At 67.0% G+C, this 45,899-nt stretch carries 48 protein-coding genes; 23 read left to right on the forward strand and 25 right to left on the reverse strand.

All coding sequences use genetic code 11. The features are described 5' to 3' along the window. Window positions 1-1,290, reverse strand: a 1,290-nt coding sequence (locus NA11_RS15140) for an amidohydrolase (RefSeq protein ID WP_069162526.1), incomplete at its 3' end; no start/stop codon positions are given. 43 nt (window positions 1,291-1,333) lie between these two features. Next, on the reverse strand, window positions 1,334-1,576 hold the full coding sequence (locus NA11_RS15145; RefSeq protein WP_069162527.1) for a ribbon-helix-helix protein, CopG family: 243 nt from the start codon (window positions 1,574-1,576) through the stop codon (window positions 1,334-1,336). Window positions 1,577-1,769: 193 nt separating this feature from the next. Between NA11_RS15145 and NA11_RS15150 the strand changes: the two genes are divergently transcribed. Continuing rightward, window positions 1,770-3,209 carry an RNA-guided endonuclease TnpB family protein gene (locus NA11_RS15150; protein ID WP_069162528.1) on the forward strand — a complete coding sequence of 480 codons (1,440 nt, stop codon included), beginning with the start codon at window positions 1,770-1,772 and terminating at the stop codon, window positions 3,207-3,209. Between the two features lie 57 nt (window positions 3,210-3,266). Here NA11_RS15150 and NA11_RS15155 read toward each other — a convergent pair whose 3' ends face one another. The 4 genes from NA11_RS15155 to NA11_RS15170 form a co-directional block, all read right to left on the reverse strand. Continuing rightward, the gene (locus NA11_RS15155) at window positions 3,267-3,749 is read right to left on the reverse strand and encodes an FxsA family protein (RefSeq protein ID WP_069162529.1); all 483 of its coding nucleotides are present in this window, start codon (window positions 3,747-3,749) and stop codon (window positions 3,267-3,269) included. An 87-nt stretch (window positions 3,750-3,836) separates the two neighbouring features. Beyond that, window positions 3,837-4,970 (reverse strand): FAD-dependent oxidoreductase, encoded by a 1,134-nt coding sequence (locus NA11_RS15160; RefSeq protein WP_069162530.1) that lies wholly within the window; start codon window positions 4,968-4,970, stop codon window positions 3,837-3,839. A 44-nt stretch (window positions 4,971-5,014) separates the two neighbouring features. After that, window positions 5,015-5,674, reverse strand: coding sequence for a response regulator (locus NA11_RS15165; protein WP_069162531.1), 660 nt, complete (start codon window positions 5,672-5,674; stop codon window positions 5,015-5,017). Window positions 5,675-5,716: 42 nt separating this feature from the next. Beyond that, window positions 5,717-6,892 carry a sensor histidine kinase gene (locus NA11_RS15170; protein WP_069162532.1) on the reverse strand — a complete coding sequence of 392 codons (1,176 nt, stop codon included), beginning with the start codon at window positions 6,890-6,892 and terminating at the stop codon, window positions 5,717-5,719. A gap of 114 nt (window positions 6,893-7,006) precedes the next feature. On the opposite strand from NA11_RS15170, the gene NA11_RS15175 reads away from it, so the two are divergent. Further along, entirely contained in the window at window positions 7,007-7,774 is a 768-nt protein-coding gene (locus NA11_RS15175) for a TSUP family transporter (protein WP_069162533.1), read from the forward strand. Here NA11_RS15175 and NA11_RS15180 read toward each other — a convergent pair whose 3' ends face one another. Next, window positions 7,775-8,416, reverse strand: coding sequence for a TetR/AcrR family transcriptional regulator (locus NA11_RS15180; protein ID WP_245745889.1), 642 nt, complete (start codon window positions 8,414-8,416; stop codon window positions 7,775-7,777). 212 nt (window positions 8,417-8,628) lie between these two features. Here NA11_RS15180 and NA11_RS15185 point away from each other — a divergent pair, with 212 nt between their 5' ends. Beyond that, window positions 8,629-10,158 (forward strand): TldD/PmbA family protein, encoded by a 1,530-nt coding sequence (locus tag NA11_RS15185; RefSeq protein ID WP_069162534.1) that lies wholly within the window; start codon window positions 8,629-8,631, stop codon window positions 10,156-10,158. A gap of 14 nt (window positions 10,159-10,172) precedes the next feature. Then, window positions 10,173-11,546, forward strand: a complete 1,374-nt coding sequence (locus NA11_RS15190) for a metallopeptidase TldD-related protein (protein WP_069162535.1) — start codon at window positions 10,173-10,175, stop codon at window positions 11,544-11,546. Window positions 11,547-11,834: 288 nt separating this feature from the next. On the opposite strand, the gene NA11_RS15195 is transcribed toward NA11_RS15190, so the two are convergent. Together NA11_RS15195 and NA11_RS15200 are read right to left on the reverse strand one after the other, a co-directional pair. Further along, window positions 11,835-12,215 carry a PPOX class F420-dependent oxidoreductase gene (locus tag NA11_RS15195; RefSeq protein ID WP_069162536.1) on the reverse strand — a complete coding sequence of 127 codons (381 nt, stop codon included), beginning with the start codon at window positions 12,213-12,215 and terminating at the stop codon, window positions 11,835-11,837. Between the two features lie 22 nt (window positions 12,216-12,237). Next, the gene (locus NA11_RS15200; RefSeq protein ID WP_069162537.1) at window positions 12,238-12,789 is read right to left on the reverse strand and encodes a PadR family transcriptional regulator; all 552 of its coding nucleotides are present in this window, start codon (window positions 12,787-12,789) and stop codon (window positions 12,238-12,240) included. A 115-nt stretch (window positions 12,790-12,904) separates the two neighbouring features. On the opposite strand from NA11_RS15200, the gene NA11_RS15205 reads away from it, so the two are divergent. Continuing rightward, window positions 12,905-13,624, forward strand: a complete 720-nt coding sequence (locus NA11_RS15205) for a DUF8817 family protein (RefSeq protein ID WP_069162538.1) — start codon at window positions 12,905-12,907, stop codon at window positions 13,622-13,624. 153 nt (window positions 13,625-13,777) lie between these two features. Here the strand turns inward: NA11_RS15205 and map are convergent, their stop codons facing one another. Further along, window positions 13,778-14,566, reverse strand: a complete 789-nt coding sequence (gene map / locus NA11_RS15210) for a type I methionyl aminopeptidase (RefSeq protein ID WP_069162566.1) — start codon at window positions 14,564-14,566, stop codon at window positions 13,778-13,780. A gap of 96 nt (window positions 14,567-14,662) precedes the next feature. Between map and NA11_RS15215 the strand changes: the two genes are divergently transcribed. Continuing rightward, on the forward strand, window positions 14,663-14,926 hold the full coding sequence (locus NA11_RS15215) for a helix-turn-helix transcriptional regulator (protein ID WP_069162539.1): 264 nt from the start codon (window positions 14,663-14,665) through the stop codon (window positions 14,924-14,926). A gap of 10 nt (window positions 14,927-14,936) precedes the next feature. Here NA11_RS15215 and NA11_RS15220 read toward each other — a convergent pair whose 3' ends face one another. From NA11_RS15220 to NA11_RS15230, 3 genes are all read right to left on the reverse strand, one after another. After that, the gene (locus NA11_RS15220; RefSeq protein ID WP_069162540.1) at window positions 14,937-15,326 is read right to left on the reverse strand and encodes a PPOX class F420-dependent oxidoreductase; all 390 of its coding nucleotides are present in this window, start codon (window positions 15,324-15,326) and stop codon (window positions 14,937-14,939) included. Between the two features lie 112 nt (window positions 15,327-15,438). Further along, window positions 15,439-16,602 (reverse strand): epoxide hydrolase family protein, encoded by a 1,164-nt coding sequence (locus tag NA11_RS15225; protein ID WP_069162567.1) that lies wholly within the window; start codon window positions 16,600-16,602, stop codon window positions 15,439-15,441. A 205-nt stretch (window positions 16,603-16,807) separates the two neighbouring features. Then, a complete protein-coding gene (locus NA11_RS15230; RefSeq protein ID WP_167837646.1) occupies window positions 16,808-17,269 on the reverse strand; it encodes a VOC family protein in 462 nt (153 codons plus the stop codon). A 344-nt stretch (window positions 17,270-17,613) separates the two neighbouring features. Here NA11_RS15230 and NA11_RS15235 point away from each other — a divergent pair, with 344 nt between their 5' ends. The 4 genes from NA11_RS15235 (at window position 17,614) to NA11_RS15250 (ending at window position 19,944) form a co-directional block, all read left to right on the forward strand. Then, window positions 17,614-17,970 carry a nuclear transport factor 2 family protein gene (locus NA11_RS15235; protein ID WP_069162542.1) on the forward strand — a complete coding sequence of 119 codons (357 nt, stop codon included), beginning with the start codon at window positions 17,614-17,616 and terminating at the stop codon, window positions 17,968-17,970. Between the two features lie 47 nt (window positions 17,971-18,017). Beyond that, window positions 18,018-18,314 carry an HNH endonuclease gene (locus NA11_RS15240; protein ID WP_069162568.1) on the forward strand — a complete coding sequence of 99 codons (297 nt, stop codon included), beginning with the start codon at window positions 18,018-18,020 and terminating at the stop codon, window positions 18,312-18,314. Between the two features lie 205 nt (window positions 18,315-18,519). Then, window positions 18,520-19,179 (forward strand): hypothetical protein, encoded by a 660-nt coding sequence (locus tag NA11_RS15245; RefSeq protein ID WP_069162569.1) that lies wholly within the window; start codon window positions 18,520-18,522, stop codon window positions 19,177-19,179. Between the two features lie 237 nt (window positions 19,180-19,416). Then, on the forward strand, window positions 19,417-19,944 hold the full coding sequence (locus NA11_RS15250) for a nitroreductase/quinone reductase family protein (RefSeq protein ID WP_069162543.1): 528 nt from the start codon (window positions 19,417-19,419) through the stop codon (window positions 19,942-19,944). Between the two features lie 226 nt (window positions 19,945-20,170). Here NA11_RS15250 and NA11_RS15255 read toward each other — a convergent pair whose 3' ends face one another. The 3 genes from NA11_RS15255 to NA11_RS15265 form a co-directional block, all read right to left on the reverse strand. Continuing rightward, window positions 20,171-21,241, reverse strand: a complete 1,071-nt coding sequence (locus tag NA11_RS15255; RefSeq protein WP_167837647.1) for a serine hydrolase domain-containing protein — start codon at window positions 21,239-21,241, stop codon at window positions 20,171-20,173. Between the two features lie 806 nt (window positions 21,242-22,047). After that, window positions 22,048-22,524, reverse strand: a complete 477-nt coding sequence (locus NA11_RS15260) for a hypothetical protein (protein WP_069162545.1) — start codon at window positions 22,522-22,524, stop codon at window positions 22,048-22,050. 70 nt (window positions 22,525-22,594) lie between these two features. Further along, window positions 22,595-23,398, reverse strand: a complete 804-nt coding sequence (locus tag NA11_RS15265; RefSeq protein WP_069162546.1) for an NAD(P)-binding domain-containing protein — start codon at window positions 23,396-23,398, stop codon at window positions 22,595-22,597. 273 nt (window positions 23,399-23,671) lie between these two features. On the opposite strand from NA11_RS15265, the gene NA11_RS45635 reads away from it, so the two are divergent. From NA11_RS45635 to NA11_RS15290, 5 genes are all read left to right on the forward strand, one after another. Continuing rightward, the gene (locus NA11_RS45635) at window positions 23,672-24,151 is read left to right on the forward strand and encodes a GNAT family N-acetyltransferase (protein WP_069162570.1); all 480 of its coding nucleotides are present in this window, start codon (window positions 23,672-23,674) and stop codon (window positions 24,149-24,151) included. Window positions 24,152-24,686: 535 nt separating this feature from the next. Then, the gene (locus NA11_RS15275) at window positions 24,687-25,214 is read left to right on the forward strand and encodes a GtrA family protein (protein WP_069162547.1); all 528 of its coding nucleotides are present in this window, start codon (window positions 24,687-24,689) and stop codon (window positions 25,212-25,214) included. 2 nt (window positions 25,215-25,216) lie between these two features. Continuing rightward, window positions 25,217-25,861, forward strand: a complete 645-nt coding sequence (locus NA11_RS15280; protein WP_069162548.1) for a formylglycine-generating enzyme family protein — start codon at window positions 25,217-25,219, stop codon at window positions 25,859-25,861. A gap of 171 nt (window positions 25,862-26,032) precedes the next feature. Beyond that, complete coding sequence (locus tag NA11_RS15285; protein WP_069162571.1) at window positions 26,033-26,311, forward strand: hypothetical protein; 279 nt, start codon at window positions 26,033-26,035, stop codon at window positions 26,309-26,311. Window positions 26,312-26,362: 51 nt separating this feature from the next. Then, window positions 26,363-27,322 (forward strand): helix-turn-helix transcriptional regulator, encoded by a 960-nt coding sequence (locus NA11_RS15290; RefSeq protein WP_069162549.1) that lies wholly within the window; start codon window positions 26,363-26,365, stop codon window positions 27,320-27,322. A 110-nt stretch (window positions 27,323-27,432) separates the two neighbouring features. On the opposite strand, the gene NA11_RS15295 is transcribed toward NA11_RS15290, so the two are convergent. The 3 genes from NA11_RS15295 to NA11_RS15305 all read right to left on the reverse strand — a co-directional run bounded on the left by NA11_RS15295 (window position 27,433) and on the right by NA11_RS15305 (window position 32,447). Next, entirely contained in the window at window positions 27,433-27,960 is a 528-nt protein-coding gene (locus tag NA11_RS15295; RefSeq protein ID WP_069162550.1) for a DUF8020 domain-containing protein, read from the reverse strand. A 173-nt stretch (window positions 27,961-28,133) separates the two neighbouring features. Further along, a complete protein-coding gene (cobN, locus tag NA11_RS15300) occupies window positions 28,134-31,805 on the reverse strand; it encodes a cobaltochelatase subunit CobN (RefSeq protein WP_069162551.1) in 3,672 nt (1,223 codons plus the stop codon). A 219-nt stretch (window positions 31,806-32,024) separates the two neighbouring features. Continuing rightward, a complete protein-coding gene (locus NA11_RS15305) occupies window positions 32,025-32,447 on the reverse strand; it encodes a nuclear transport factor 2 family protein (protein WP_245745890.1) in 423 nt (140 codons plus the stop codon). Window positions 32,448-32,843: 396 nt separating this feature from the next. Here NA11_RS15305 and NA11_RS15310 point away from each other — a divergent pair, with 396 nt between their 5' ends. Then, entirely contained in the window at window positions 32,844-34,169 is a 1,326-nt protein-coding gene (locus NA11_RS15310; protein ID WP_084654637.1) for a ferredoxin-like domain-containing protein, read from the forward strand. Window positions 34,170-34,257: 88 nt separating this feature from the next. Here the strand turns inward: NA11_RS15310 and ddaH are convergent, their stop codons facing one another. Then, on the reverse strand, window positions 34,258-35,097 hold the full coding sequence (gene ddaH / locus NA11_RS15315; protein ID WP_245745891.1) for a dimethylargininase: 840 nt from the start codon (window positions 35,095-35,097) through the stop codon (window positions 34,258-34,260). Window positions 35,098-35,235: 138 nt separating this feature from the next. Between ddaH and NA11_RS15320 the strand changes: the two genes are divergently transcribed. The 5 genes from NA11_RS15320 (at window position 35,236) to NA11_RS15340 (ending at window position 38,872) form a co-directional block, all read left to right on the forward strand. Continuing rightward, window positions 35,236-35,673, forward strand: a complete 438-nt coding sequence (locus NA11_RS15320) for an Lrp/AsnC family transcriptional regulator (protein WP_069162554.1) — start codon at window positions 35,236-35,238, stop codon at window positions 35,671-35,673. A 78-nt stretch (window positions 35,674-35,751) separates the two neighbouring features. Beyond that, on the forward strand, window positions 35,752-36,387 hold the full coding sequence (locus tag NA11_RS15325; protein WP_069162555.1) for a precorrin-8X methylmutase: 636 nt from the start codon (window positions 35,752-35,754) through the stop codon (window positions 36,385-36,387). After that, window positions 36,384-37,964 (forward strand): precorrin-2 C(20)-methyltransferase, encoded by a 1,581-nt coding sequence (locus NA11_RS15330; RefSeq protein ID WP_069162556.1) that lies wholly within the window; start codon window positions 36,384-36,386, stop codon window positions 37,962-37,964. Before NA11_RS15325 ends, NA11_RS15330 begins: the two co-directional genes overlap by 4 nt. A gap of 32 nt (window positions 37,965-37,996) precedes the next feature. Next, window positions 37,997-38,266, forward strand: coding sequence for a hypothetical protein (locus NA11_RS15335; RefSeq protein WP_069162557.1), 270 nt, complete (start codon window positions 37,997-37,999; stop codon window positions 38,264-38,266). A gap of 75 nt (window positions 38,267-38,341) precedes the next feature. Continuing rightward, window positions 38,342-38,872 (forward strand): PadR family transcriptional regulator, encoded by a 531-nt coding sequence (locus NA11_RS15340; protein WP_069162558.1) that lies wholly within the window; start codon window positions 38,342-38,344, stop codon window positions 38,870-38,872. Between the two features lie 98 nt (window positions 38,873-38,970). On the opposite strand, the gene NA11_RS15345 is transcribed toward NA11_RS15340, so the two are convergent. The 4 genes from NA11_RS15345 to dprE2 all read right to left on the reverse strand — a co-directional run bounded on the left by NA11_RS15345 (window position 38,971) and on the right by dprE2 (window position 42,433). Continuing rightward, window positions 38,971-39,720 carry a cobalt-precorrin-6A reductase gene (locus NA11_RS15345; RefSeq protein WP_069162573.1) on the reverse strand — a complete coding sequence of 250 codons (750 nt, stop codon included), beginning with the start codon at window positions 39,718-39,720 and terminating at the stop codon, window positions 38,971-38,973. Beyond that, window positions 39,717-40,340 carry a DUF8020 domain-containing protein gene (locus tag NA11_RS46620; protein WP_069162559.1) on the reverse strand — a complete coding sequence of 208 codons (624 nt, stop codon included), beginning with the start codon at window positions 40,338-40,340 and terminating at the stop codon, window positions 39,717-39,719. Before NA11_RS46620 ends, NA11_RS15345 begins: the two co-directional genes overlap by 4 nt. 78 nt (window positions 40,341-40,418) lie before the next feature. Then, window positions 40,419-41,681, reverse strand: coding sequence for a precorrin-6y C5,15-methyltransferase (decarboxylating) subunit CbiE (gene cbiE / locus NA11_RS15355; RefSeq protein WP_245745892.1), 1,263 nt, complete (start codon window positions 41,679-41,681; stop codon window positions 40,419-40,421). Then, on the reverse strand, window positions 41,678-42,433 hold the full coding sequence (gene dprE2 / locus NA11_RS15360) for a decaprenylphospho-beta-D-erythro-pentofuranosid-2-ulose 2-reductase (RefSeq protein ID WP_069162561.1): 756 nt from the start codon (window positions 42,431-42,433) through the stop codon (window positions 41,678-41,680). Before dprE2 ends, cbiE begins: the two co-directional genes overlap by 4 nt. A 43-nt stretch (window positions 42,434-42,476) precedes the next feature. On the opposite strand from dprE2, the gene NA11_RS15365 reads away from it, so the two are divergent. Beyond that, window positions 42,477-42,908, forward strand: coding sequence for a PPOX class F420-dependent oxidoreductase (locus NA11_RS15365; RefSeq protein ID WP_069162562.1), 432 nt, complete (start codon window positions 42,477-42,479; stop codon window positions 42,906-42,908). Window positions 42,909-43,144: 236 nt separating this feature from the next. On the opposite strand, the gene NA11_RS15370 is transcribed toward NA11_RS15365, so the two are convergent. Then, window positions 43,145-44,272 (reverse strand): M24 family metallopeptidase, encoded by a 1,128-nt coding sequence (locus NA11_RS15370; RefSeq protein ID WP_069162563.1) that lies wholly within the window; start codon window positions 44,270-44,272, stop codon window positions 43,145-43,147. A 100-nt stretch (window positions 44,273-44,372) separates the two neighbouring features. Between NA11_RS15370 and NA11_RS15375 the strand changes: the two genes are divergently transcribed. Beyond that, window positions 44,373-45,338, forward strand: a complete 966-nt coding sequence (locus NA11_RS15375; RefSeq protein WP_069162564.1) for a 5'-3' exonuclease — start codon at window positions 44,373-44,375, stop codon at window positions 45,336-45,338. Window positions 45,339-45,899: the final 561 nt, after the last annotated feature.

The raw sequence follows: 45,899 nt of genomic DNA on the forward strand, positions 1-45,899 counted from the left end.
GGCGGCGCGGACGGCGGCCCACGGATCGAGCGGGGTGACCGGCGCGTCCGAGCCGATGGCGAGGGAGATGCCCGCGGCGGCCATCGCGGCGAAGGGGTTCAGCGCGACGGCACGGTCCTTGCCGAGCCGTGCGGCATACATGCCGTCGGGTCCGCCCCATGCGGCGTCGAATCCTGGTTGCACGCTGGCGATTACGCCCCAGGCCGCGAGCTTGGCGATCTGGTCGGCGTCGAGCAGTTCGGCGTGTTCGACGCGGTGGCCGCGTGCGGCGACGGCGGGGCCACCGAATTCGGTGACGACACGGTCGAATCCGGCGATGATCGCGTCCATGCCCGCGTCGCCGATGACGTGGAAGCCTGCCTGGATGCCTGCTTCGGTGCAGGCGCGGACATGGGCGGCGACGGTGTCGGCGTCGAAATAGGCGCGCCCGGTGCCGGATTCGTCGGCATAGGGGTCGCGCAACCAGGCGGTGTGCGAGCCGAAGGATCCGTCGACGAACAGGTCGCCGCCGAGCGCGTGCACGCCGAGGTCGGCGACCAATGCCCGCGCCTCGTCCGCGCTGCGCACCGCTTCACCCCAGTAGGCGCGCACTTCGACACCGTGCCGGAATTCGAGCAGTTCACGAACGTCGGTGCGCCCGGAGATCTCCGGGCCTGCGCATTCGTGCACCGCGACGACGCCTTGCGCGGCCGCGTGGTCCAGTGCCGCGCCCCTGGCCCGATCCCGTTGTGCCCGATCCAGTTCCGCGAGCACGGCGGTGCGCACCAGGTGGTGGGCGTTCGCCCGGACCGGTTCACCTCGGGTGTAGCCGTCGGTGGCGGTCACCTGCGGCAGCGCGTCGAGCAGCGCGGACGAGACGACCGCGGAGTGCGCGTCGATCCTGGACAGGTAGACGTGCCGAGCGCCTGCCGCCTTGTCGATCTCCTCGACCGTCGGCGGCCTGCCCTCCGGCCAGGTGGTCTCGTCCCAGCCGTCGCCGACGATCGCACCGTCGGGCCTGGTCGCGGCGAAATCGCGCAACAGCGTGAGGCAGTGCTCGAGCGAACGGGCAGGCGACAGGTCGAGCCCGGTCAGCTTCAGTCCGAGCGCGGTGGTGTGCACGTGCGGATCAACGAACGCGGGTGCCACGAACGCACCGCCGAGGTCGATGACCTCGGCGTCCGGATGCAGTGCGCGACCAGGCTGTTCGGCACCCAGCCACACCACGGTCCCGTCGGTCACGGCCATCGCCGTCGCGTCGGGGGAACTCGAACTGTAGATGCGACCGCCGACCAGCAACTGGGTACTCACAACTGACCAGTCTGCCGTATGCCCGATTCGGGCAGCGGTCCGGTCAGCCGTGCAGCGCAGGCTCCGGCGTGACGTCTTCCGCGTGCGCGAGCAGCGTCATCACTTCGGCGAACCGCGGCGGCGCGGAGCCCGAACCTTGCGAGCACCCCGCCTCGACGGCGATCAGCTCCAGCCGCAGCGCGGCGGCCGTGAACCCGGAAATCGACTGTCCCGCAGCGGCGGCCGCTCGTTTGACGGCGGCTGCCAGCTCTTCGCTCACCGTAATGGTGAGTTGCTCGGTGGCCATCGCGCCACCATAGACCCTTTTCGCACGGATCCCTAGCGCGTCCGGAGTGGCTTTACTACTCGTTGGTAATAGACTTTACTTCTCATGGCAATCGACCGACTAACAGCGCATCTGGAAACGTCGGCTGTCGTAGCCGACATCGGTTACTGGAGTGGTCATTTGTTGTCGGTGGCTTATGTCACGCTCTGCGGTGATGAGCCGCCATACCGCCTTCCGGTACTGCCTCGACCCCACAGTCGAGCAGCAGCAGGTGCTCGCCCGGCATGCCGGGGCGGCGCGGTTCGCGTTCAACAAGTGCCTGGACTTGGTGAAAACCGCGCTCGATCAGCGCAAAGTCGACCCTGAGCAGCAGGTGCCGTGGACCGGGTTCAGCCTGATCAATGCCTTCAACGCGTGGAAGAAGACCGAGGCGGCGGGCCGGGTGATCGCCGTCGACCGGGGCGGGGTCGCCGAGATCGTGGTGACTGGTCTGGTGTGGCGTAACGAAGTGTGCCAGCAGGTGTTCGAGGAAGCTGCCGTCGACTGCGGCCGCGCCTTGGCTGCCTTCTCCGACTCCCGCACCGGCAAACGCCGAGGCAGGAAAGTCGGGTTTCCCCGTTTCAAGAAGAAGAACGCCACCACTGCCGTCTCGTTTCGGCTGCGCAACAAGACCGCCAAATCCGGGCGCACAGCGATCCGCGTCGGCGACAACGGGATCCCTCGATCCGTGACCCTGCCCGGTTTGGGAACCCTCCGGGTACGGGAGGACACTCGTCGGCTGCGGCGCCTGCTGGCGAACCGGCGCGCGAAAGTCCTCTACACCACCGTCACCCACCGGGCCGGTCGCTGGCAGATCAGCGTGACCACCCAGGCCGCCGACCTACATCCCGCTCGCCACCACACACCCCGTGTAGTCGGTGATGACGGTGGCTGGGTGGGGATCGACCGTGGGTTGTCGGCGTTTCTGGTCGCCGCCACCGCCGACGGCACCGAAGTCGCGCGGGTCGATAACCCGCCCAAACCCCTGGCTGTCGGGTTGCGCAAGCAGCGGCGGCTGGCGAAATCGTTGTCTCGCAAGCAGAAAGGATCCATCAACCGCAAGGATGCGGCCGCAGCGTTGGCGCGCCATCATCACCGTGTCGCCACTACTCGCCGCCACTTCCTGCACCAGGTCACCAATCAGCTGGTCAACACCCACGACCGGCTGGTCATCGAGGACCTGAATGTGGCAGGCCTGCTCGGCAACCGCTCTCTGGCACGCGCGATCAGCGATGCCGGATGGACCGAGTTCGCACGGCTGCTGCGTTACAAACAACAGTGGCGCAATGGCACGATCGTCACCGCCGACCGCTGGTACCCATCGAGCAAACGCTGCTCAGCGTGTACGGCCGTGAACTCCGGCCTGACTCTCGCGGATCGGATGTTCGCCTGCGGGTGCGGGTTTCGCGCCGACCGTGACCACAACGCAGCAATGAACCTCGCGGTGTGGCCGATGATCAAGCCCGAAGACTCTCCTCGATCCCCGGACCCCCAGGCAGGAGGCCGGGTTACCAATGCTCGCCGACGGGAAGGCGCTGACCGACACCCTGGCGGTGTCGGTGAAACCGGCCCGAACGACGCGAGAACCGACGTCCACGCCACGCAGGTGGCGTGAACCGACGACGCCCGAGAAGGGCGGTGTCTGAACCCATCAAGGGTATTCAGACACGCTTCAAGACTTGGTAATCGCACGTCGGGCGTTGCCCTGGCCGTCGTCGTACCACTGCTGCACGACCACGCCGTCGACCACCTGGTCGCCGTCGATCACCACGCCGCGGTAGGGCATGGCGGCGGCGAGCTTGCCGAACCGGCGGGCGGCGAACGCGGTGACCACCGGCCGCACCAGGAACCTGGTCGGCGGCAACAGCAACAGCAGGCCGAACAACGAGGTGACCAGTCCAGGCACGAACATCAGGAACCCGCCTGCGGCGACCAGTGCACCATCGGCGACCGCGGTGCCCGGCGGAATCTCGCCGCGCCCCGCGCGGCGGAACTGCTCGAACACCCGTCGACCCTGCGCACCGACCAGCAGCATGCCCGCCGCGGACCCGGCGATCAGCAGCAGGATGGCGGGAATCACGCCGAGCCACTGGCCGACGGCGACCAGCGCGGCGATCTCGGTGATCACGTAGAGGACGAAGACTAGGGCGGGCATGGCGTTCCTTTCGGACGGTCTACCTCTTGCAACGTCGGAACGCCGCGTTTTTCTCCCGGATCCGCCTGAGAGCCCCCTGAGATCGCCTCAGCCGACCGCTTCGCGGTGCCCGCTCATCATGTCGATCAGGCGATCCAGCCCGTCCTCGCCGAACATCATGGTCATGTTGGCTGCGGATTCGGCGGCGAGTGCGGCGCTGCGCGGGAAGAGCGCCATTTCGTAGGCGGCGAGCGCCTGCTCGATGTCGGAGTCGGCGACGAGGGCGGCGGCGAGTTCGGCGCCGTCGAGCATGGCGAGGTTGGCGCCCTCGCCCGCGAACGGCGACATGAGGTGGGCCGCGTCGCCGAGCAGCGTCACACCAGGCACCCGGTCCCAGCGGTGCCCGACCGGAAGCGTGTGGATCGGGCGGACGACGAGCGGATCTTCGGCATCGGCGATGAGCGCTCGCAGTCGCGCGTCCCAGTCGTGGAAGTGTTCCAGCACAGCCGCTTTCGCGCCCGCGGTGTCGGAGGTGTCGAGCTGGCTCGCCCAATCGACGGCCGCCGCGACGTAAGTGTGCACTGAGCCGTCGGTTTCGTGATGGGTGAGCAATCCCTTGCCATCCGCGAGGGCGAACATCGCGCCGTCGCCGGTCAATTCGGCGGTCGCGGGATGCTCGGCCGCCGCGTCGAGCAGGTCGCATTCGACGAACGAGATGCCGGAGTACTCGGGGGTCGCCGCCGAGACCAGCGGCCTGACCTTGGACCAGGCGCCGTCCGCGCCGACCAGCAGGTCGGTGGTGCAGGTGGTGCCGTCCGCACAGGTCACCTCGTGCCGCCCGGCGCCGAGCGCACGCACGCCGGTCACCTTGGCGCCCCACCGAATGGTGCTGTCGGGCAGCGAGTTCAGCAGCATCCTGCGCAGATCGTTGCGATCAATTTCGGGCCGATCACCGTCGCCACCGGAGTCGGTCACTCGGATGGCGCCGTGCTTGTCGACGATGTGCATCGCCTCGCCACCGGGATGCACCAGCGCACGGAACTCGTCGAACAACCCGGCGGCGCGCAGCGCGGCCTGACCCGATTCGACGTGGATATCGAGCATGCCGCCCTGGTTGCGGACGGTCGGCGACGTGTCGAGTTCGTAGACGGCCGTTGCTATTCCGTGCACATGCAGCACCCGGGCCAGCACCAGGCCACCGAGCCCGGCCCCGACGATGGCGATGCGATGGTGTTCCGACATGGCAGTACCCCTAACGATTCGCGATGGGTGACGGAAGGTAGAACCTATCCGCCTGGTCGAACCAGGCCCGTCTCGTAGGCCAGCACCACGGCCTGAACCCGGTCGCGCAGACCGAGTTTGGTGAGCACGCGACCCACGTGCGTCTTCACCGTGGCCTCCGAGAGGAACAACTGCTCGGCGATCTCCGCGTTCGAGCGGCCCGCGGCGATCTGCTCGAGCACCTCGCGTTCGCGCGCGGTGAGCACATCGAGCACCCCCGGGTCGCGCATCCTGGCCGGATCCTCGGCGATGAGCCGATCCAGCAGTCGCTTGGTCACTTTGGGCGACACCACCGCGTCACCGGCGGCGACGCTGCGGATGGCGGAGATGAGGTCTTCCGGCGGCGTGTCTTTCAGCAGAAACCCGCTCGCGCCTGCGCGCAACGCGCCGAGCGCGTGCTCGTCCAGGTCGAAGGTGGTCATGACCAGCACACGACAGCCGTGGCCCGCGTCGACGATCCGCGTTGTCGCGGTGACGCCGTCGACGACGGGCATCCGCACGTCCATCAACACCACGTCGGGCCGCAGTTCGGCCGCCCTGGTGACCGCGGCCGCCCCGTTGGCCGCCTCCCCGATCACTTCGATGTCGGGGTGTGCACCGAGCACCATCTTCAACCCCATGCGCATGAGTTCCTGGTCATCGACTACGAGAACGGTGATCGGCACGCACCTAATCTAACGTGCCGACGGCGCGACCCCGAAGGTCAACTACTCCGCGAAGCCTGGATCGAGCGGGATGGTCGCGTGCACTCGCCACGCTCCCTCCGGCGCGCGACCGGCGTCCAGGGTGCCGCCGAGCACCGCGATGCGTTCGCGCATGCCGACCAACCCCATACCGCCGCCTTTGATGCGGACCGCTGGCGCGTCGAGCGGGACGCCACCGCTGTCGGTGATGTCGATGGTGACGTCGTCGTCGCGGCGGCGCACCCGCACCCACGCTTTCGGATGCGGGCCCGCGTGACGCAGCGTGTTGGTCAGCGACTCCTGCACGATGCGGTGCACACCGAGGCTGACCTCGGGCGCGATGTCGTCGAGTTCGCCGGTCAATTCGAGGTCGACCGCGAGTCCGGCGCCGCGCATCATCTCGACTACCCGCGCGATGCCTGCCGTCCCGTGCTGCGGCAACGAGTCCGGGGCGTGTTCGGTACGCAGCAGCGCGACGGTCTTGCGCAGTTCGCGCAACGCTTCTCGCCCGGTGCCCGCGATGGTGGCGAGCGCCTGCTCGGCCGCGTCCGGGTCGCGGCGCAGTGCGTATTTCGCGCCGTCGGCCTGCACGATGATCACGCTCACCGCGTGCGCGACCACGTCGTGCAACTCGCGCGCGATGCGGGTGCGTTCGGTGGACACCGCGTCGTGCGCGCGACGTTCCTTGTCGTAGTCGGCGACCGCGAGCCGCGCCTCGACCTCGGTGTCGTAGGCGTGGCGCGCGCCGATGAACTCGGCCAAGGTCCAGCACAACGCGTAGAACATCGCGGTGAAAACGAGATCGGTGGTCGCGGTGCCCGCGATCGCGACATAAGAGAGGACGCTGTCGGCCACCAGTGCGGCCCCGAACCACACCCCTTCCCGGCGTCCGACATAGGCGACCAGCGTGTACAGCATGATGCCGAGGCTGAACAGCGTGATGTGCGAGGCTTCGCGCTCCCCGACCACGTATTGCACCGCGATCGCGGTGAACGACAGCAGCAGCGACACCACCGCGACCGCTCGCGGATAGACCCGCCGGAACACCAGCGGCAGCGGGATGAACACCCCGATCGCCAGGTAGGCGATCTTGTTCTCGGCGGCGGTGACGCCGAGAATCTCGACGACCAACAGGGCAAACGTCAGCATCGAATCTGCCACGATGGGCTTCCCGCGAAGCCACAGACTGAACCGACGCACGTCGAACAGCCTAAGGTGACCGGCTTCCCGGCAGCGCCCGCGCCACGACCGCGCACTGGACTGGTCACTGGTCCGCCGAACAGCTCGACGTCGCAGGTCTGCTTGGCTGAGCGCGTGCAGATCGGTGATTGGGTGGTGTTGTTAACGGCCGCGACGGCCGCGGGCTGGGTCGACGCGGTGGTCGGGGGTGGCGGGTTGATCATCCTGCCGACGTTGTTCCTGGTGGCGCCGACCATCGCACCGCAGACCGCGCTCGGCACCAACAAGCTCGCCGCGGTCGCAGGCACCGGCGCGTCGGTGCTGACCTTCGCCAGGAAGGTGCCGATGCGCTGGCGGGTGCTGCTGCCCGCGGCGGCCATCGCGGCGATCACCTCGGGAATCGGTGCGGCCGCAGTCTCTTTGATCGACCGCGAGCTGTTCATTCCGATCGTGATGGTGGTGCTCGTCGGCGTCGCGGTGTTCGTCACGCTGCGACCGTCGATCGGGGTCACGCTGGCCACGCACGCGCCGACGCGGCGCAAGGTCATCCTCACCGTCGCGCTCGCCGCCGGCCTGGTCGGCTTCTACGACGGCCTACTCGGGCCCGGCACCGGGACCTTCCTCATCATCACCTTCGCCACCCTGCTCGGCACCGAGTTCGTCCGCGCCGCCGCGATGGCGAAGGTGATCAACTGCGGGTCCAACGTCGGCGCGCTGATCTTCTTCGGCGCGACCGGGAACATTCTGTGGGCGCTCGGCGCGGCCATGGCGGTCGGCAACGTGATCGGCGCGATCATCGGATCGCGGATGGCGTTGGCCAACGGCGCGAAGTTCGTGCGCGTGGTGTTGCTCGTTGTCGTGATCGGGATGGTGATCCGGTTGGGCTGGCAGCAGTTCGGCTGATCAGCCGACCGTCTCGACCTGGGCGAGCCAGGGCTTCAGCACCCGCGAGGTCGTCTCGTGGATGCGCCGGTGCAGGCGTTCGCCGTCTTCGGCGCCGTTCAACGGCTGCTGGAACAGCACGGTCAGCGCACCGGACACCGCGCCGACCACGGCACCGACCAGTGCCGCGGCGCCGACCTCGTCCAGTTCGGCGGGGAAAGCCACATGCAATTGACGGGCGATCTCGCGCTGCGCGACCAATTGCGCGTGCGCGGCCCGGCCGCTCACCGACGGCACGGTGCGCGACACCTGCGCGCGCAGCGCGGCGATCCGCGCGCTGAGGTCGTCGACGAGATGCTCGCCGGGGTTGTCCCCCGCCGCCCGTAACGCCCGCAACAACACCTCGACCGGACGCTCACCGGGACGCCGACTGCCGATCGCGGCCACCGCGGCCCGCACCCGCTCGTCCGTCTCGGGGAAGAGCAGTTCTTCCTTGCTGGCGAAGTAGTTGAAGAAGGTCCGCGTACCCACCTCGGCCGCCGCAGCGATGTCGGCCACCGTCGTTTCGTCGTAGCCTCTTGTCTCGAAAAGCTCGACGGCTGCCTCGAGCAAGGCGCGGCGGGTACGTTCACGTTTGCGGTCACGGAGGGCGGATGGCGGCACGCGGGCACAGTACGGCATTTCGCGAGGCAGACTCGGTATCCGCGGGTTTCGCGCGTGCCGTGCGGTGATCGATTGGCGCGGTCCCGACCGCCTCGTTATTCATGCTGTGCCACTGTGCATTTCATGCGTGTTTGCAGTCGATGCACGATGGCAGCGCGTGCAATCCGGGGAGCCGCAGCCACACTCGGCCGCGAACGACTACGTTGGTGCGGGTGAGCATCGCGACTTCCAAGGATGTGGACGCCGAGTTCCTCGACCTGCCACTGGCCGCGCTCGCCGGCGCCGCGTTGACCGCGGCGACGGCGGCGGGCGCCGAACACGCCGACCTCAGGGTGCATCGACTGGTGACCCAATCGATCCGATTGCGCGATGGCCGCGTCGAGGCGATCACGGACAGCATCGAGCTCGGCATCGCGGTCCGGGTGATCGTCGACGGCACGTGGGGCTTCGCCTCGCACGCCGCACTGACCCCGGACACGGCCGCCGAGGTGGCCCGCCGCGCGGTGACAGTGGCGACGACGCTGCGGGCGTTGAACCGTGAGCGGGTGCAGCTGGCCGACGAGCCGATCTACGACGACGTGCACTGGGTCTCGGCCTACGACCTCGACCCGTTCACCGTGTCGACCTCGGACAAGGTCGACCTGCTGCTCGACTATTCGGGTCGACTCTCCAGCTCCGACGGCGTCGATCACGTGACCGCGTCGGTGCTGCAGGTCAAGGAGCAGACCTTCTACGCCGACACCGCAGGCTCCCGCATCACGCAGCAGCGGGTGCGGTTGCATCCGGAGTTCGAAGCGACCACGGTCGACTCCTCGGCGGGTGTCTTCGAGACGATGCGCACGGTGGCGCCGCCGGTCGGCCGCGGCTGGGAGTACGTCACCGGCGCCGACGGCACCTGGGACTGGCAGAGCGAACTCGCGCAGATCCCGGAATGGCTCGCCGAGAAGGTGAAGGCGCCCACCGTGCAGGCGGGGCCGACCGATCTCGTCATCGACCCGACCAACCTGTGGTTGACCATCCACGAGTCCATCGGCCACGCCACCGAATACGACCGGGCCATCGGCTACGAATCCGCCTATGCGGGAACCTCGTTCGCGACGCCCGACAAGCTCGGCACGCTCCAGTACGGCACGCCGATCATGCACGTCACCGGCGACCGCACCGAGACGCACGGCCTGGCCAGCGTCGGCTACGACGACGAGGGTGTCGCAGGCCAGCGCTGGGATCTGGTGCGCGACGGGGTGCTCGTCGGGTACCAGCTCGACCGGGTCTTCGCGCCGCGTCTCGGCCTCGAACGCTCCAACGGCTGCTCCTACGCCGACTCCGCGCACCACGTGCCGATCCAGCGGATGGCGAACGTCTCGCTGCAGCCCGATCCCGAACGCGATACCAGCACAGCGGATCTCATCTCGCGGGTGGAGAACGGCATCTACATCGTCGGCGACAAGTCGTGGTCGATCGACATGCAGCGCTACAACTTCCAGTTCACCGGGCAGCGGTTCTTCCGCATCCGCAACGGCAAGCTGCACGGTCAACTGCGCGACGTCGCCTACCAGGCGACCACCACCGATTTCTGGGGTGCGATGGAAGCGGTCGGCGGACCGTCCACCTGGCGGCTCGGCGGTGCGTTCAATTGCGGCAAGGCGCAACCCGGTCAGGTCGCGGCGGTCAGTCATGGCTGCCCGTCGGTTCTGGTGCGCGGCATCAATATTCTCAACACCCGGACGGAGGCCGGCCAGTGACGGAGCAGACTCTTATGCCTGCGGGCGAGGTTGTCGAGCGGGCGCTCGCGCTGTCCAAGGCCGACGAGGCGATGGTGATCGTCACCGACGCCTACGACGCGTCGCTGCGGTGGGCCGGGAATTCGATGACCACCAACGGATCGTCGGTGTCGCGTGGCTGGTCGGTCATCTCGATCTTCCGCGAGGGACCGAATGCCGCACGGGTCGGCACCATCGGCTCGACCAGCGTCGACCCTGCCGAGATCGAAGCGGTGGTGCGCAAGAGCGAAGAGGCGGCCCGCACCGCGGAGCCCGCCCGCGATGCGATGCCGCTGCTGGAACCCGAAGGGCCATCGCAGGATTGGGCCGCCGAACCCGGTAGCACCGGGATCGAGGTGTTCACCGGTCTCGCCAGCGACCTGTCCGCGGGCTTCGACGGCAGCGACCGGCTCTACGGCTTCGCCCATCACACGATGAACACCACGTGGCTCGGCACCTCGACCGGCGTGCGGCGGCGCTTCGTGCAGCCGACCGGTTCGGTGGAGATCAACGGAAAGCGTGGCGAGGGCAGCGATCTCGCCAGCGCGTGGGTCGGTGTCGGCACCGCCGACTTCACCGATGTCGACGTGCCTGGCATGCTCACCGAGCTGTCGCGGCGGCTGGACTGGGCAAAGCGGAAGGTCGACCTGCCTGCGGGCCGGTACGAGACGTTGATGCCGCCCTCGACCGTGGCAGACCTGATGATCGCCATGGCCTGGGAGATGGAGGGCCGCGGTGCTCAGGAAGGGCACACCGCGTTCTCGCGTGCGGGTGGCACGCGAATCGGCGAGCGGCTCACCGATATTCCGCTCACGCTCTACTCCGACCCGAACGCGAGCGGGCTCGAATATCAACCGTTCGTCGCGACTTCCGCGTCGTCGCAAGCGTCGTCGGTGTTCGACAACGGCCTGTCGACGGGACGGGTCGACTGGATACGCGACGGCGTCATCGAATCACTCGTCTACCCGCGCGCCGCTGCCGCCGAATTCGATGCTCCCACTACGGTTCCCGGCGACAACCTGCTGCTCACCGGCGGGTCCGACGCGTCGATCGACGACATGATCGCCCGCACCGAGCGCGGCCTGCTGCTGACCACGCTCTGGTACATCCGTGAGGTCGACCCGGCCAGCCTGCTGCTCACCGGCCTCACCAGGGACGGGGTGTACCTCGTCGAGAACGGCGCAGTCACCGCAGCAGTCAACAACTTCCGGTTCAACGAGAGTCCACTCGACCTGCTGCGCCGGGCCACCGAGGCAGGTGCCACCCAGATCACCCTCCCCCGCGAATGGAAAGACTGGTTCACCCGAACCGCCATGCCGCCCTTGCGAATCCCCGACTTCCACATGTCGTCGGTCAGCCAGGCAACCTGAGCCAACCCCCTGTCCCATTCGGTCAGCTGGACTCCCGCGACTGGGACATGGTGGAGGCGACACGCCGTAAACGCCTCCACCATGTCCCTCTCGCGAACCTCTACCCACGCGAACGGGACACGGCTGCACCAACTCTCGCGCCGGAACCCCTCTGAGGCGGCAAGCCTCGCATCGACGCGAGAGAAACGGCTGCCGAGCCTCGTATACCGAGATCCGCACCCCCTCTGGCGATCCGCCCCGTTCTGGGGTGCTGGAAGGGGTGCGGATTCACAGAACGGGTGCGGGAGTTCAGGTGAGGGTGATCTCGATGCCGATGGTGCCCTTCTTGCCGCGACGAATGTTGCTGCCGATGATGGTGATCGGGCCGGTGAGCCAGTACTTCTTCATGAGCAGCTTGCGGACCCGGTCGGTGTCGTCGGCGTCGAGGATGCGGCCGGTGCCCTCGACGATCTCGCCGCGCGTCTTGCCCGCCACATTGCACGGCTGCAGGGTGACGGCCGGGTTGCGCCGCAGCCGCTTCACCTTCCAGCTGTCGGTGACCGTCCACACGTAGAGCTTGTCGCCGTCGGCGACTGCCCACACCGCGGTGCCGACGGCGGTGCCGTCCTTGCGGAACGTGGTCAGTAGCACGTAGTCGGCTTTGCCGATGGCGCCAAGCGTGTTCGTCATGCACGCAGCGTAACGGGGCGCGCTATTCCGACATCCGGTACTCGCCGGACTCCAGCCGTTCGAGCAGGCCATCCGTCCACCCGGCGAGATTGCCGAAGACGCCGCTCCACAGTTCCAGCAGGTCTGTCGTGTGCGGCGGCTCGTAGCGGCCGCCGGTGAAGGTCGGGACCATCTCGAGCAGGCTGGCACGGACCTCCTCGCTGCGGCGGCGCTGCTCGCGCAACTTCTCGATGACGTGCGCGCGCGGCAGCGCGTCCATGAACGCGATGCCTGCCCCGAGTTCCTCCATGTCGACGCTCACCAGCGCCTCGTCCATCAGCTTCCGGAATTCGGCCTCGCCGGCATCGGTCAGCTGGAACAGCGTGCGGCCTGGGCCTTCGGTGCTGCCCTCGGTGCCGAAGGCGGTCAACTTTCCTTCTTGCGCCAGCTGTTTCAGCGCGTGATAGATCGAGCCCGGTTTGACGTTGGTCCAGGTCTCCGCGCGCCACGACAGCAGTTCGCGGCGCACGGCGTAGCCGTAGGTGGGCTGCTGCAGCCGCATCACCCCAAGGACCAGCAGGCGCACCGCCGCCATGGACAACCTCCTCGCACATAGAAAATCTCCATAGTAATCAAGTTTGACTTCCAGGTCGGCGGCTGGTTAACCTTCTACTAGTCAAAATTGATTACCGCAGGTAAGGGGAGTTTTCATGGATGGCACGGCAGTACCGGTGATGTGGGCCGGGGACTTGGCCGAGGTCTTGGACTTCTATCGGACGCTCGGATACAAGGTGACCCACGAGCAGGCCAGCCCGTACATGTACGGCGCGGTGGCGGGCAACGGGTACGACCTGAACCTCTTCCGAGCCCTCGATGACAAGCGCCCCGCGGAGGAGCGCGACGCGGGATGCTTGGTGTTCCTCGACGAGGTCGAGGATCTGCACCGGGATTTCAGCGCGGCCCTCAAGGAACGCTTCGGCCGCGTTCCCGCGCGCGGGATCCCGCGCATCACCCGATTCCGGACCGGCCAGGGCAGATTCACAGTGGTGGACCCGGCCGGAAACAGCGTCACCTATCTCAAACGCGACGCACCCGACGTCGAGTACGGCGGATCACGCAAACTCAAAGGGCTGCAACGCATTATCGACAACGCGAGCATTCTGCGTTTCTCGAAACAAGACGACGAGGCGGCACGCAAGACCCTGGAGTCCGGACTGCGGCGGTTCGCGGCGACGGCCACACCGTTGGACAAGGCGCACGCGATGGCGGAACTCGTCGAACTCGCGGTGGCGATGGAGGATCCGGCGCGGGCGGCCGAATGGCGCAGCAAGATAACGGCACTCGACCTTTCGGCGGAAGATCGCGCCGAGATCGCCAAGCACCTACAGATCGCCTCGGACCTCCAGGAGTGGCTGGCCGACTCGGAGTAGTCCAGCACAGGATTAATGCCGAGAGGGTACTGGTGCATGTGGCCTCTCGGGCGATGCTTGCACCAGTACCTCGTGATCAGTCGACCGACTCGACAAGCGGTGCGGATATACAAGAAGGTGCCGATTTTGGGGCATCACAGGTGCGCAAGTGCGTTACGCGGGGGTGTTGGCGGCGACGGTAGCGAGGGTCAAGATTTGGGGGCCGTCGTCGGTGACCGCGATGGTGTGCTCGGAGTGGGCAGTGCGGGAACCGTCGGCGGAGCGGAGGGTCCAGCCGTCCGGGTCGGTGACGATGCGGTGGGTGGTGCGCGCGAACCACGGTTCGATGGCGATGGTCAGGCCGGGGCGCAGCCGGTAGCCGCGGCCGGGGCGGCCGACGTTGGAAACGTGCGGATCCTCGTGCATGGTGCGGCCGAGGCCGTGGCCGCCGAACTCGTTGTTCACCGGGTAGCCGTAGTCGAGCGCGACGGCGGAGATGGCGGCGGAGATATCGCCGATGTGGTTGCCGGGCACCGCGACCGCGATGCCCGCGGCCAGGGCATCTTCGGTCGCCCGGATCAGGCGGAGGTCCGCCTCGGCCGCGGTGCCGACCACGATGGTTTTCGCCGAGTCCGCCACCCAGCCGTCGATGCTGACGGCCAGATCCATGGTCAGCACATCGCCGTCGCGCAGCGCGTAATCGAACGGAAGCCCGTGCAGCACAGCGTCGTTGACCGACAAGCAGATGGTGTTGCGGAACGGGCCCCGACCGAAGGACGGCGCGTAATCCCAGTAGCAGGATTGCGCGCCGCGCTGCCGAATCCGTTCGCGCACATGGGCTTCCAGCTCCAGCAGGTTCACCCCCACCTGCGCGAGCCCGCCGAGCTCGCCGAGCATCTCGGCAACGAACTGCCCGGTGACCCGCATCCGCGCGATCTCCGCGGGCGTTTTCAGCTCAACCACGAACAACTCCCATCTCGGTATTTTAATACCACCGTAGCTCAGCCGGTATTTTAATACCAACTTGCGGTATTAAAATACCGGCTCTACGCTGATCGGATGGTTCGCCTCCCCCTGACCCCGGCACAGATCGACGCGGGCCGACGCCTCGGCGGAGCGTTGCGTGCCGCCCGCGCCGACCGCGATCTCGCTGAAGTCGCAGGTGCGGCGGGTATCTCGCCGGAGACCCTCCGCAAGATCGAGACCGGGCGGCTGCCGTCCCCCGCGTTCGGCACCGTGGTCGCGCTGAGCTTCGCGCTCGACCTTCCGCTGCAGGACCTCGCCGATATCTGGCGGGCCGCAGGGCTGGCGCAGTCCGCCTGAACGGCGACAGTTACTCGCCGCGGACCTGCTGGGTGATGGTGAGCCCAACGGATCCGTCCGCACCGCGAAACAGCTTGTGCAGCTTGATGAGCAGCGCGCCGATGATGCCGTACTTGCGCGAGACCAGGTCGCGCACCCGCTGAGTGCCCTCCGCATCGAGGATCGCGGCACTGCCCAGGTATATCTCGTCGCCCTTCGGGCGGCCGCGGGCATCGGACGGCTGCAGCGTCACGTCGGGATTGCGCCGGATTCGCTTGACCTTCCAGGTCGTCGGATTGGTCCATACGACGATCCGATCCCCGTCCGGCGCCACCCAGACAGGCGTTCCCACCGGCGTGCCGTCCTTCTGGTAGGTGGTCAGCAACGCGAACTTGCTCGTGCCCAACTCGTTCCATGTCATAGCGAAAACGGTAGGCGGCCGCGGCCCGCCGAACATCCGTCAGCGGACACAGATCCGCTGTACGTGCCCTGACGTAGCCGCGGCCCCTACCGCGTGCCGAAGCAGGCTCAGCTCACCCGCGATATCCACGGAAGAACGTGCGCACGTCCTCGAGGAACAGCTGCGGCTGCTCCACGGCGGCGAAGTGCCCGCCCTCGGCGTACTCGGTGAAATGCTCCAGGTATCCGCCCGGATTCATCACCCGCCGCATCAGCGGACTGGTGTTGAACACGGCCCACCCCTGCGGCACGCCGGAGGGTGCTGCCCACGCCATCCCGGAATGCGCGGTCTCCCAAAGGAACTGGGCGGCGGACGCACCGCTGCGGGTAAACCAATAGATGCTGATGTTGGTCAGCAACAGATCACGGTCCACCGCTTCACCTTTCGGCCGGGCCGGGTCAGTCCAGGTTTGGAACTTCTCGGCGATCCACGCCAACTGCGCGATCGGCGAGTCGCTCAATGCTGCCGCGATCGCATTCGGCTGGGTCGACTGGAGCACCAGGTAGCCCTTCTGCTCCGCCCATTGCTCTTGTGCCGCAGTGATTTCCGCCAGCTCCGCTTCGGTCAACCCCTCGGGCATCGGCAATTGCTCCCCCACCAACCCGAGCATCCCCTGATCGCTGTTCACGTGCGTCGCGATCACCCGCTCCGGGTACACCGCGGCCAACCGTGAGGTCACCCCCGCACCGACATCCCCGCCCTGCGCCACGAACTTCTCGTACCCGAGCCGCGTCATGACCTCGGCAAACGCGTCGGTTGTCCGCGCGAGCTCCCACCCGGTCGAGGCGAGCGGCGTGGAGAACCCGAACCCTGGCAGCGACGGAATCACCACATGAAACGCGTCTGCCGGGTCACCGCCGTACGCGACAGGATCGGTCAAAGGCCCGATCACATCAAGGAATTCGACCACCGACCCCGGATACCCGTGCGTGATCAGCAACGGCACCGCCCCTGCCTCCGCCGACCGCACATGGAAGAAATGAATCGTCTGCCCATCCACCTCGGTCGTGAACTGGTCGTACGCATTCAGCTTCGCCTCCTGCGCCCGCCAGTCGAACCGGTCCCGCCAGTACTCAGCCAACTCCGCCAGGTATGCGGGCGAAATCCCCCGCCGCCAATCATCTTCGGTCCCCGGCACCGCATGCGGCAGCCGAGCCTGCGCCAACCGCCGCTGCAACTCGTCGAGCTCGCCCTGCGCAATGTCGATACGGAATGGATGAATCGCTGTGTTCGTCATGAGCACCACTCTCCACCCCAATGCGGAAGACTTCCTTCCGCAATCCGAACCTTCTTCCAAATTCTTCGAGAGCAAGCCGAGCGGAGCACGAATCGGCTGCGCCGGTCCGCCTTGTGGTGATCGGCACCATGGTGTAACCGGCCGTCCCGACCTGGCTGCCGAATCTCTGATAGCCCTCGGCTATTGCGTGACAGCGGGTTTCAAATCACAGCTTGGGTGTGTCGTACAGCGTGAACGCGCCGGAGTCGTCCGCGTCGACGCCGACGAAACGCCCTGCGTGCAGGGGGTTGTTGGCCAGGAAGCGGAGCACTGTGCCGTCTGGATCCGTCACATCGAGGAACGCGCCGTATTCGCCCCGATCCACGACTTCGGAATGCAGGTAGTCCAATTCCGTTGCCCGTGCCGCCACCCGCTCGAGCTCCGCTACCGAATCCAGTTCGAAGGCAACGACATCGAAGCCGGTGAGATCCGGTTTGCTCGAACAGTATTCGCGTTCCCGCAGGGCGATTCCGAAGCCGGACGGGTGCATCAGCTGAGCGCCCCGTAACGAGCCCTCCTCGCAGAACTCGGCAGCCAACGCCAACTCCAACAGGTCGCGATACCAGCCGACACTGCGGGCAAGGTCGGTGACCGGAATTTTGACGTGCCGTATCCGAATTCCACCCACGATGACTCCCGTCCGGTCAGGCCATGCACCCGCCATTCGCGCGATCCCTGGGCCGGCGCCGCGTACGGCACCATAGCAAAATCCGCTTGTCCGGCGAGCGCGATTCCCGTTGCCGTAGCGGCGACCTCGGACCGCACGCCGTCGTTGTCCGCTGCCGCCTCCATTACGCCACGTTCGGCAGTCCCATCCCGCGCAGCACCTCGGCCGCGGTGCGGAGAATCTCGGCGTCCAGCTCGGCCATCCGATTCCCGTATCTGGCGGCGTGGTATTCCGCGAGCCGTTCTCGGCTGACGTAGTTTGTGGTAGCTCGCCGAGATTCAACCCGTCGAATCGAGAGGGTAGTAATGCTGAGCGAGGTCGAAATGAAAGCGGCCCTGCAGCGGTACCTGGACGCTTGGAACGCCGCAGACATTGATGGAGTCGTCGACATGTTCACCGACGACGCAGTGGTTCACGATCCGTATGGCCAGCAGCCGTACGAGGGCAAGGCGGCGTTCCAGGCGTTCTTCGCCGGCGTTATGGAACAACACCCGGTCTTTGTCCTCGACTCGCCGATCCGCGCCTCGTATGGCGACAGCGCCGCCATGGCAGTGACCGCCCGCGGCGCGCACCTAACCATCAGGTTCATCGACGTGATGCGTTTCGACGATGCGGGCAAGCTCGTCGAAATGATCTCCTACCGAGGCCAAACCGACCAGTGACTGGCGGTAGCAAACAGGTTCGCGCCGCGCGCAAGCGCAAGAAGCGGATGGCGCGCGTCACCCACGACCTCACCGACGCGCAGTGGGACGCGCTCACAACGTCCTGGGGCGGGTGCGCTTACTGCGGCTCCCCCGCCACCTCGCTGCAGAAGGACTGCGTGCAGGCCATCTCGCGCGGCGGCCGCTACACACTAGGCAACGTCGTGCCCGCGTGCGGGTCGTGCAACGCCAGCAAATGCAACACCGAGGTGACAAGTTGGCTCCGCCGCAAGAAGCTCGACGAACGCTCATTCCTCGTGCGCCACTACGAGATCTCGACTGAGCTCACGACACGGTTCGCCTAGAGAAAGCATGCTGTTCGGCACTTATCGCTTTCTGCTGCAACAGGATTCGCCCCTCCGCGAGCAGCTTCCTCTCTCGTGGCCGATCGGCATTTGTGTGCGTTGGGAAGACTTGTCCAGCAACAGATCTGGACTGCTGATCAACGCGCGTTCTGCTGCACGGGCGAGTGTTCGTGCCGAACCGTCGAGTCGTAGTACCGTCGGTCGCGTGGATTTGCAGCCCGTCATCGATTCGTTCGAGCCGCTCACGCGCCGCGCCGAGTGGTTTATTGCGGCGCGCTGTGTTCGCGTCGAATGCCCCCAGCTCGAGGAGTATCGGGACCCGTGGCTCGAAATCGGCCTTCCCGCAACGCAGGTCGACCGCGTTGTCGAGTTCCAGCGGCGGTGGGGTGGACTCGTCCTGCCGCCGTCTCTGGACTATGAGGGTGGACCCAAGATGCTGCGGGCCGATATGCCGGGCGGGGCGCTCCAGCGGATCGGATGGTTCGAGGCGGGGACACAGCGAGTGTCGATGGCCTGCGAGTTCATGATCGGTCCCGCAGGAGAATTCGGCATCGATGGCGATCGGTGGGTGCCACTGCACGCAAGCATCGAAGGATGGATCGAATCGCTTGCGCTGGCAGACCATGCGGCCTGCAATGCCAAGCAGATCAACACGATTCGCGGTGATGAGATCGACGAGCTGCCTGTGAGCGCCTTCGAACCCGTGACCGAGATTCGCGGCCTTGCCGACACCTGGTGGCGAGGACCGGACTCGCTCATCGCGATCTATACGGGCGAGGCCGAATGCTTCGGCGCACCGAGGCTCCGGGTCGCCCGCGTCTACGCCGGTCTCGACAAATGGGGACTTAGCGGATGGGGCCGGTGAAGGTGTCGCACGACCACCACCGCACATGAGTCCCGCATATCGACATAATGGCGCGTGCGATCGACATCGAATCACCCTCGGCTCGTTGATCTTCCGCAGGCTCGCGCTGGTCACTCAGGACCGCGCGGGTCGCGGCACGACAGGCGTGATCGCCTGTGCGAGTGTCGCGCGAATCTCGTCACGATCTCTCGTCGAGTTAGGACTCTAACTGTCCTATCCCTCCGACACACTCGAATCATGAGCCAAAGCGAATCGACAGCCGGACAGCAGGACCAGGCCGACATCACCGACATCACCGACTACAACGATCCGAACGCGCCGTGGAACCAGGCTTGGGACCAGGAGGGCGGCATCGCCAACTGGAACGATGACGTGATCAAGGAGTTCAGGGAGAACTCGGGCAAGGTGGGCGGCGCTTACGCGGGCGGGGACCTCATCCTGCTCACCACCACCGGAGCCAAGAGCGGCAAGCGGCACACCGTTCCCCTTGGCCCCCTGTACCGGGACAACACCATGTACGTGAGCTCGTTCATCGAGGACACGTACCCGGCCTGGTGGTACAACATCAAGGCAAATCCACAGGTCACCATCGAGCTCCGAGAGAAGAGCTACCAGGCGACCGGCAAGGCGCTCGAAGGCGCGGACTACGACGAGTTCGCGGCCTGGGTGCTGGCCAACAACCCACTGCTCGCGGACTTCCAGTCCAAGATCGACCGTCCCATCCCGCTGGTCGTACTGACCCTCGACGGCGTAACCGGCATCTGAGTGCGCTGCTGAGATGACCTCGGCCCGTTGATCGTTGGGCGTGCCGCGTGGCCGGCCGAACCGCGCGGCATGCAGCAACACCGCAGGTTTGGCAGACCTCGCCCGAGATACATTGCTGGACAGTTGATCACTGGGAACTGAGGTAAGTGGCCTCTCCGGCCGATGCCGCCACCAGTTCCCACTGATCACCCGACCAGTCGCGGTCGCCGCTCATGGCAGTGGACTATCAATTCTCGAATGCCGCCTCGAGTAGCCGGATGGTCACCGCAGGAGGAGGACCGGAATGGTCGGAGTTACTTGTGTCCACAACGACGGAGCGGGAGAAATCGCGGGTGGCGAAGGCGGCGCCGGTGTAGCCGAGATTGCTGCCGGACTTCCCCCAAATTGTGTGGCCACCCGGCAGGTCCACGCGCACCAGACCGGCGGAAAAGCAGGCCCAGCCGGGACGTGTCACCACAATGCAGTTGCGCTTGTCACGGTAGGGCACATCCGGGGTGGTGAACAGCTCGACCTGTTGCGCGGGGGCCAGCAGTTCTCCGCGGAACAGTGCGGCAAAGAAGCGCTGCACATCGCTCGGGGTAGAGGTGATGAAGTTCGGCTCTCCGCGCTGGACACTCACGTCCACCAGGTCACCCCGGCTATTGCGCGCGTAACCCACTAGGTGCGGCCATGGCATCCGCGCATCGCGCTCAGGTAGGAAGGTACGGTCCAAACGCAACGGCCGCAGTATCCGCGATTGGACTTCCTGAGCGAAAGAATGCCCCGTGACACGCTCGATCAGGGCTCCGATGAAGCGATAGTTGAGAGTGTTGTATTCCTGCTGGGTGCCCGGCGGGAATACCTCGCCCGGCCATGGCCGGTCCCGTGGGCGCAGGGTGTCGTTGATGATCTGGTCGAAATCCCGGTAGGCGAAGCGACCATCGATGAGTTCGTCCGGCGTGGCGGGCGGCAACCCCGCGTCGATTTCCGGTAGTCCGCTAGTCATGGTCAGCAGGTGGCGAACGGTGACCGGACCGAACCCCGACCGGCCATCGACCGAGTGGGGTGGCAGCGCGCCAGGTAGGTAGTCCTGCACCGGACGATCCAGCTCAATGCGGTGCTCGCCGGCCAGTTGCAGTACCACCACGGCCGAAAAGGTCTTGTCGACACTTCCGATCCGATAAGCCGAATCCGGCCAGATCGGTCCGCCGGTGTGCCGGTCGCCATCGCTACCCCACCAGTCCAGGCCCGGCTCGACAATGTGTGCGATCACCCCCGCCTGTGGCTCGCCCGGTTTGAGCTTGATCGCATCGGCCAACGCCTTTGCCCTCGGGTCGGTGACATCGGCCTGCGCGATACCCGTCGTGCCTATCAATGCGGCCATGCTCAATGCCATAGCCGCGGTCCATTTCCTCATACCGACCCCCATTACTTGACTGGCCACCGATCATTCCTGTCGCACAGGGCCAGACACATCGGGGAGAACCCGGAACTCAACCCCGGGGTCAGCCTTGATCCGCGGTATCGCCGATGAGCTCGTCAGCCCCCACCAAGGGACCGCACCCGGAAAGGTCAGTTTCTTACTGGCCAGTATCAGAACGGCGGTGCGTCTTCCGCGGAACTGCTGTTCTCTGCGAGCGGCCACGGGTCCCGCTCTGAAGGCTGTGGGGTTTTCCTGAACACGCCCGAAACCTCCGAATATCGCGGCACGATGGTTACAGCTCACCATCCGCGACGCCGTCCACTTCATAGTCTTCGAAGTGCCCGAGGTGTCGCACAGGAAGCGACCAACCACTCACCTCCATGAGAGCTGCCTCGTACACCAGCATTGCCAGGCACAACCGCTCTCCTTGTCGGACAACAGCAACCGGGTCGCCTGGGCTGTGCTCACACACTGCCGCATGGGCACGCAACTCCGTGCACACGTCTTCTACTGCACGGCTCAGAACCGAGTCCGTCACGGCTACCACTCTCCCCAACCGTTAACCGAAGCATGCAAACCCAGCATTCCAGCTCCCGCCGGGACCGCCAAATGCAATATCGCGGCATTCCGGTAACCGGCGTGGCCAGACCGTCCAGTTGCCCGAGCACCCAGCGCCGCAACCTCGTGCGCTGCTTCGACGATCAGGCACCGTCGCGGAGTTGGTACGACGTGCGGGAGACTTCGAATCCGTTGCCGCTGCCGTCATCTCGCGCGCAGAACACGGCCGGTGCCGCCGCGGTGCCGGTGACGGTGCAGCGGAACACGCCGATCTGCTCCGAGTGTCCCAACTGCCAACGCACGGCGTTGGGTCCGCCGAGCGGTCCCGTGCATCGCCAGCTCGCGGTGGCGGGCCCCGACCGCGCGAGTGTCAGAGTGACACGCGGCCCAGCGCACGTCGACGGCTTTTCGCCGGGCGCCGGGTAGGTGGGTTCGATGGGAAAGCACTGCACTGCGGTGATTCCCATGCGGCACACCACATCCGCAGGTGAACCCATACCTGGGTAGTCGCCGACGAAGACCACGAGATCCTCCGCATGTGCGGCGCCTGCGGCTCCCACGACGGTGGCGATTACGACGATGGCCGACACCAGCAGCCGGCCGATGATCGAATTCTTCATGCGGTCACGGTAGGAAGCGGCCGTCTCAAACCGATTTCAAGCCGATTTCACGCGTCCGGCGGGTGGCTGGTCAACCGCGGAGGCGGGAGAGCACGCGATCGAGGGCGCGGCGGACGGTGTCGGGGACACCGTCGTGGCGGAGGTCGGTGAGGAGTTGGAGGTTGATTCCGCCTGGGGTCATGTGTTTTTCGGTGAGGGTGGGCAGGGAGTCGGTGGGCTGCAGGAGTGATTGGCCGAGTTGGCCGAAGATGTGGGTGGTGTAGGTGGTGGCGGCGGTGTGGTCGACGCCGTGATCGGTGAGCCAGGTCGCGATGGTGGTGAGATAGTCGAGGTGCGCGGCGAAGGTGGAGGTCGCCGCACTGAACGCGTCGAGGGCGGGTTCTTCGGAGGGGACGAGCACATCGCCTACCCGGGTGAACAATTCGCGGGCCGTCGCATTCTCCGGGTACATCGCGGTCAGGCTGCGCGCGCGAGACGCCGAGGGCAGCGGGATGGATCGGACGACCTCGCGTGCGGGCGCGGACCAGGCACGCAGCCTGTCCAACGGTATCCCCGCCATCGCGCTCATCACGACATGCTGAGGTCGAAAACTCAACTCCGTCAGCACTGCTCGCGCGATCGGCGGGCGGACGGCAACGACGATCGACGTGGCGAGCTCGAGCACCTCTTGGTTGCTGTCGCAGACATGGACGCCCGGAAATCGGTCGGCCAGCTCCTGCGCCACTTGCCGATTGCGTGGCGAGAGGAAAACTGTGGGCGGCTCGGCGACGTGCAGACCCTCCACGATGGCGGTCGTGATCGCACCGACACCGATGAATCCGTAGGTGGCGGACGCTGATCGGGGCGGTACCCCGGACTTGGCCGGTTGCTGCATGGTTCGCCTTTCTATTCGGACTGTTGCCCACGAGTGCCGGCAGGACCACGCCGTCCGACACGTCGGCAATCTGGTTGGCGAGGCCATCCCCCAACGGCGCGACTCGGTGCACCTGAACGTCATCGCCCCACGACCAGCACCTCGGGACATGACCAACTGTCAAGCGCCCGTGTGCATTCCGACCTCAGCGGTGGCGCAGGAGCAATCCAGGACCCTACCAGCCACCGAGGAAAGCCAATTGCGCTCCCGGGTGCGGTGATCGAGCATGGACCCGTGATCAACACACGACGACTGATCGGCGACGACTGGCAGCTCCACCGTGACGTGCAGCTGGCCGGGTTGCTCGACGCACCGTATTCGGCACTGGTGACGCACGCGGAGGCAGCGCAGCGTTCCGAGGCGGATTGGCGACGCAGGCTGTCGGAGGCGGTGCAGTTCATGGCCTTCCTGGACGACGTTCCGGTCGGCATGGGCGCCGGCGCCCGCCCCGAGGGCCCGAATGCGCCGACGCTGACATCGATGTGGGTGGCGCCGGAGGCCCGCGGGAAGGGTGTCGGCGATGCGCTTGTGCTCGCCGTCCTCGACTGGGCCCGCAGCGAGCATTTCGACCGCATCGCGCTCTGGGTGCTGGATGGCAATGACGCCGCCGAACAGCTGTACCGCCGCCACGGCTTCGCCCGCACCGGCCAGAAGGAGGCGATGCCGCGCGATGCCGCACTGGTCGAGGTCGAGATGATGCGAACGCTGGACTGATCGGCGCGCCAGGGCAGTAACGGCCGCAGACGACCAGATCCTTTGTGCCCCAGCACAAGCACCACCCCGCCTCTGACCATCCACATCCGGATCAGTGCCCCGAACGCGGCATGTGATCGGGCCTACACCGCAAGCCGGTTCCGAATAGTGGTGCGGCTCACTGTCTCAGCCCGGAAACACAGCGGGGGCCTCAGCTCGTCACTGAGGCCCCGCTGTCGTGCCGACCGGTGTCCGAGTGGTTTCCTCTGGGCCCCGGCCTCGATACATGAGGCTCTCACACTTGCGCGCGTTCGGCTCACCGAGCGAACCCGGCGACGGCGAGGTCATGCGCCCGTGCATCTGTACTCGCGGTACAACGGCGCCGAACGTCGGCAATCGAACCGTCAAAGATGCTCGCGGATAACGAAATAGCAACATCGTTCACCTGTTGTGCCCGAACTGTTCTGAAGATCGACACCGACACCACGCACAGAACACACCGTGCAGCAACACCACCGCCCGTTACTGTCCGGCGTCGCTCGGCTAGCCTGGCCCGATGTTCTTGGCCCAGATCGTCGCCGCATGTGTCCCGAGTCGGATGCTGTCCGTGTTCGTGCGGAACGCGGAGCTGTTGAAATTCTTGACCGTCGGAGCAATCGCGTTCGTGACGACGCTGGTGCTGTTCTTCGGGTTGAAATGGACGGTCCTGGACGGAAAGCCGGTGACCGCGAACGTGGTCGCGGTGCTGATCGCGACCGTCGTGTCCTATGTGCTGAACCGGGAGTGGGCGTTCACCGCGCGCGGCGGCCGTGAGCGGCGTCACGAAGCGGCGCTGTTCTTCCTGGTGGCCGGCATCGGCATGGTGATCAACCAACTGCCGCTTGCCGTGTCGAGCTACCTGTTCCAGCTGCGCACCCCGCACGTTTCGGTGCTGGTGGAGAACATCGCCGACTTCGTCAGCGCGACCATCATCGGCACGCTGCTCGCCACCGTCTTCCGCTGGTGGGCGATGCGCAAGTTCGTTTTCCCGCAACCCGCGCAGCCCGAGCTGGCTGACCAGCAGGTTTCCGAGACTCGAGCGTAGTCGTGCAGACCATCCCGGCCGGGAAGGTGACGCTGTCGGATCGGCGGATGCAGCGCAGTTGGCAGGTCGAGGTCACCGCCTTCCAGCTCGCCGCGCATCAGGTCACCCAGGAGCACTACGCGCAGGTCACCGGGCTGCGGCCGAGTAGAACACACGGCGACCGGCTGCCCGTCGAGAGCGTCTCCTGGTGGGACGCGCTGCGGTTCTGCAATGCCCTGTCGGTGCGCGAGGGCCTGACGCCGATGTATCGCCTCGACGACGAGAACGCCGAGTGGGACGCCGCGGCCGACGGCTATCGACTACCGACCGAGGCCGAATGGGAGCACGCCTGCCGTGCGGGCAGCACCGGACCTCGCTACGGCGAGCTCAACGAAATCGCTTGGTATCGCGCTAATTCCGCCGAACGCATGCACGAGGTCGGCGGCAAACGCCCGAACGCATTCGGCCTCTACGACATGCTCGGCAACGCATGGGACTGGTGCTGGGATATCTACGACGCCCAGGTCTACGGCAGCTATCGGGTGCTCCGTGGCGGCGGCTGGTTCGATGAACATTGGAGTTGCCGCGCCTCGGTCCGCCGCCGCAGCCACCCGACCTTGCAGTTGGAGGATGTCGGTTTCCGCGTCGCCCGTTCCCTGACGCCTTGAGCCGAGCCGGCCGCGCGCACCGCTGATCGGACATTCCCGACAGATTTTCTCGTCCGCCGCACGAAATCGACGGCGCCCCACATACTGTGCGGGACAAGCATGGCTATCACCCAGACAACGTGCCCGTGCCGCCGGATCCCGGTGGTGCATCTACCCGAAGCGAGCGCATTCATGGTCATCATCGCTGTGCACGACGCTTTCCTCGCACAACTCGGCAACCCGACGCCGGAGGCTCCGCCCGTCTCGGACAAGATCCTGCAGATGGTCCGCTACCTCACCTGGCTGGTGCTGCTGTCGGGTGTCTGCGGAATCACCTACGCCGGTGGCCGCTTCGCCTGGGAGAAGTGGCAGGGCGGCCCGCTCGACTCGCCGAAGATGATCGCCGGAGCCATGATCGGCGGCGTGGTCGCTACCAGCGCGGGGACCATCATGAACGCTGTCGTCGGCTGATCGCGCCGATCGCGGAAGGAAGCTTTCCGCGATCGCTGGGATGATCGAGGAATGTTGGAGACCTCGGCACGGCTGCTGCGCTTGCTGTCACTGCTGCAGCTGCCACGCGACTGGACCGGACCCGCGCTCGCGGAGCGACTCGAGGTGTCGACCAGAACCGTCCGCACCGACATCGAACGGCTGCGGACCCTCGGCTACCCGGTGCACGCCACCCCCGGCGTCGCGGGCGGATACCGGCTCGGCGCCGGCTCCGCGCTGCCGCCGCTGCTGCTCGACGACGACGAAGCCGTCGCGGTCGCGGTCGGCCTGGCCACCGCCGCCAACGGCGCGGTCACCGGAATCGAGGAGACCTCGATGCGGGCGCTGGTGAAGCTGCAGCAGGTGCTGCCCGCCCGGCTTCGCCACCGAGTCGAAGCGCTCACTTCCGCGACCATGCACCTGCCCGGCATCGGCAGGCCGACCGTCGATGCCTCGACACTGACGACGATCGCCGGTGCGATCCGCGTCAGTGAGCGGCTGCGCTTCGACTACGAAACCCATTCCGGCACTGCGTCGCGACGTGATGTGGAGCCGCATCGGCTGGTGCACTGGCGCGGTCACTGGTATCTGGTCGCATGGGATCCGGCCCGCGACGACTGGCGGACCTTCCGCGTCGACCGGATCACGCCGAAAACGCCGAACGGGCCACGGTTTACCCAACGGGTGGTGCCGGAGGCCGACATCGCCGAGCGGGTGCAGGGCGGAGTCGGCTCCGCGACCTGGCGTTACCGGGCACAGGTACGAATGGCCGCGCCTGCGAGCGAGATTCGCGCCAAGATGCCCGCGGCGGTGACCGTCGAGCCGGACGGGCCCGAACACTGTGTGGTGCAGGTGGGTTCGGATTCGCCGCAGTTGCTCACGCTGTATCTCGGTTTGGCCGACGTCGATTTCGAGGTGATCGACAACCCCGAACTCGCGGACGAGTTGCTAGCGACCGCCGAGCGATTCCGCAGAGCGGCAGGGCGAGAATGAGTTCTCGCGTTCGTTGCAAATGAAACGTCGACGCCCCGGAATTCGGGGCAAAGGAAAGCCCGGCCACTCGCCACAATGGCGCCGGGTGGCCGGGCTCTCCAACTTCTGCATTACTGGTTTGCGCCTGCTATGCCACCGATGATCCCGCCGATGACGCAGCCGAAGAGCGCGCCGACAATGACGAAGATCAGCCCGATCAAGAAGCCGATAGCGCAGCCGATCAACACACCGGCGACGGTGGTGCCCGCATCACCGATGAACTGCGGCGCGCCGGGCTCCGGAACAGCGGCACCGACCGGCTTCAGCGTCAAAGTCGTTGCTGCGGCATTGACCTCGGGAGCGACCTGCACCTGCTGACCCGAGACCGACTGCACCGTCGTCGGCACGGTGGCGACCACCGATCCGTTCGGCGCCACCACTGAGATGCCCTGATCGGGCGTCAGCACGAACTTGCCGGACGCGAGGGTGACCGTCGCACTCGAGTGATCGGGTTCGACGGCCGCCGTGTACGCGACCCCCTGGTCGACCCCGGTGAACGAGGCCTGGGCCACCTCTGCCTGACCGTGTGCGGTCGCAGCGGCGATCCCTGTTGCGGCAATGGTAAGGGCTGCCGCCGCTACCAATTTTCTGATACCCATAAGGCTTTCCAATCATCTAGCCCGTCGATTGGCGTTTCCCCGAAAACAGCCACGGAACACCATCGATCATGCGCCCTTTGACACGCTTGTGTCGAGAGCGTCGAGCAGATTGAATTACCTTGCAAGATCAGATTTTTCGAATTCCCCCAAGAATTGGGGGGTTGCCATTCGAGCTATTCCAATTCCCCTTCGGTCTCCAGGTAGACCTGCCGCAACCGATCCAGCGTCGCCTGTTCCGGATGCTCCCACAGATCCCGCTCGGCGGCCTCCAGCAGCCGCTCGGCAATGCCGTGCAACGCCCACGGGTTCGACTGCTCCATGAACTTGCGGTTCACGTCATCGAAAACGTAGCTCTCCGCGAGCTTCTCGTACATCCAGTCGGCGACCACATTGGTGGTCGCGTCGTAACCGAACAGGTAGTCGACGGTGGCGGCCATCTCGAACGCACCCTTGTAGCCGTGCCTGCGCATCGCCTCCAGCCAGCGCGGATTCACCACGCGGGCACGGAAGACCCGGGAGGTCTCCTCAGACAGCGTGCGGGTCCGCACCGCGTCAGGGCGGGTGCTGTCACCGATGTAGGCCTCCGGGTTCTTGCCGGTCAGCGCGCGCACCGTGGCGACCATGCCGCCGTGGAACTGGAAATAGTCGTCGGAGTCGGCGATATCGTGTTCGCGGGTGTCGGTGTTCTTGGCGGCCACCGCGATTCGACGGTAGGCGGTGCGCATGTCGTCGGCGGCGGGGGCGCCGTCGAGGTCGCGACCGTAGGCGTAGCCGCCCCAGGTGGTGTAGACCTGCGCGAGGTCGTCGTCGGTGCGCCAGCTCTTCGAATCGATCAGCTGGAGCAGGCCTGCGCCGTAGGTGCCCGGTTTGGAACCGAAGATCCGGGTGGTGGCGCGACGGGCATCACCGTGCTCGGCGAGATCGGCGTCGGCATGGGCGCGAACGTAGTTCGACTCGGCGGGCTCGTCCAGCTCGGCGACCAGCCGCACCGCGTCGTCGAGCAGCGCGAGCACATGCGGGAACGCGTCGCGGAAGAAGCCGCTGATGCGGACCGTCACATCGATGCGCGGCCTGGCCAATTCGTCGAGCGAGATCACCTCGAGGGTGGTCACCCGGCGGCTTGCCTCGTCCCACACCGGTCGAACACCGAGCAGCGCAAAGACTTCGGCGATATCGTCGCCGGAGGTGCGCATCGCCGACGTGCCCCACACCGACAGGCCGACCGAGCGCGGGTACTCGCCGTGGTCGGCCAGGTAGCGGGCCAGCAGCGAATCCGCCATCGCCTGACCGGTTTCCCACGCCAGCCGGGACGGGACGGCCTTCGGGTCGACGGAGTAGAAGTTGCGGCCGGTCGGCAGGACGTTGATCAGGCCGCGCAGCGGGGAACCGCTGGGGCCTGCGGGGATGAAGCCGCCGTTGAGTGCGTGCAGGACGCGGTCGATCTCGACGCCGGTCTGGCGGAGGCGCGGGACGACCTCGGTGGCGGCGAAGCGGAGGACCGAACGTACTGCGGGGAAACGGGAGTCGGTGGCGGCTCCGGCTCCGGCTCCGGCTCCGGCTCCGGCGAGGGTATCCGCGAACTCGTCGACCAGTCGATCGACCGCGTCGGCGGACCACTCGGCGGCCTGCAGTGCGGCGACCAGACCGCGGGCCTGCTGCTCCACCGTGTCCACTCGCTCACGGGCTTCGGTGCCGGACTCGTCCAGCCCCAACGCTTCCCGCAGGCCGGGCACATTCCGCTCGCCGCCCCACAGCTGGCGCGCACGCAGCATGGCGAGCACCAGGTCGACCTCGTTCTCGCCCGCCGGTGCCTGGCCGAGGATGTGCAGGCCGTCGCGGATCTGCACGTCCTTGATCTCGCACAGCCAGCCGTCGACGTGCAGCAGCATGTCGTCGAAGACGTCCTCGTCAGGGCGCTCGGCGAGGCCGAGGTCGTGGTCCATCTTCGCGGCGCGCATCAGCGTCCAGATCTGCTGGCGGATGGCGGGCAGCTTCGCCGGGTCGAGGGTGGAGATGTTCGCGTGCTCGTCGAGCAGTTGCTCCAAACGCGAGATGTCGCCGTAGCTTTCGGCGCGCGCCATCGGCGGGATCAGATGGTCGACCAGGGTCGCGTGGGCGCGGCGCTTGGCCTGAGTGCCTTCACCTGGGTCGTTGACCAGGAACGGGTAGATGAGCGGCAGATCGCCGAGAGCGGCGTCGGTCCCGCACGAGGCAGACATGCCGAGCGTCTTGCCCGGCAGCCACTCCAGGTTGCCGTGCTTGCCGATGTGCACCATCGCGTCGGCGCCGAAACCCGCTGGGGCACTCTGCCCGCCGGCTGTCGGCTCCGACAGCCATCGGTAGGCCGCCAGGTAGTGGTGGCTCGGCGGCAGGTCAGGATCGTGGTAGATGGCGACCGGGTTCTCACCGAATCCGCGTGGCGGCTGCACCATCAGCACAACCTTGCCGAAACGCAGTGCCGCGATGACGATCTCGCCGTTCGGGTCGGTGGAACGGTCGACATAGAGTTCACCGGGCGGCGGGCCCCACGCCTCGGCGACGGCTTCCCGCAGATCGTCGGGCAGCGTCTCGAACCAGCTCGTGTAGGTGGCGGCGCTGATCCGAATCGGGTTGCCCTCCAGCTGTTCCGCGGTCAGCCAGTCCGGATCCTGGCCACCCGCCGCGATCAGCGCGTGGATGAGCTTGTCGCCGTCTTGCTCGTCGAGGCCGGGAATCTCCCCCGGTGCGCCGAGATCGTAACCAGCGCTCCGCATTTCGGTGAGCAGGCGGATGGCGCTGGCCGGGGTGTCCAGGCCGACCGCGTTGCCGATGCGGGCATGTTTGGTCGGATACGCGGACAGCATGAGCGCGACCCGCTTGCGCTCGTTGGGGATGTGCCGCAGTCGCGCGTAGCGCACCGCGATACCCGCGACCCTGGCCGCGCGCTCGGCGTCGGGCACATACGTGGACAGCCCGTCGGCGTCGAACTCCTTGAACGAGAACGGGACCGTGATGATTCGCCCGTCGAACTCCGGCACCGCGACCTGCGTGGCGACATCCAACGGGGACAGGCCGTCGTCGTTGGCCGCCCACTGTTCGCGACCGCTGGTCAGGCAGAGGCCTTGCAGGATAGGCACATCCAGGTCGGCGAGCGCGCCGACATCCCACGCCTCGTCCTCCCCGCCCGCCGACGCCGTGGCAGGCTTGGTGCCGCCCGCGGCCAGCACGGTCACCACCAGTGCGTCGGCCTGCCGCAACGTCGCGAGCAACTCGGGCTCGGCGGTGCGCAGCGACGCACAATACAACGGCAACGGGCGCGCCCCTGCGGCCTCGATCGCCTGGCAGAGGCCCTCGATGTAGCCGGTGTTCCCGGCGAGATGCTGGGCGCGGTAATAGATCACCGCAACTGTCGGCACGACAGCCGCGTCGATCTCGGCGGAAACCCGTTCCAGCACACCCCAACTCGGCAGCTGCACCGGCGGCTCGAAGCCGTGCCCCGTGAGCAGCACCGTGTCGGACAGGAAATTGTGCAGCTGGCGCAGGTTCTCCGACCCGCCCGCCGCCAGATAGTTGTGCGCGTCAGCGGCGACACCGCCTGGCACGGTCGAGCATTCCATCAGCTCGGCGTCCGGCGCGATCTCGCCGCCGAGCGCGACGAGCGGCACGCCGCTGGCCCGCACCGCGTCGAGACCGTCTTCCCACGCGCGCTTACCGCCGAGGATGCGCACGATCACCAAATCGGCACCGTCGAGCAGTGCGGACAGATCATCGACGAGCAGCCGAGCGGGATTCCCCCACCGGTACTCCGCGCCACTGGCGCGCGCACTCAAAAGATCAGTGTCGGACGTGGACAGCAGCACAATCACAGGTGACGGCCTTCCTCGGGTTACGCGCCCATCGGGGGTTGCTGCTCGCCACCGGGGGTCGGCAGCCAGCGGAGCCGGCGGGGTGGGTTAGCACAGAGGGTCTGGCTTTCACAGTGGCGCGACCGCTCCGGATTTCCACCGGTTTCCTCGTAACCCGCCGAGCCATGGGATGCTACCGCGCGGGCAGGCACCCGCTCGTCACCGCATCTGCCGCGTCGCTTACGTCAGGTCGACGTTCCCGTCGATGACCTTCAGGTGGTAATGGAATCGGTTGACCCGCCACCCCTCCGGAGTCCGCACGGCGCCGAGGTCGTAGCTGCCGACGAACCGCCGCGTGTGCCCGTTGCTCGCCGAGTTCTTGACATGCACCGCGATCGAATCGGCGTGCACGGTCGCCGCATCCCCGTGCAGATCGATCAGGTGATTCCCCGACTGATGATGAATCGCGTCCAGCTCGGCCAGCCCCACCCGCCAGCCCTCGACGACATCGACCGCGTTCCGCTCGCTGACCCCGTCACCGAACCCGCCATCGAAATCCACTTTCGCAGTGAACACCTCGTCCACCAACTCGCTCCAGCGCCGCTGATCGGTGTACACGAACATCCGAGTAACCACCTCGATGATCGCGAGTCGGTCAGCCACAGAAGAGATTTCAACCATAGCCCACCCTAACCACGCACCGCCCCACCCGCAGTCCCCGCCAAACATCACCGCAACATCTGCACCCTCCCCGAATCCACACCCTTCATGCCCCTGCATCCCTTTCCATGGATCGCACCCTTTGCCGACGGTCCGCTCCCCTTCCGTGGACCCGCACGGGTTCCAAGGCCCGCACCTCCCCTGGATCCACACCCCTTCCATGTCCCCCTCCGACAGTCCGTACCCCATGCGTGAATCCGCACCCTCTCCGTGGATCCGCCCCGTTCCGGGCGCCCGCAGCTGGTGCGGATCCACAGGACAGGTGCGGGCCTTGGGGTCGGTTCGAGGGCGGCGGCTCGCTGGATGGCGGGTTGGGGTGGGTACGTAGGCTGAGGGTCTATGACTCGACGTGTTCCGGACTCCTGTCCCGGTGTGCTGCGGCTGCATGAGGCGGCCGATGGGCCGCTGGCGCGGATTCGGGTGCCTGGCGGACGAGTGGCGCCTGCGCAGTTGCAGGCGCTGGCGGAGGCGACGCGAGATCTCGCGGACGGGAACATCGAGTTGACGTCGCGGGGGAATGTGCAGCTGCGGCAGGTTCGGGATGCGGGCGAGCTGACCGGGCGACTCGAGGCGGCCGGGTTGTTGCCGAGCCACAGTCATGAGCGGGTGCGCAATATCGTTGCGTCGCCGTTGGCCGGCCGGATCGGCGGAGTGGCGGATGTGCACCCGCTCGTTCCGGCTCTCGACGCAGGTTTGGTGAGCGCACCGCGGTTGGCCGAATTGCCTGGGCGCGTGCTGTTCACCCTCGATGACGGACGCGGCGATGTCAGCGTGCTCGGCGGCGATATCGGCGTACATGCCACGGGCGCAGACGAATTCGCGCTGTTGCTAGCGGGGCGGGACACCGGGATCCGGATCTCGACTGCCGACGCGGTCGACATCATGCTCGCCGCCGCGCACGGTTTCCTCGACCTGCGCGGTGACGACCCCGGACAGTGGCGGCTGCACGACATCACCGACGGCGCCGAGCGAGTCGCCGAACTCCTCGGCCTGACACGCGGTGTCGATCGCCTGGAACTCGGTGCGGCCCACGATATTCCGATCGGCTGGCTTGATCAGGACAACGGACTCGTCAGCCTCGGCGCCGGCGTGCGCCTCGGCTCACTCCCCGCCCGCACCGCCGAATTCATCGCCGCCGCCGAACGCCCCGTCCTGATCACCCCCTGGCGCAGCCTGATCGTCGCCGACCTGGACGAATGGACCGCCGAACAGGTCGTCCGCGTCCTCGCCCCGATGGGCCTCATCTTCGACGCCAACTCTCCCTGGCTCCAGGTCAGCGCCTGCGCAGGCCGCCCGGGCTGCGCAAAATCCCACACCGACGTCCGCGCCGACGTCGCCGCCGCCGTCGACTCGGGCCGCGTCCTCCCGCCGGAGCCGAATCCCCCTGCGCACCAAAACGTCCCGGCGACCGGCACCACCGAAACGAACACCCTCCCCCTGAACACGGATCCCTCAACACACCAAGAGGTTCCGACACCAACCACCGAATTGAGCGACACCCGCCCACCGGAGCCGAATCCGCCCGCACACCAACTTGTCCCCGTGACCGACGTAACCGTCGCAGGCCGCCAACACTGGTCCGGCTGCGACCGCCGCTGCGGCCGCCCCCGCGGTCAGGTCACCGACATCGTCGCCACCGACCCCACCACCTACCGCATCACCTAGACATCATCCTGACGAGTGGGAACTGGTGGCGGCATCGTGCGAGAGCGCTCCGCCACCAGTTCCCACTCGGTGTGGGATGGGTTGAGTCCTAGTGGATTTCCAGGGTGCAGCACTTCACGCTGCCGCCCGCTTTGAGCAGTTCGGACATGTCGATGCCGACCGGGTTGTAACCCCTGGCGCGCAGCTCTGCGTGGAGCGCCGTCGCCTTGTCGCTGAGGAAGACGTTGAAACCGTCGGAGACACCGTTCAATCCGAGCACTTCGGCGTCCGCGTCGGTCGCGACGATGGCGTTCGGGAACAACTCGGTGAGCACCGCCTGGCTCGCCGCGCTGAAGGCGGGCGGGAAGTAGGCGATGGTGGTGTCGTCGAGCGGCAGCAGCACGGTGTCGAGGTGGTAGAAGCGCGGGTCGACCAGCTCGAGCGAGATCACCGGGCGGGAAAAGTGCTGCGCCACTTCCTCGTGCGCGGCAAGCGAGCTGCGGAAGCCCATGCCTGCCAGCATCCGGTCGCCGACAATCAGGAAGTCGCCCTCGCCCTCGTTGAGTTCTTTGGCGTCGACGAGGCCGGCGAGTCCGTGCTGCGCGAACCACTGGTGGTAGGCGGGGCCCTCGGCGGCGCGCTCGGCGTGGGTGAATCGCGCCGACATCGCACGATCACCGACGACGAGGCCGCCGTTCGCCGCGAACACCATGTCGGGCAGGCCTGGCACGCCGGGCACCACGTCGACCTTGTGTCCGTGCTCTTCGTAGGTGGCGCGCAGGGTTTCCCACTGGTCGATGGCGAGGGACCGGTCGACCGGCTCGTCCGGGTTCATCCACGGGTTGATCGAATAGGTGACCTCGAAGTAGTCCGGACGGCACATCACGAACCGGCGCGGCAGCGGCTGCCGGGCGGCGGTTTCGGCGGTGAGGGTGGCTACAGACGTCAACGTGTCTCCCGGTAGGTCGGCGCGATCTTGCGGCTCACATGACGGTAATTCGCCTACTATTGCGCTAGAAACAACGATTCATTGCACATTTCGGACCCAAAACAGCGAATCGTTGCGTGGCGAGCGAATGGATGTGACGTGGACGACATCGACCGGCGGATATTGGAGCACCTGCTCAGACAGGCACGCGCCTCGTTCCAGGAGATCGGCAGCGCGGTCGGCCTGACCGCGCCCGCGGTGAAACGGCGCGTCGACAAGATGGTCGCGAGCAAACAGATCACCGGCTTCACCGCGCTGGTCAACCCCGCCGCGCTCGGCTGGAAGACCGAGGCCTACGTCGAGGTGTACTACCGCGACAACATCTCGCCCGCCGAACTGCGCCGCACCCTCGAGCCGATCCCGCAGATCGTCGGTGTGTGGACCATCGCGGGCGAGGCCGACGCCCTCGTGCACGTGATGGCCACCGACATGGCCGAGATCGAGGTGACCGTCGAGCGCATTCGCGAGAACGCCCGCGTCGGCCGCACCCGCAGTTCGATCGTCATGTCCCGCATCCTCGAACGTCCCCGAACCTGATCGGTACCGGGTTCGTTCGGCGATTCGTCGGCGACCCGCGCCGAACCGGCCGGAAGCACACCTCTTAGGGTGGACGCCATGTCCGACGTGCGCGCCAGCTACCTCACCGACGGGGCCGAGATCTATCGGCGCTCGTTCGCGATGATCCGTGCCGAGGCGGACCTGAGCGGCTTTCCGCCGGACGTGGCGCAGGTGGTGGTGCGGATGATCCACGGATGCGGTCAGGTGGATCTAGCCGGGGACATTGCCTTTTCGCCGGGGGTGGTCGCCGCGGCCCGTGCCGCGCTTCGGGCCGGCGCGCCGATTCTGTGTGACGCAACCATGGTCGCATCCGGGGTCACCCGCAAGCGGCTGCCCGCCGAGAACCAGGTGATCTGCACGCTCGCCGATCCCAGGGTGCCCGAACTTGCTGCAGCGATGGGCAATACGCGCTCGGCGGCGGCACTGGAGCTCTGGCGCGACCAGCTCGACGGCGCCGTCGTCGCCATCGGCAACGCGCCGACCGCGCTGTTCCATCTCCTCGACATGCTCGACGCGGGCGCGGCACGCCCCGCCGCGATCCTCGGCATTCCGGTCGGCTTCATCGGCGCCGCCGAATCCAAGGACGCCCTCGCCGATTTCGGCGGCATCGAGTTCCTCACCGTCCGCGGCAGGCGCGGCGGCAGCGCCATCACCGCCTCCGCGCTGAATGCGATTGCGAGCGAACAGGAATGACGGGCGAGTCGGTGACAACGCCGGGCAAACTGTGGGGTGTCGGGCTCGGCCCCGGCGATCCCGAGCTGGTGACGGTGAAGGCGGCGCGGGTGATCGCCGCGGCCGACGTCATCGCGTTCCACAGCGCACGGCACGGGCGCAGCATCTCCAGAAGTATTGCGGCACCGTACATGCGGCCGGATCAGCGCGAGGAACACCTCATCTATCCGGTGACCACCGAGACGACCGATCACCCCGGCGGATACCAGGGCGCCATCGACGAGTTCTACGAGCAGGCCGCACAGCGGCTGGCCGGGCATCTGGCGGCGGGACGGTCGGTGGCGCTGCTCGCCGCAGGTGACCCGCTGTTCTACAGCTCCTACATGCACATGCATCGCAGGCTGGCTGATCGGTTCGAGGCGGAGATCATCCCGGGTATCACCTCGGTGAGCGCCGCGTCGGCCGCACTGGGCACCCCGCTGGTCGAGGGCGAGCAGGTGTTGACCGTCCTGCCGGGCACCATGCCCGTCGACGAGCTCACCCGCCGCCTGCGTGACACCGAGGCCGCTGCGATCATGAAGCTCGGACGCACCTATCCCGGTGTGCGCCAGGCGCTTTCGGACTCCGGTCGGCTCGCCGATGCCTACTACGTCGAACGCGCAAGCAGCACTCGCCAGCGCGTCCTACGCGCCGCCGACGTCGACGAGGCAGATGTCCCCTACTTCTCTATCACCCTGGTTCCGGGCCCCACCCCCACCACTCCCCCGCGCGTGGACTCCGAACCCGTTGCGACACAGCAGACGTCAGTGGGCAGCACCCCACACCAGTCCGGTCAGGTCGTTGTCGTCGGTCTGGGTCCCGGTGCGGCCGAGTGGACGACCCGCGAGGTGCACGAAGCACTCACGGAGGCAACCGATCTCGTCGGCTACACGACCTACCTGAATCGGGTGCCGGTGCGCCCCGGCCAGCGCAGGCATGCCAGCGACAATCGGGTGGAGTCGGAGCGCGCCGCGATGGCGTTGGATCTGGCCAAGCGGGGCGCGCAGGTCGCCGTGGTGTCGTCGGGCGACCCCGGCGTGTTCGCGATGGCGGCGGCCGTGTTGGAGGAAGCCGCCGACCCGCAGTGGCGCGGAGTACCGGTGCGGGTGTTGCCAGGGCTCACCGCGGCGAACGCGGTGGCGAGCCGGGTCGGCGCCCCGCTCGGGCACGACTACGCGATGATCTCGCTGTCGGATCGACTGAAGCCGTGGGAGGTTGTCGCCCAGCGTCTTTCGGCGGTCGCGGCCGCCGACATGGCGATCGCGATCTACAACCCCGCCTCGTCGCAGCGCACCTGGCAGGTCGGCGCCATGCGCGACCTGCTGCTCGAGCATCGCAAGCCCGACACGCCCGTGGTGCTCGGCCGCGATGTCGGCGGCCCGACCGAGTCGGTGCGGGTGGTGCCGCTCGCCGAGCTCGACCCGGCCGAGGTCGACATGCGCACCTTGCTGATCATCGGCGCGTCGACCACCGCAACGCTCGAAACCGACCAGGGCGTCCGCGTTTATACCTCGCGACGCTATGCGGGCATAGGCGACGTTACGTCGACCGGCGCGTAAGATCTGCTGACGCACTGACGATTGGAGGGACCTTGGCCGCGACACTGTCGGAGCTGACGCTGCGCGCCCGAGCCCTCGAGGCCCGCGCGAACGCCAGCGAACAGGCACTCGACGAGCAGGGTGACGTACTCAGCGAGCTCGCGGCTCTCACCAGAAGGGCGCTCGACGGCATCGACCGGATCGATGAGCGCACCGAGAAGATCGAGGAAGATCTCGTCGAAATCCGCCTCGGCCAGGCTCGGCTGGAGGAAGGCATGGCGCAGGTCCTTGCTCGGCTGGAACAGCTGGTCGGCGGCAAGTAGGTCTCGGCCGCGGAACCCGGCGCACGTTCGTATAACATTCCATTATGGAAGGTTGATAGCGAAGGGAGCAGTCGGTTGACGAACATCGCGACGACCCGCAAGCCGTTGAACTCCACGGCCGCGTCGCTGCTCGGATTTCTCCACGAAGGCCCGATGTCCGGCTGGGATCTGGTCGCCAAGGCGCAGGATCGCATCGGCGATTTCTGGACCATCACGCAAAGCCAGGTCTACCGGGAACTCAACGCCATGGACACCGCAGGCCTGGTCGAGAAGGGCCGGCCCGGCGCCCGCGAACGCACCCCGTACCTGATCACTGACGCGGGACGAGAAGCATTCCTGGAGTGGATCGTCCGCGATCCAGGCGGCGAAAACATCCGCTTCCCACTGCTGCTCACCCTCTCCTTCGGCGAACACCTCGACCCCGCGCATCTCGCCCGAATCATCGACGCCAACAAGGAGATCCACGAGACCAGGCTCGCCAAATACCTGGCCGACGACCCGACCGACCTCCCGCCGTACGCCCGCGCCACGCTGGACTTCGGCATCGGCTACGAACGCGCCGTCCTCGACTGGTTCGACCGACTCCCCGGCCTGCTCGGTCGCTGACCCACACCCGCGACGTCAGCAACTGACACCGCCAACCACGCGCGCTGGCCTGGCACTGCCTGTCGCCCGTGCAGGCGACTTATCCTGTTGCGCCTAACTCAGCCGCAGGTTTCCCGTTGCTCGCACAGCCATTTCCAGGTCTCCGCAACGGTTTCCACGACCACGCCACCGGCCGGGAGCGCAGGCCGATCGATCATGACGACCGGCAGGCCCGCCGCGCGGGCCGCGGTCAGCTTGGCGTCGGTCTGGTCGCCGCCGCTGTCCTTGGTGACGACGACATCGATGCGCCGGTCTGCCAGCAACCGGGCTTCGTCCTCGACCGTGAAAGGCCCACGCGCCAGCAGCAATTCGTGCTGCGGCGGCAGCGGACCGTCCGGTGGATCGATGGCGCGAATCAGGAACCACGCGCGAGTGGATCCGGCGAAAGCACCGACACCCTGGCGACCGATCGTCAAGAACACCCGGTCACCCAGCTCTGCGGCGGTTTTCGCGGCAGCGGCGAGATCAGGCACCCGGAACCAGCGGTCGCCCGGCTGTGCCGACCACGACGGCCGCCGCAGGTGCACCAGCGGCAGCCGCAGATCCGCCACTGCCGCGGCGGCATTCGCGCTGATGGTGCCCGCGAACGGATGGGTGGCGTCGACCACGACGGCGATCCTGTTCGCCGCCAACCATTCCCGTAGGCCGTCGACCCCACCGAAACCGCCGACGCGGACCGCGCCGTCCGGCAGCATGGGGTCACGAACACGTCCGGCGAGCGAGGAAACGATGTCGAATCCTGGCTCGCCGGAAGCGATATGGGCGAGTTCTCGGGCTTCCCGAGTGCCGCCCAGAATCAAGGTTTTCAGGGCTGACCGCTGAAGTAGGCGATGCCTGCGTTCAGCAGCGACGGTCCGCCCGCGACGGCGAGGCCGATGAGCGCGCCGAGCACGACACCGGGAATGAGCCCGACACCGAAGAACAGCAGACCGACGGCGGCGCCGATCAGGCCGCCGACCACCGCGCCGAGCGATGCGCGCTGCAACTCGGCGAAGAACCATTCCTGCGCGCCGATGAACTCGGCGGCGGCAGGCGCGTTCGCGGCAGGCGCGACCTGCGGGGTCAGCGTCAACTGCTTGGCGTCATCGGCGATGACCGCGGCGATCTGCACCGGCTGGCCCTTGGCCGTCGCGGTGAGCGGAATGGTGGTGACGGTCTCGCCTGCGACGTTCTTCAGCGTGACCGACTGCTTGTCGGCGTCCAAGCTGAACGCACCGCCGGTGACGCTGGTGACCAGAGACTTGCCCGCGTCGGCGATAGCCAACGCGTACTCGACGCCGTGGTCCTGTCCTTTGACGGTGGTCACCGCCGGGGCCTGGTCCTGCACTGCGGGCGGCACCGGCGCCGGCCCGGCATAGGCGGTGCCCGCGGTGACGCCGGTGGCGGCGACGGCCAAAAGTGCAGTAGCAGCGAACTTCTTGTACTTCATCTATCTCCCCATCGGGAACCGGAACTCCGATCATGACCGGATCTGGCCCCCGACCCTACCTGCCGCCATGAACCGGTTTCAGCCGTGGACCTCATTTTGCGACCCAGCTTTGTGCATTTTCACTACAGACCATTGCGTAACCGGCAGCTGTGGGCGCCACGTCGTGAATGATCCCAGTGGCTCCGCGCGGTAGATCTGAAATTTCCGCAGTGTGCCGCCGTAGGTGGAAGCCAAGTGCAGCAGCAAAGATTCGGATTCTGCGGTCACGGCGTTCACGACCAGCCTGCCGCCGGGGCGCAGTGTGGACCAGCAAGCCTCGAAAATGCCGTCGGTGGTGAGGCCGCCGCCCACGAAAATCGCGTCCGGTGGCGCTGATTCAGCTCCGCTCAGCTCGGCGAGCACCTCGCCGCGTACGACAATGTTCGGGACACCGAGCGTCGCAGCGTTTTCGGCGATCTGCTGGCGGCGGTGTTCCAGTCGCTCGAAAGTGACCGCACGGCAACTGGGGTGGGTGCGGCACCATTCGATCGCGATGCTGCCCGATCCGCCGCCGATGTCCCACAACAGTTCTCCCGGTGCGGGCGCGAGGGCGGCGAGCGTCAAGGCCCGCACTTCGTTCTTGGTGAGCTGGCCGTCGCCGCCGAACAGTTCATCCGGCAGACCTGGCACGCGCGTCGCGCGGAACTGCCCTGGCTCGGCGACGCATTCGATCGCCACGATGTTCAACGGGTCGCCCGCAGGCCGCTGCCACTGCTTCGCGATGCCCGCGTCGACGCGCTCGGCCGAACCGCCGAGCTGCTCGAGCACCGTCACCGTGGAATCGCCGAACCCATTGCTTACCAACAACTCCACCAACTGGCCCGGTGTCCGCTCGTCCGCGCTGAGCACCAGCACCTTTCGCCCGTCGATCAACTCGGGTAGCACCGTCGCCAACGCCCGGCCCACCACGCTGACCACGGGCGTCTCCGCGAGACCCCAGCCGAGCCGCGCGCACGCCAGCGATGCCGACGACGGTTGCGGCAGCACCCGCAACGCATCCGCGCCCAGTAGCCGCGCCAGCGTGACCCCGATTCCGTAAAACATCGGGTCACCGCTGGCCAGCACACAAATCCGCGCGCCCGCATGCCGTTCGAACAGTTCGGGGAGGGCGGGCAGCAGCGGTGAGGGCCATGCCACATGCTCCCCTGTCGCATCCGCCGACACCAATGCGAGCTGTCGCGCCGACCCGAAGATCACCTCCGCCGCCGCAACCGCCTCGCGTGCCGCCCGCCCGAGCCCTGCGAAGCCGTCGGCCCCGATACCCACCACGAAAACCGGTGGGCCGGAATTCGTTCCGGTCACCGGGGCATCCGACGCCAGATCGCTTGGGGCGTAAGGCGCATGGCGAAGAAGACCAGCCGCAGGATGCCAGGCACGACAACGACTTCCGCGCGCTTGTGCAAGCCCTTGACGACAGCGGCTGCCACCTGGCCCGGGGTGCTGGAAAAGGGTGCGGGGTCCATGCCCTCGGTCATCTTGCCGATCACGAAGCCGGAACGGACAAGCAGGAGATGAACACCGCTGCCGTGCAACGCATCCATGAGTCCGCTGGCGAAGCCGTCGAGACCTGCCTTCGCCGAGCCGTACACGTAGTTCGCGCGGCGAACCCGAACGCCCGCTATCGAACTGAACACCACGAGCTGCCCGGCGCCCTGGGCGCGAAGCATATTCGCGAGCGTGGTGAGCACGCTGACCTGAGCGACGAAGTCGGTGTGCACCACGGCCATCGCGTGTGCCGGGTCCTGTTCGGCACGAGCCTGATCCCCGAGAATCCCGAACGCGAGCACCGCGACCCCGATCGGCCCGTGCTCACTCGCGATCTTCTCCAGCAACGCCGGATGTCCGGCCGTTTCATCGGCATCGAACTCGACGACGTGCACCGCAGCGGCCCCCGCCGCCACGATCAGCGCACTCTCCTGCGCCAACTCCCCACTGCGCCGCGCCGCGAGGATCACCACCCGGCCCGGCGCCAACCGCCGCGCCACCTCGAGCCCGATCTCGCTGCGCCCGCCGAGCAGCAACACTGCTCCCTCGGCAATCCCTCGCAATCCCATGCCCCCAGTCTGTCAGCCCGGTGCCCAGCGCTACGGTCTGGGGATGCCGACGAAGACTGTCGATCTTTCTGCCGCCGCGCTCGAGTTCGTCACCGAGCGGCACCTGGCGACATTGACCACGCTGCGGGCCGACGGGACGCCGCACGTGGTCGCGGTGGGGTTCACCTGGGATCCCGAGTCTCGGATCGCGCGGATCATCACCGACGGCGGATCGGCGAAGGTGCGCAACGTCCGGCGCGGCGGGTACGCGGCCGTCAGCCAGGTGGCCGGGCCTCGATGGCTCACACTCGAGGGCACCGCGACGGTCCTCGACCAGCCGGAGGACGTCGTCGAGGCGGAGCGTCGATACGCGGGCCGCTACCGCGTACCCCGCGAGAACCCGACCCGAGTGGTCATCGCCATCGCCGTGCAGCGCGTGCTCTCCAGTCGCACCCTCGCCGCCGCACCGGCGGACATTGCCGCCCCGCAGGAGTAGGCCGAGCCCGCCGTAGCCTGACTCTCCACCGGGGTTCGCCGTCCAAAACACCGCTGCACCAAGCATGGTAGATCCGTTGCCGCGTAGATCGGTCGCCACGCCCGACTCGACCGTTGCCTCCGTAGCGCTTTCGAGTTCGCGCATGCTCCGATCCGGCGTGGCAGTTTCGGAGTTCGCCCGCACTCCGGTTGTCCCGGAACGCACGCGAACCCCGAAACGTGGTGCAGGGGGCCGGGTTACAGGACCGTCAGACCATGCGGCCGCTGATTCATCGACTCGCAGCCGTCCGCGGTGACGACGACGATGTCTTCGATCCGAGCGCCCCAGTTGCCGCGGAAGTAGATGCCTGGCTCGATGCTGAAGGCCATCCCCTCCTGCAAGACAAGGTCGTTGCCTTCGACGATGTAGGGCTCCTCGTGCACCGACAGCCCGATGCCGTGCCCGGTGCGATGCACGAACGCTTCGCCTAAACCGGCTTCCTTCAACAGGTTTCGGGCGGCAGCATCCACCGATTCAGCGGTGACACCCGGTCGCGCCGCGGCGACCGCGGCAGCCTGGGCCTGCTCGAGGACCGCGAACTGGGCGGCGATTTTCGGGTCCGGCTCGCCGAGCGCGTAGGTGCGGGTCGAGTCCGAGTAGTAGCCGGGCTGCACCGGGCCGCCGATGTCGATGACGACCACGTCGCCTGCTTCGATGCGCCGCTCGGAGTCGTGGTGGTGCGGGTCGGCGCCGTGCGGTCCGCTGCCGACGATGACGAAGGCGGCCTCGAGGTGCCCCTCCTCGACAATGGCCGCGGCAATATCGGCCCCGACCTCGGCTTCGGTCCGACCGACCTGCAGGAACTCACCCATCCGCGCGTGCACCCGATCGATGGCCGCGCCCGCTCGGCGCAGCGCGTCGATCTCGGCGGCATCCTTGATCATGCGCATCTCGCGCAGCACCGGAGTGGCGGAGACAGGCAGGCCGCCGAATGCGTTGGCCAGCGGGATCAGATGCAGGGCAGGCATCGCGTCGGCGACCGCCACCCGCGAGCCTGCGTGCAGCGCGGACTTCACGATGCCGTACGGATCGGTGCCGTCGACCCAGTCCAGCACCTGCAAGCCGAGCTCACCCGCCGCGGAACCGGCGAGCGAAGCCAGCTCGAGCTTGGGAATGACAACAGACGGGGTTGCGCCGTCGGCGGGGATCACCAGGCAGGTCAACCGTTCGAACGATTCGGCGGCGGATCCGATCAGATACCGCAGATCCGGGCCGGGAGTGATCAGCAAGGCGTCCAGATGAGCGGCCCGCATCAGCTCCACCGCCCGTTCCAAACGCCCACCGTAAACATCCGCCGCGAACCTGGAATCCGTATGCGAGCTCATTCATCCGACGTTACCTGCCCCACCCGCCGCCACGAACTCGAACTCCTGGCAGTCGGTCTGTAATCCGAGACTTGTCGGGCGCGGGAGGTAGCCTCAGCGCGTGACCTCAAACGCCGGTGGACCGCTGCTGCTCCTGGATGGGGCGAGCCTGTGGTTCCGTGCCTTTCACGCGATTCCCGAGAAGATCACCGCGCCCGACGGCCGGTCGGTGAATGCGCTGCGCGGGTTCACCGACATGGTCGCCTCGCTCATCACCAAGCACGCGCCGAGCAGGCTCGTGGTGTGCCTCGACCTGAACTGGCGTCCGACGTTCCGGGTCGACCTGGTGCCGTCCTACAAGGCGCATCGGCTCGACACGTCGGCGGACGCGGGACCCGGTGCCGAAGTGGTGCCGGACACGCTGACCCCGCAGGTCGACATGATCCTCGAGGTGCTGGAGGCGGCAGGCATCGCCACCGGCGGCGCCGACGGGCTCGAAGCCGACGACGTGCTCGGCACCCTCGCCACCCGTGAACGCACCGACGAAGTCGTGGTGGTCAGCGGCGACCGCGATCTGCTCCAACTCGTCCGCGACACGCCCGCCCCGCCCGTGCGGGTGCTCTACGCCGGGCGCGGACTTGCCAAGGCCGAACTGTTCGGCCCCGCCGAGGTTTCCGTCAAATACGGTGTGCCGCAAGAGAATGCAGGTCGCGCCTACGCCGACCTCGCCACCCTGCGCGGCGACGCCTCGGACGGCCTGCCCGGCGTCGCAGGCATCGGCGAAAAATCCGCATCCCTGCTGATCTCCCGCTTCGGTTCCCTCGAGGCGCTGGTCGCCGCCGTCGACGACCCCGAAGCCGACCTCGCCCAAGGTATTCGCGCGAAACTCCGTGCCGCAGAAGACTATTTGAAGGCGGCCGCCCCGGTAGTCCGCGTCGTCTGCGACGCCGACGTCCACCTTTCGCGCTCCGACATCCTCCCAACCACCCCCGCCGACCCCACCCGCCTCCGGGCCCTCGCCACCGCGTACAACGCCGAAAGCCCCATCACCCGCCTCACCACCGCCCTCAACGCCCGCACTGCCTGATCCAGTCCGCCGAACTGGGCAAGTAGGCAAGTAGGCAAGTAGGCAAGTAGGCAAGTAGGCAAGTAGGCAAGTAGGCAAGTAGGCAAGTAGGCAAGTATCGCGGGCAGCCGCATTCCGAATGGCGGGCTCCGGGCAGGGTGGACGACGAGCCGGACAAGCCGAGCGGCGAACGCAGCGTTGGCACGCTCGACCAGGGCAGGCCGGACGCCGGACAGGCCGCGCCGGACGGCTGGGCAGAGCAAGACGAACGGCGGGCGCACAGGCAAGCCAGACGGTGAACGCCGGGCCGGTGGGTGGACGGGCATGCCGAACCCGGTAGCGGATCGCACGGCTGGCCTGCTCACGCAGTACGGCCGACCCGAGTGGGCATCACCGAGCCAAAACCGGCGTGTCGCCCCGACCATGTCCCGTTCACCGACCAAGGCGTGCACGAACGGGACACCATCGAGAAATCCCTTTGCTCGATCGATAACTAACTGTCCAACAACGACATCCGACGCTTCCAAAGGGTTTCTACGATCGAAACCCGCCCCTTCCTCTTGGTCCACCCCACTTCTGGAG

Origin of the sequence: Nocardia altamirensis NBRC 108246 (genome assembly GCF_001612685.1) — a bacterium.
GTDB classification, from domain to species: Bacteria; Actinomycetota; Actinomycetes; order Mycobacteriales; family Mycobacteriaceae; genus Nocardia; species Nocardia altamirensis.

What these genes read in the sequence shown, in the direction of transcription:
- dprE2 (WP_069162561.1), bottom strand. Translation starts at nt 42,433, where the DNA reads ATGGGATTGCGAGGGATTGCCGAGGGAGCAGTGTTGCTGCTCGGCGGG.
- NA11_RS15325 (WP_069162555.1), top strand. Translation starts at nt 35,752, where the DNA reads ATGTCCGACGTGCGCGCCAGCTACCTCACCGACGGGGCCGAGATCTAT.
- NA11_RS15240 (WP_069162568.1), top strand. Translation starts at nt 18,018, where the DNA reads ATGGCGCGCGTCACCCACGACCTCACCGACGCGCAGTGGGACGCGCTC.
- NA11_RS15260 (WP_069162545.1), bottom strand. Translation starts at nt 22,524, where the DNA reads ATGAAGAATTCGATCATCGGCCGGCTGCTGGTGTCGGCCATCGTCGTA.
- NA11_RS15155 (WP_069162529.1), bottom strand. Translation starts at nt 3,749, where the DNA reads ATGCCCGCCCTAGTCTTCGTCCTCTACGTGATCACCGAGATCGCCGCG.
- NA11_RS15290 (WP_069162549.1), top strand. Translation starts at nt 26,363, where the DNA reads ATGTTGGAGACCTCGGCACGGCTGCTGCGCTTGCTGTCACTGCTGCAG.
- NA11_RS15265 (WP_069162546.1), bottom strand. Translation starts at nt 23,398, where the DNA reads ATGCAGCAACCGGCCAAGTCCGGGGTACCGCCCCGATCAGCGTCCGCC.
- NA11_RS15275 (WP_069162547.1), top strand. Translation starts at nt 24,687, where the DNA reads ATGTTCTTGGCCCAGATCGTCGCCGCATGTGTCCCGAGTCGGATGCTG.
- NA11_RS15215 (WP_069162539.1), top strand. Translation starts at nt 14,663, where the DNA reads ATGGTTCGCCTCCCCCTGACCCCGGCACAGATCGACGCGGGCCGACGC.
- NA11_RS15150 (WP_069162528.1), top strand. Translation starts at nt 1,770, where the DNA reads ATGAGCCGCCATACCGCCTTCCGGTACTGCCTCGACCCCACAGTCGAG.
- NA11_RS15225 (WP_069162567.1), bottom strand. Translation starts at nt 16,602, where the DNA reads ATGACGAACACAGCGATTCATCCATTCCGTATCGACATTGCGCAGGGC.
- NA11_RS15310 (WP_084654637.1), top strand. Translation starts at nt 32,844, where the DNA reads ATGACTCGACGTGTTCCGGACTCCTGTCCCGGTGTGCTGCGGCTGCAT.
- NA11_RS15200 (WP_069162537.1), bottom strand. Translation starts at nt 12,789, where the DNA reads ATGGCGGCGGTGCGCCTGCTGGTCCTTGGGGTGATGCGGCTGCAGCAG.
- NA11_RS15145 (WP_069162527.1), bottom strand. Translation starts at nt 1,576, where the DNA reads ATGGCCACCGAGCAACTCACCATTACGGTGAGCGAAGAGCTGGCAGCC.
- NA11_RS15205 (WP_069162538.1), top strand. Translation starts at nt 12,905, where the DNA reads ATGGATGGCACGGCAGTACCGGTGATGTGGGCCGGGGACTTGGCCGAG.
- NA11_RS15220 (WP_069162540.1), bottom strand. Translation starts at nt 15,326, where the DNA reads ATGACATGGAACGAGTTGGGCACGAGCAAGTTCGCGTTGCTGACCACC.
- NA11_RS15160 (WP_069162530.1), bottom strand. Translation starts at nt 4,970, where the DNA reads ATGTCGGAACACCATCGCATCGCCATCGTCGGGGCCGGGCTCGGTGGC.
- NA11_RS15295 (WP_069162550.1), bottom strand. Translation starts at nt 27,960, where the DNA reads ATGGGTATCAGAAAATTGGTAGCGGCGGCAGCCCTTACCATTGCCGCA.
- NA11_RS15195 (WP_069162536.1), bottom strand. Translation starts at nt 12,215, where the DNA reads ATGACGAACACGCTTGGCGCCATCGGCAAAGCCGACTACGTGCTACTG.
- NA11_RS15250 (WP_069162543.1), top strand. Translation starts at nt 19,417, where the DNA reads ATGAGCCAAAGCGAATCGACAGCCGGACAGCAGGACCAGGCCGACATC.
- NA11_RS46620 (WP_069162559.1), bottom strand. Translation starts at nt 40,340, where the DNA reads ATGAAGTACAAGAAGTTCGCTGCTACTGCACTTTTGGCCGTCGCCGCC.
- NA11_RS15285 (WP_069162571.1), top strand. Translation starts at nt 26,033, where the DNA reads ATGGTCATCATCGCTGTGCACGACGCTTTCCTCGCACAACTCGGCAAC.
- NA11_RS15190 (WP_069162535.1), top strand. Translation starts at nt 10,173, where the DNA reads ATGCCTGCGGGCGAGGTTGTCGAGCGGGCGCTCGCGCTGTCCAAGGCC.
- NA11_RS15330 (WP_069162556.1), top strand. Translation starts at nt 36,384, where the DNA reads ATGACGGGCGAGTCGGTGACAACGCCGGGCAAACTGTGGGGTGTCGGG.
- NA11_RS15365 (WP_069162562.1), top strand. Translation starts at nt 42,477, where the DNA reads ATGCCGACGAAGACTGTCGATCTTTCTGCCGCCGCGCTCGAGTTCGTC.
- NA11_RS15235 (WP_069162542.1), top strand. Translation starts at nt 17,614, where the DNA reads ATGCTGAGCGAGGTCGAAATGAAAGCGGCCCTGCAGCGGTACCTGGAC.
- NA11_RS15370 (WP_069162563.1), bottom strand. Translation starts at nt 44,272, where the DNA reads ATGAGCTCGCATACGGATTCCAGGTTCGCGGCGGATGTTTACGGTGGG.